This window comes from Klebsiella sp. 54 (assembly GCF_018223875.1).
GTDB lineage: Bacteria > Pseudomonadota > Gammaproteobacteria > Enterobacterales > Enterobacteriaceae > Klebsiella > Klebsiella quasipneumoniae.
Map to the genome: position 1 here is coordinate 1474611 of NZ_JAGRRA010000002.1, position 54177 is coordinate 1528787.

Sequence of the window (54177 nt, forward strand, 5' to 3'; positions counted from 1 at the left end):
AGGGCAAGCCGGCCGATCTGACGGTGGGCCTGCACGTCTGCCGGGGCAACTTCCGCTCAACCTGGATCTCGGAGGGCGGTTACGAGCCGGTGGCCGAGGTGCTGTTTGGCGGCGTCAATGTCGATGCCTTCTTCCTCGAGTATGACAACGACCGCTCCGGGGATTTCGCGCCGCTGCGCTTTATTCGTCCCGGCCATCAGCAGGTGGTCCTCGGGCTTATCACCACCAAAAACGGCGAGCTGGAGAACCCGCAGGGGGTAAAAGCGCGCCTCGCTGAGGCGGCGCAATATGTTCCGCTCGAGCAGATCTGCCTGAGTCCGCAGTGCGGTTTCGCCTCCACGGAAGAGGGTAACGCCCTCAGCGAAGACCAGCAGTGGCAAAAAGTCCGTCTGGTGACCGCCATCGCCGCCGACGTCTGGTAATTGCTTTCTTAGCGCAGCGTTGCACCGTGATGAGGCAACGCTGCCATCTCCTTCGCCTCCGCCCTCCGCCTGCGCCGCATCCCACTGTTCTCACAACCTGGCACCGTTTTTGCCTTATCACCTCTGGTTAGCTGTTAATTCTTTATTTTTGCGCTACTCAGGAGTGAATCATGCAACGTAGAACGTTATTAAAAGCTTTTGCACTCTCCGCCTCTGTTATGGCTATGGGTCTCTCATTCCAGGCCTATGCCGCCGACACTATTAAAGTCGGGATTATGCATTCGCTCTCCGGGACGATGGCGATTTCCGAAACGCCGCTGAAGGACGTCGCCCTGATGGCTATCGACGACATCAACGCCAAAGGCGGGGTGTTGGGCAAGAAGCTGGAGCCGGTGGTGGTCGACCCGGCCTCCAACTGGCCGCTGTTCGCCGAGAAGGCGCGCCAGTTGCTGGCCCAGGACAAGGTGGCGGTGGTGTTTGGCTGCTGGACCTCGGTCTCGCGTAAATCGGTCCTGCCGGTGTTTGAGGAGCTGAACGGCCTGCTGTTCTACCCGGTACAGTACGAAGGGGAAGAGATGTCCCCCAACGTCTTCTATACCGGCGCGGCGCCTAACCAGCAGGCCATCCCGGCGGTGGAATACCTGCTGAGCGAGGACGGCGGCGGCGCCAAACGCTTCTTCCTGCTGGGAACCGACTACGTTTATCCGCGCACCACCAACAAGATCCTTCGCGCCTTCCTGCATGCCAAAGGGATCCAGGACAAAGATATCGAAGAAGTGTACACCCCGTTCGGCTATAGCGATTACCAGACCATCGTCGCCAATATCAAAAAATTCTCCGCCGGCGGCAAAACGGCGGTGGTCTCTACCATCAACGGCGATTCCAACGTGCCGTTCTACAAAGAGCTGGCTAACCAGGGGCTGAAAGCGACCGATGTGCCGGTGGTGGCCTTCTCGGTGGGGGAAGAGGAGCTGCGCGGCATCGATACCAAACCGCTGGTCGGCAACCTCGCGGCATGGAACTACTTTGAGTCGGTCGATAACCCGACCAACAAAGCCTTTGTCGCCGATTATCGCGCTTACGCCAAAGCGCACAAGCTGCCGAATGCCGATACGGTGGTGACCAACGATCCGATGGAAGCGACCTGGGTGGGTCTGCATATGTGGGCGCAGGCGGTGACCAAAGCCGGCACCACCGACGTGGACAAAGTGCGCGACGCTATGGCCGGACAAACCTTCAAAGCGCCGTCCGGTTTCACCCTGACGATGGATGCCACCAACCACCATCTGCATAAGCCGGTGATGATCGGTGAAATTGAAGGCAACGGCCAGTTCAACGTGGTCTGGCAGACCGATGAGCCCGTCCGCGCGCAGCCGTGGAGCCCGTGGATCCCCGGTAATGATAAGAAACCTGACCATCCGGTGAAAACCGTCAGCCAGTAAGCGCCAGGGCCGACGGAGCGGGAACGTCGCGTCCGTCGGCCGCTGACCAGAGGAGAACGACATGAACGCATTGCGTCTCATGAGTGTGTTGACGCTACTGCTGATCCTGCTGCCATGGCGGGCACAGGCCGCGGAGGCGGACGACTTCGTTGCCGCCAGCCGCAGCCAGCAGGCGCAGCTGTTGACCCAGTGGGCGGCAGCGCCGCAGGCGGATCGTCTGCCGCTGCTGCGGGCGTTGACCACCGAGAGCCTGGTGATGGACGACGGAAAACATGCTTTCCGCACCCGACAGGGCGGATTACAGCCATTGGGTGCCGTCGCCGCGCCCCAGGGCGAAACCCGACCGGTGCGTCTGACCAACCGGCTGCGCAATCTGGCTGCCGGCGCGCTGGCCAGCCATCTTATTTTAAGTGACAACGTCACAGAGCGAGCGTCCGCCGCACGAACGCTACAGCGGGAAGCGACCCCGGCCATGGCTGCGCTGCTGCAGCAGCGGCTGAAGGCGGAAAGCGATGATAATGTGCGGGGCCTGCTGGAGGTGGCGCTGGCGCGGCTGCAGTTGACTCAGCCTGAGGCCAGCGCGCGGCTGGCCGCCGTGACGCTGCTCGGCCATTCTGTGGACCCGGAAACCCAGGCGCTCCTGATCCCCTTTACCGATGCCCAGCATGAGCCGGATGCGGCGGTGCGCGAGGCGGCCAGCGACAGCCTGCAAAAGATCAAACATCGTCTGCTGCTCGGCGATCTGCTGGGCCAGGCCTTTATGGGGCTGTCGTTGGGCTCGGTGCTGCTGCTGGCCGCGCTGGGGCTGGCGATCACCTACGGCCTGCTGGGGGTGATTAACATGGCCCACGGCGAGATGCTGATGATTGGCGCCTACAGCTGCTGGCTGGTTCAGCAGGCGCTGGCGCAGCTCGCGCCGCAGTGGCTGGCCTTTTATCCGCTGGTCGCGCTGCCGGTGGCGTTTCTGGTGACCGCCGGGATCGGCATGGCGCTGGAGCGCACCATTATTCGTCATCTGTATGGTCGGCCGCTGGAGACGCTGCTCGCCACCTGGGGGATCAGCCTGATGCTTATCCAGCTGGTGCGCATGCTGTTTGGCGCGCAGAACGTGGAGGTGGCGAACCCCGCCTGGCTCTCCGGCGGCGTGCAGGTCCTGCCGAACCTGATCCTGCCGTGGAACCGGCTGGCGGTGCTGGCGTTCGTCCTGCTGGTGCTGTGCTTTACCTGGCTCATCCTGAACCGCACCCGTCTCGGCATGAACGTCCGCGCCGTGACGCAGAACCGGGCGATGGCCGCCTGCTGCGGCGTACCTACCGGGCGGGTGGATATGCTGGCCTTTGGCCTCGGCTCCGGTATTGCCGGGCTGGGCGGCGTGGCGCTGTCGCAGCTCGGCAACGTCGGGCCCGAGCTGGGTCAGGGCTATATCATCGACTCATTCCTGGTGGTGGTCCTGGGCGGCGTCGGCCAGCTGGCCGGCAGCGTGGCGGCGGCCTTTGGGCTGGGCATTTTCAATAAAATTCTCGAACCGCAAATGGGCGCGGTGTTGGGCAAGATCCTGATTCTGGTGATGATTATTCTGTTTATTCAGAAACGCCCACAGGGTCTGTTCGCGCTGAAAGGGAGGGTGATTGACTGATGAGCCAACCTGTTACCTTAACGCTGGCGCAGCGCGCGCCGCGGCCTCTGCGCTGGCTGGGGATCCTGCTGGTGCTGGGGCTGCTGAGCATGCCATTTCTGGCACTGCTGCCGGCCTCCCATCCGCTGGCGGTGCCGAGCTGGCTGCTGACCCTGAGCGGTAAAATCCTCTGCTACGCCATTGTGGCGGTGGCGCTGGATCTGGTCTGGGGCTACGCGGGTATGCTGTCGCTGGGGCACGGGATTTTCTTTGCCCTCGGCGGGTACGCTATGGGCATGTACCTGATGCGCCAGGCGGCGGGCGACGGTCTGCCGGCGTTTATGTCTTTTCTCTCCTGGAGCGAACTGCCCTGGTTCTGGTGGGGCACGCAGCATTTCGCCTGGGCGATGGCGCTGGTGGTGCTGGTTCCCGGTCTGCTGGCCCTGGTTTTCGGCTGGTTTGCCTTTCGCTCGAAGATCAAAGGGGTCTATTTCTCGATCATGACCCAGGCCCTGACCTATGCCGGTATGCTGCTGTTCTTTCGCAACGAGACCGGGTTTGGCGGCAATAACGGTTTCACCGGTTTTACCACGTTGCTGGGTTTTCCGGTCACCGCCACCGGCACCCGCGCCACCCTGTTTATGGCCACGGTTTTGCTGCTGTTGCTGACCCTGTGGCTGGGCTCGGCGCTGGCGCAGAGTAAGTTTGGCCGGATCCTCACCGCGGTGCGGGATGCCGAGAACCGCCTGATGTTCTGCGGGTACGACCCGCGCGGCTTCAAGCTGCTGGTGTGGACGCTGTCGGCGGTGCTCTGCGGCCTGGCGGGGGCGTTATATGTCCCGCAGGTGGGGATCATCAACCCCAGCGAGATGTCGCCGACCAACTCCATCGAGGCCGCCATCTGGGTGGCGCTCGGCGGGCGCGGCACCCTGATCGGCCCGGTGCTTGGCGCCGGGCTGGTCAACGGCGCGAAGAGCATTTTCACCGTGGCGATGCCGGAGTACTGGCAGCTGTTTCTCGGCCTCATCTTTATCATCGTAACCCTGTTTTTACCCCGCGGGGTGATGGGCCTGCTGCGTCGAGGAGACCGCTAATGCAACCGGATGAAGGACTGTTTACCCGCCAGCTGCCCGGCGATCGCTTTCGTGCGCAAACCGACCCGGTACTGCAGCTGGAGAACATTAACGTTAGCTTTGACGGTTTCCGGGCGCTGACGGACCTGTCGCTGGCGATAGGCGTCGGCGAGCTGCGCTGTGTGATCGGCCCCAACGGCGCGGGCAAGACCACCCTGATGGACGTGATCACCGGCAAAACCCGGCCGCAGAGCGGCAAAGCGATCTATGACCAGTCGGTGGATCTGACCACCCTCGAACCGGTGGCCATCGCCCGCCAGGGCATCGGGCGCAAGTTTCAGAAGCCGACGGTCTTCGAAGCGCTGACGGTGGCGGAAAATCTCGCCCTGGCGATGAAGGGAGATAAATCGGTGTGGGCCAGCCTGCGCGCCCGGCTGAGCAGCGAACAGGACGATCGGCTGAATGAGGTGCTGCGCCTGCTGCGTCTTGACGGCGAACGCTACCGCCAGGCGGGGCTGCTTTCCCATGGCCAGAAACAGTTCCTTGAGATCGGCATGCTGCTGGTGCAGGAGCCGCATCTGCTGCTGCTTGATGAGCCAGCGGCCGGCATGACCGATGCGGAAACCGAATATACAGCGGAGCTGTTTCGCACGCTGGCCGGACAGCACTCCCTGATGGTGGTGGAGCACGACATGGGATTTGTCGAGACTATCGCCGACCGGGTGACGGTCCTGCATCAGGGCCAGGTGCTGGCGGAGGGATCGCTGCGGGAGGTGCAGGCCAATGAGCAGGTCATTGAAGTTTATCTGGGACGTTAAGGAGCGCCAATGTTACAGGTGAGTCAGCTACATCAATACTACGGCGGCAGCCATATTTTGCGTGGGGTGGATTTTTCCGCCCGCCAGGGCGAAGTCACCTGCCTGCTGGGGCGCAACGGCGTCGGCAAGACCACCCTGCTGAAATGTCTGATGGGGCTTATTCCGGCGCGCAGCGGTGAGGTACGCTGGCAGGATCAGAACATCACCCACCGTAAACCGCATCAGCGGGTGCAGGCCGGGGTGGCCTACGTCCCTCAGGGACGCGAGATTTTTCCGCGCCTGACGGTGGAGGAAAACCTGCTGATGGGGCTATCGCGCTTTCCCGCCCGCGAGGCGCAGCAGGTGCCGGAGGAAATTTACCAGCTTTTCCCGGTGCTCAAGACCATGAAGCAGCGGCGGGGCGGTGACTTATCCGGCGGCCAGCAGCAGCAGCTGGCGATCGGCCGGGCGCTGGCCAGCCGTCCGCAGCTGCTGATCCTCGATGAGCCCACCGAGGGGATCCAGCCCTCGGTCATCAAAGAGATTGGCGAGGTGATCCGTCAGCTGGCGAGCCGCGGGGATATGGCCATCCTGCTGGTGGAGCAGTTCTATGACTTTGCCGCCGGGCTGGCGGACCATTATCTGGTGATGTCGCGCGGCGCCATCGTCCAGCAGGGAAAGGGCGGAGATATGGAAACCGACGGCGTACGCGCCCTGGTGACTATCTGAACGGGCCGGCGGCGTTCGCGCCGCCGGTTTCCTTGCTATTTACGCAGCAGCCGCTGCAGGCGCGCCTGGCGCCAGTTTTTGATCCATTCGCCGAACACGAACAGGCGTAATCCTCTCACCGCCAGCAGAGCGCCCCAGATCAGGGCGACCCAGCCGGACCAGGTGTACTGCGGGTTAGTGTACCGGTTGAGCAGCGCCAGCAGCACGCAGACCACCAGCGCCACCGACAGCGAACGAAAAAAGCGGCTCTCCTGCTGCACCCGCGCTTTCGCTTCCTCGATACGCAGATCCAGCGAGGCTTCCGGGCCCGGCGCGCCCTCCCGCGAGGCTTCGCCGCCGATCTCGGCCACCGTCACCTCAAAGACCGCGGCGAGGGCGCTGAGGGTCTCCAGTCCCGGGCGTTCGCCATTCTCAATGCGCTGGATCGTGCGAACGCTGAGCCCCGCCATTTCGGCCAGCTGTTCCTGGGACCAGGCGCGCTGCAGCCGTAATTGTTTGACCTGATTGTTGCTGTTCATATTTGTATGCTCCATGACGTTCTTCGGATGTAAACCTGTGATGGAGTATGGAAAAGCGGGCCGCCAGCCACCACGACAGCGACCCGACAACGACCCGACAGCAACCTGACAGCCGCATTCCAGCTGGCGTCAGGCGTTGGCCAGCGGAGAATCCGGTTGCCAGGGGCGGGCATTGATCCCGCGGAAAATCATCAGCCAGGCGGCGACAATGGCCCCGATAAGAATGACAAAAAGCGACCAGTGCGGCAGATGGGTGAGGATCAACCCCGTCAGCATCGGGTTGAATGCCGCGCCCAGCCATCCCAGCGATTGAGCGGAGAAGTAGCTGGCCTTCATCCCCGGCGGGGCGATATGGTCAATCAGCATATACTCGCCGGGGGCATAAATCACCTCGCCAAGGGTGAAGACCGCCGCCGAGATCCCCCATGCCCACAGGCTGGCGCCGGAGAACATAAAGCCCACGAGGCCGATCACAAAGCAGACGGTGCCGAAGGTCATCAGCGGTCGGATATTTCTGGCGCTCAGTCGCCGGCCAACCGCATACTGCAGAGCGACGACCACCGCGGCGTTAACCGGCAGCACCACGGCCACCACTTTTTCGGCGAAGTCGCTGCTGGCGACCACCAGTACGTACTGCGAGATACAGGAGGCGAAAGCGCCGCCGACGAAGGAGGCCAGCAGCCCTGAACAGGTAAACCACAGCAGCGCGCGGTCGCGCAGCAGCACCGAAGGCGTCCAGACGGCAGCCCCTGGCTGGGCGGCGGCGGCGCCATCTCGCTGCAGAAACAGCTCAATAAACACTAACGGGAAGGCGGCGCAGGCTGCCGCCAGCCAGAATGGCAGATTAATGCTGTGCATCACCAGCAGCGTGCCGATGGGCGGTCCGACGGTCCAGCCGATGTTGAGGATGGTGTAGTTCAGCGAGAAGATGCGCGCTTTTTTCTCCGCCGTCAGCCGGTCGGCGAACCAGGCTTTCAGCACGGTGGAAAAGACCGAGTAGGCGCAGTTGATCAGCGCAAAGAAGATCACCACCAGGATAGCGTTATTGACCAGCGGTATCGCGCTGAAACCAAGGATAAACACCAGCACTGACCACACCATATAGCGCTTTTTGTCGAACTTGTCCGCGAGGATGCCAAAGCCCATGCTAAACAGCACGCCGACCACGAGGGCCAGCGACAGGGCGTAGCCAATCACATCCACCTCCAGCTGATAGCGTCGGGTGAGGTAGATGGTCATAAACGGCAGTGTGGCCCCGCGGCCGATAGTCAACAGTAGCGACGATGCCAGCAGCGCGATGGTGGAGCGCCGGAGTGTGGTGATCATGATTTCCTTGCCTGTCATGTTGTTATAATTTTATGTCTTCGATCACAAATAACACGGCCATCACGCCTTGTACAGGTCGCCCCGGTGGCGATAGGCACTTCCGAACCTGCCAAAAATAATGATCTATCCTGGCGACCGCTTTTTCGCTACTTTGATTTTGTTCACAAAAATTCTAATAACGACAGAGGCAGGGTATGACGAGGAAAGATGGACTGCTGGCGCTGCTGGTAGTGGTGGTGTGGGGGCTTAACTTCGTGGTGATTAAGCTGGGATTGCACAATATGCCGCCGCTGATGCTGGCGGGCCTGCGCTTTATGCTGGTCGCCTTCCCGGCGCTGCTGTTTGTCGCCCGGCCGGCCATTCCGCTGCGCCTGCTGCTGGGCTATGGCCTGACCATTAGCTTTGGCCAGTTTGCCTTTTTGTTCTGCGCTATCGGCCTGGGCATGCCGGCGGGGCTGGCGTCGCTGGTGCTGCAGGCGCAAGCCTTTTTTACCATCATTCTCGGCGCCTTCGTCTTTGGCGAACGCTTACAGGGCAAGCAGCTGGCGGGGATCGCGCTGGCGATCTTCGGCGTGCTGGTGCTGGTGGAGGGGAGCCTCGGCGGGGAGCATGTCCCGCTGGTGGGCTTTATGCTGACCCTGGCGGCGGCGTTCAGCTGGGCCTGCGGCAATATTTTCAACAAAAAAATCATGTCCCAGGCGACCCGCCCGCCGATCATGTCGCTGGTGGTGTGGAGCGCATTGATCCCGGTGCTGCCGTTTATGTTTGCCTCGTGGCTGATCGATGGCCCGCAGCTCATGCTGGCGAGTCTACGTCAGATCGATATGCTGACGGTTCTCTCGCTGCTTTACCTGGCGTTTATCGCCACCATCGTCGGCTATGGTATCTGGGGCTCGCTGCTGGGGCGCTATGAAACCTGGCGGGTGGCGCCGCTGTCGCTGCTGGTGCCGGTAGTGGGCATGGCCAGCGCCGCGCTGCTGCTGGGGGAGACGCTGAGCGGACTGCAGCTCGCCGGGGCGGCGCTGATCATGGCCGGGCTCTATATCAACGTTTTCGGTCTGCGTCTGGTGCGGCCGGGCATGGCGCGCGGGTAAAAAAAAGCCCCGGAGACGGGGCTATACACAAGTATGCGTGTAATGGCATCACAGGTCGTGCTGCTGGTAGTACGGCACGCCTAGTTCGTCAGATTTATCATTGCCGGCCGCCATATGATTGAAATCAAACGGCGAGTCATTATGGTCCGAAGGGAGAATCATTGTGTCACGCTGGTTTTGCCGCACCGGCGTGGTGGTTTGCTCCGCAAAGCTGAAGCTGGATGCCAGCGACAGAAGGACGATAGCTGCGGCAGCGAATAGTTTCATGATTTCCTCAATACGTCTTTGATATTACATGCGATTAACATCAGTTATTTAGCGGATGCAGATAGCGGGATTCGCCAGGTACATTCGTTATGCGATATTTGTGGGGCGGAACATCGAAATAGTTTTTAAACGTTCGCGTCAGGGTCTGCTGCGATTCGAAACCGTAGCGTTCCGCCAGGTACAGGATTGGCTCATTGCTCTGCTTGAGCTTTTGCGCAATCTCCGTCAGCTTACGGCTGCGGATGTACTGGCCGAGGGAATGGCCGGTCTCTTTCTTAAACATACGTTGCAGGTGCCACTTGGAGTAACCTGAGCGCTCAGACACTTTTTCCAGCGACAGGGGCGATTCCAGGTTATCCTCGATCCACGACAAAATACTATGGATAGTGATGGCGTCATTATTACGTCTGGACATCATCTTACCTCTTCTTATTGTTACGGCAGGACCTTCTTGAGGAGTTGCTCAAGCATGGCGACTTCGTCCGCCGACAGATTTTTTGTTAACTCCTGGTGTAACTTCTGACCCACAACCTGATGACACTGCTCGCAAAGGGCTGCGCCGTCTGGCGTCAACTGCACCAGCACACCGCGCTTGTCAGCGGGGTTGGGTAACCGTTCAATCCAGCCTTTACACGCCAGGCGGTCGAGCATACGCGTCATCGCGCCCGGGTCGACGGAAAGCACGGTTTTCAGCTCAACGGGGGTAATACATACCTCGCAACGAATGGAACAGAGCACCCGAAACTGGGTCGCGGTAATATCCATGGGTGAGAGGTAGTCGTTGAGCAGGCGATCTTTTTTCTGGTTAACCATCTGGATCAAGCGGCCCAGCGGAATCATCTCGTTGAACAGGTCGCTGGTATTTTTCATGATGGTTGCCCAGGCAATGATTTAGTTGCGAGTGATACTATTGCCCAGGCAATCATAAGTCAACATTATGAATTAGCCGATGCCACGATTTGCTAAAATAAAAAAATTCGACGCGTGTCACTGTTTGTGAATTTTCTAACGCTTGTTAATTTTTGGCGAAAGTGATTTATCAGCTGGCTGGCGTTGGAATTGTTGAAGCCGGTATACTCACGGACTGAAACCATCTTTAAAAAATGAATATTTACGGGACTTTATTTAACTATGTTCGATTTGTTTAAAGCGATAGGGCTCGGCCTGGCGGTGCTTTTACCGCTGGCGAATCCGCTGACTACCGTGGCGCTGTTCCTCGGCCTGGCGGGCAATATGAACAACGCCGAGCGTAACAAGCAGGCGTTGATGGCCTCGGTGTATGTCTTCGCCATCCTGATGGTGTCATGGTATGCCGGCCAGGTGGTGATGAATACATTCGGCATATCAATACCTGGGCTGCGAATCGCCGGGGGGTTGATTGTGGCCTTTATCGGTTTCCGTATGCTGTTCCCCCAGCAAAAAGCCCACGATTCGATGGAAGCGAAGATCAAATCGGAAGAACTACAGGATGAGCCGACCGCCAATATCGCCTTTGTGCCGCTGGCGATGCCAAGCACCGCCGGTCCGGGCACCATCGCGATGATCATTAGTTCCGCCTCGACCGTTAAACACGGGGTGGACTTCCCGGAGTGGGTGGTGCTGGCGGCGCCGCCGATTATCTTTGCCCTGTTGGCGATCATTCTCTGGGGTTGCCTGCGCAGTTCGGGGGCGATTATGCGTCTGGTAGGCAAAGGCGGCATTGAGGCCATCTCACGACTGATGGGCTTCCTGCTGGTCTGCATGGGCGTGCAATTTATTATTAATGGCGTGCTGGAGATCATTTCGACCTGGCATCCCTGACTGCGGTGATGCGCAGAGAGACAACAGCCCGCCGGAGCGATACCGGCGGGCTTTTTTTGCGGCTGAATTAAGAGTGGTGCGGCTGGTGTTCTTCCAGCGATACCGGCCAGCGGCGGAAGATCAGCAGGGCCCAGATCAGGCCTGCCAGCGCCGGGATAGCGCCGATATAGCCGATGGAGGCCATAGAGAGATGCAGACTCACCTGGCTGCCCACCAGCGCGCCGGCGCCAATGCCGATATTAAAGATGCCCGAGAACAGCGACATGGCGACGTCGGTGGCGTCCGGGGCGGAGGCCAGCACTTTCACCTGCATGCCGAGACCGATAATCATAATCGCCACCCCCCAGAAGATGCTGAGCAGCATCAGGTGGTGCGGGTTATGCGAGGCCGGCAGAAGCAGCAGCAGACAGGCCAGCAGCAGGCCGATGGCGAGGCTTATCAGCCCCGAAGCGTGCTGGTTACCGAGCTTGCCGAACAGAATGCTGCCGATAATCCCGGCCCCGCCGAGGATCAGCAGCAGCACGGTGGCAAAATTGCCGCTCAGACCCGCCACCGTCTGGACGAAGGGTTCGATATAGCTGTAGGCGGTATAATGTGCGGTCACCACCACCACGGTCAGAATGTATACGCTGACCAGCGCCGGGCGACGGAACAGCACCGGCAGGCTCTTCAGCGAGCCTGAGTGTTCGCTCGGCAGAGTCGGCAGCAGTTTCACCAGGCAGACCAGGGTGGCTAACGCGCCCAGGCCGATCGCCAGGAAGGTCATTCGCCAGCCAAAATACTGGCCGATGATGCGGCCGATCGGAATCCCAAACACCATCGCCAGCGCGGTACCGGTGGCGATCAGACTGAGCGCCTGCGCCCGTTTGCCCGGGGGCGCCATGCGGATGGCTAGCGCCGACGTTATCGACCAGAACACCGCATGGGCGAAGGCGATGCCGATGCGGCTGATGACCAGCACGTCAAAATTCCATGCAAAGAACGACAGCACGTGGCTGGCGATAAACAGAATAAACAGGCCGATGAGCAACCGCCGGCGCTCCACTTTGCTGGTCAGCAGCATAAACGGCAGCGACATTAACGCCACCACCCATGCGTAGATGGTCAGCATCATGCCCACCTGGGCAGTTTCCATGCCGAAGCTGTCGGCAATATCCGACAGCAGACCGACCGGGGCGAATTCTGTGGTGTTAAAAATAAACGCGGCGATGGCCAACGTCACGACACGTAGCCACGCTACCTTGCGTGAGACCGTATTCGTAGTCATAAGCTCTGGACTGGTGATTCAGGGGAAGATGTGACGCCGATCATAAAACGTTTGCTGGCGAAAAGACAATCATTATGTGATCTGCCTCTCGTTTCACTGCAAGCAGCCAGGCGCGGTTAAGCAATTAATTTTGCTATGGATAGTGTCAGAGGGGCGCTTTTATGTCATGTTGAAGGAAAGTAAAAAAAGTAAGGACAGTGTATGCAGGAAATTCAATTTTATCTGGTCGATGCTTTCAGCGATAAAAACTTCGGTGGCAATGCCGCGGCCGTCTGCCCCCTCAGCGAGTGGTTAGCCGACGATGTGCTGCTGAAAATGGCCCAACAGCATAATCAGTCCGAAACGGCGTTCTTCGTCCGCACCGACGAAGGCTATGAGCTGCGCTGGTTTACCACGCTGCACGAGATCAACCTCTGCGGTCATGCCACCCTGGCCGCGGCGCACGTTATTTTTGAGTATCTCGACCATCCCTCGGCGACCATCACCTTCAGCACCCGCTTCGTTGGCGACCTGCGAGTCACCCGCAGCGGAGACTGGCTGACGCTCGACTTCCCGGCGTGGACGACCAGCCCGGTGGCCAACCCGCCGGCGGACCTGCTGGCCGGACTAGGCCTCGAGGCGGCCGTCGAGGTACGTGAAGGGCGCGATTATCTGGTGCTGCTGGCGGATCGTCAGCAGGTTGAAGCGGTGCGGCCGGACATGGCGCGCCTGCAGACGCTTGGCAAAATGATCTGCGTCAGCGCGCCGGATGAGGAGTATGACTTTGTCAGCCGCTTCTTCTGCCCGGGTGAAGGGGTGCCGGAGGATCCGGTGACCGGCTCCGCCCATAGCATGCTGATCCCCTGGTGGGGCGAAAAACTGGGGAAAACCACCATGATGGCGCGCCAGGGCTCCGCCCGCGGCGGCGACCTGCGCTGCCAGTGGCAGGGCGACAGGGTGCTGATCGGCGGCCAGGCCACCACCTATCTGCGCGGGACTGTCTATTTGCGTTAATCATCACCGCCGCGTCGTTCCGCTGTCCGGGGACGGCGCGGCGTGCGTCATCAGGCGAGGGAGGCGCCACCGCACATCACCAGCTCCTGTCCGGTCATCGCCGATGCGCCCTCACTCAATAACCAGCTTATCAGCGAGACCACCTCTTGCGGGGTAATGAGCCGCCCCAGCGGCGGCAGCTGTGGCGGGGAGCTTTCCCTGCCGGGCTGACGGAGCATCGGCGTATCGGTTGCCCCGGGCGCCACCACGTTGACCGTCACCCCAGCGGGCGCCAGCTCTGCCGCCCAGCTTCTGGCAAGGGCGACCAGCGCGGCTTTGGTGGCCGTATACTGTGAACGACCCGCTGCGCCACGTGATGTACGGCTTCCCAGCAGAACAATCCGCCCACCCGGCCTCATGGCCGGGGCGAAGTGATTGACCAGCGTCTGGGCCGCGTCGACATGTAAACGCCACAGCGACTCGCCGTGCAGTGGATCCAGATTGCCCAGGGTTGCGGCGGTCATCGAGCCCGCGGCGTGGATGATGGCCTGAGGAGGCTCAATCTGCTCCAGCGCCGCCAGCAGCGCGCTGCGTTGGCTGACGTCGACCGTCAGATGGCGAAAGTTCGGCTGTGAGAAGGGCGGCAGCGAACGGCTCATGCCGACCACCTGCCAGCCGTCCTCCAGCAACTGCCTCACCACCGCGGCGCCGATCCCGGAACTGGCCCCGGTTACAATTGCCTGCTTCATCGCGCCTCCAGCATCGCCGCCGGGATCTTGAATACCGCCTTTCTGACCGGCGCTGGCGTCGAAACCGCACACAGCGCCTGGTGCGGTTCGCCGGGGTAAAAGACCGCGAAGTCGCCGGGACGCAGCAGAATAGAGACACTCTCCGGGGCCGGCTGACAGATATAGAGGTCGGGCTTAATCTCATTATCTTCCGGGCGCATCGCGGGAGCCATGCCCGCCTGGATCCGCTCCTCGCCGGCCAGGATGACCTGAATATCCGCCCACTGGCGATGATATTCCGTATGCCGCTCGGCCGCGGGCTGGGTTTGCACCACGCTGAGGGTGCAGAACCACGGCGCGCCGTCGGGCTGGAACCGGCCATCCTCTCTGGCGCTCAGGGCGGCCAGCGAGCAGACCTCGCTGCTCAAAAGCTGGTTTAACGCCGGCGGCAGGCCAGCCTGCTGCAGCGCCTGCAGATTACCGATAATCATGCGCTTTCTCCTTTCACCCACTGTGGCGAAACGCGAACATACTTGATCGCCTGGCGGTACCAGGTGTAGGCGATATGCAAATTACCGTCTGCTCCCTGTTTGATGCTGGGGTAGGAGAACTCCCGGTTCAGCTTCTGCTCCGAATTATTGGTCATGCAGTAGCCGTCACCCTCGTCAAGATTGCGCAACCACGGCCAGCTTTTGCCGCCATCGGGTGAAATCGCCACCGTCATCGGCGCGCGTGGCGCGCCCCAGAAGGCGCTTTTCCCGGTTGTTTCCGGCTCCTTACGGCCATCGTCATCCGCAATTTCATCGTACAGCGAGGCACGGCGTTCAGTGGCTCCGGCGGCGCTCATATTATTGAACACCAGCACCAGTTCGCCATTGTCGAGAGTTGTCGCCTGAATGGACGAGTTATTGTTCGGCAGCGTCGTGGGCGCCGGCGCAGACCAGCTTTCACCCTGGTCGCTGGAGTGGCTGAACCAGATATGATCCGCCCAGCGACTGCGAAAGAAGGCCGCCAGTCCGCCGTCGGGATGCGGGGTGATGCTCATATGGACGCAGCCAAGGCTCTCCGGGACTGCCACGTCACGCCAGCTTATGCCGCCGTCTGAGGAGATTTTCACCGCGCTGACGTCATTGTTACCCACCCATTTCTCGCCTGGTTCGGTGCGGCAGTAAAACACTGGCAACAGCCAGCTGCCGTCAGGCATGACGCTAATCGGCTGGCGAATAAAGGTACCGGGCTGATCCAACAGGGTGTCGATGGGACCCCAGCTTTGCCCGCCGTCATGTGACTGGCGGTAGCGGACAATGGCGGTATCCTGGTTGCCGGCGTATTGCGCCGTCCATAACAGCCACACTACCTGGTCAGGCGCCTGAAACAGCACCGGATTTTGTTCCGAGCGGTCAGGATCGTCAGAGAGCTTAACCGCTTCGCTCCAGCGATCGCTGTCGGTGGCTAACCGCGATCCCCAGATCGAAATGTCGGCTTTCCCTTCCTGCGAGCCGCCGAACCAGACGCACATCAGGCTGCCATCTTTCAGCTGAAGCAGGTTGGCGGCATGATTTTGCGGGCAGGCGCAGGGGAGCATCGCCCATGCGATATGTTCATCTTGTGGGTGCTGGCGAATGACGCCGTCGAAAGAAGGTATTGTGGTCATGTTTTAGACTCCACGTTGCTCAACAGGGGCAGGAGATGATTGTGATTTATTCGGGATCAAGCGATCGAGGACCATAATGATCGCCGGGGTCGCCAGGGCGACATACATGTTATTGATGCCGAACGGATCGCCAAGTAAATACCAAACGGAGGTCACCACGCAGGCGCCGATCAGACCGGCATTGGCGCCGCGGGTGCTCCGGAAAAACGGTGCGTAGAAGGCGATAACCGCCACCACGGTAATGGACAGGCGTATGGCGCGGGTGAAGAAGGAGAGTTTCAGCACTTCCGGCACCAGCAGCACAAAGACCAGCGGCAGGAAGCCGATAATTAACGATGCCCAGCGCGTGGCTCTGAACTCCTGGTCCGGGGTCGGGTTACGCCATGGCACGTAGAAATCTTTCACCACCAGCGAGGCAATGGCTAGGGCAACGGTACTAACGCTGACGAATATCGAGGCCACAAGTGACGTTGTCACGAGTCCCGCCAGCCAGGGATTCATGTCCTGCAGAAATACCGGCAGGGCGTACAGGCTGTTGATTTCCGGATGCAGATATTTCGCCGCCACGCCGATGATAGCGATGGCAAGGGCGATGGGCAGGCAGAAAAAGAAGGCGATCCAGGTGGAACGCTTTGCTGACCGGACATCTTTGGTGGAGCTGATCGCCTGGATAACAAACTGGGTGCAGAAGATGGAGCCGATGGTGCCGATAAGCCAGGCGAAGATGGTGCCAGCGCCAATGTTGCCATCCCACGTCCAGTAGTAATCCGGCATATTCTCAATCATCGGCGTGAAGCCGCCGGTTTTGGACAGAGCAAAACCCAGAATGATCAGCAGTCCGGCGTATTTTAACGCGCTGTGTAACATGGTGACCCAGGCGACGCCTTTCATGCCGCCGAAAGCGAAATAGAAGGTACTGACGATGGCGGTAATAAAGGCGGCCACGGGTAAGTTGACTTTTAAGACGGTGGAGATAGCCGCGGCGCCGCTGACGTAGTTGCCCACGTTAACCAGCAACAGCGCATAAATCATGATCAGGGAGATGATATTTTTGGTACTGGTGCCATATTTCTCAGCGATAGCGCCGGAGATGGTGATTTTCCCGGTGTTATAGATGCGTTTTACCAGAATCAAACCGAACAGCGGGAAACCGATGGCTGCCCCCAGCACGGACCATGAAGCGGCAATGCCGCTCTCAAAGGCGGCCTGAGCGGTACCGATGGTTGATTTGGCGCCAATATATTCCGACATCAGTAATATACCGACAATTAAGGCCGGCATGGCGCGCGAGCCTTCCATAAAATCCCCTGAATTTTTACTACGAATACGGAATGTCAGCCAGGTGGTAAACAGAATATAGGCAATGACAATGCCGACAATAATAAAGGTATCTTCAGCGGTAAAATGATTCATCTTAGCCTCTCTCTGGGCGTACGAATCCTGGGTACGACGGTACCCGGTCTGTTTTATTTACGAAACGCAGCGGGTATTACGCTAAATAACGGGCAATGATGCCGCGAATTTCCTGCAGCTGCTGGTCACTGAACTGCACCGCGTAGCGGCTGTCGCCCACCTCATGACCCATTAGCTGCAGAGCTTTCTTCACCGCCGCAGGCGAGAACGCCACTTTATACAGATCGGTGCGCAGGCCCGTTACCTGCTCCTGGGCCTGGCGCGATCCGACGATATCCCCGGCGTGAAAGCGCGACCAGATGGCGTTAATTTCCGCGGGCGCGACGTTGGCAAGCCCCGAGATGCATGCCGAACAGCCGTCGACAAATCCCTGATGGATAAGCGAGTCCGGTCCGTTCAGAACGTCGAAACCGTCGATATCGCGCACCGCGTCGAGAAAACCTTTCAGGCTGTCGTAGCTGCCGGCGCTATCCTTAATGCCGACAATATTCTTGTGCCTGGCCAGCTGACGCGCGGTCTCCGGGGCAATGGTGTTCCCGGTGCGGGCGGGAATGTTGTAAAGAAAAAGCGGGACGCTCAGCGCGTCGGCGATCGCCGTATAGTGGTTAATCAGTTCTTCCTGCTTCAAGGGCACGAACCACGGGGTAATGGCCGATACCGCATCAACCCCGAGGCGGGCGATCTGCTGGCCCAGCCGGAGAGTCTCTCGGGTGGAAACCTCCCCGATATGGGCCACCACCGGGACGCGACCGGCCGCTTCTTCCACGCAGGTTCTGGCGACGGCGATCTTCTCTTCCTCATTGAGGACAAAAAACTCGCCGTTGGTGCCGCCGCAGAAAATACCGTTGCCCGCGGCGATCTGGCGCTGCACCTGCTGGCGTAGCGCTGGCAGGTTAAGCGCGCCCTCGACGGTAAAGGGGGTGACGATGGCGGTCAGTACGCCGCTGATAGCTTTCCTCATTTTACTTTCTCCTGTTAGGCATGTTCTGGAAACAGCGTCTGGTAGATGGCCGCGATCTCTTCGCGGCTGACGCTGCAGGGGGCATTGTTCATCAGGCGTTTAACGTTTTGCGCCGCCGCGCTGAGGGCGGGAATGCTCTCCTGCGGCACGCCGAGAGCGGCCAGGTTGTCCGGCAGGGGCAGTCGTTTCACCAGCGCCGCCAGCCACGCCACCAGCGCATGGGATTTCTCTTCCTCGCTGAGCGTGCGATCCGCGTCGGGGATCAGATCCCAGACCTGAGCAAATTTCACCACCGCGTGGGGGCGGATCACCCGCATACAGGGCGCCAGAAGAATGGCGTTGGCCACTCCGTGGGGCAGATGCCAGGTGCCGCCGAGCGGATAGGAGAGCGCATGTACCAGGTGGGTGCCCGCATGGTTAATCGCCGCGCCGCCGTACCACGAGGCCCAGAGCATCTCCAGCTTCGCCGTCAGATCCTGCGGCTGATTCACCGAGCGTTCGATATGGCGCACCAGCTTGTGCAAACCGATTAACGCGGCGTTATCGCTTACCGGGTTGGCGACGGTGGAGGTAAAGCACTCCAGCAGATGGCACAGGGCATCAATGCCGGTCGACGCCGCGATGCTGGCCGGCATGCTGGTGGTCAGCTCCGGTAGCAGGGCGACATAGTCCGGCAGGAGCACCGGGGAGATGATCCCCACTTTGGTCTGCTGCTCGGGGATTGCCAGAATGGCGTTCGGCGTCGCTTCGGAGCCGGTCCCGGCGGTGGCCGGGATTAACAATGAGCCGATCCGTCGTTGCGGCTGCTCGCCTGCCAGCAGGGCCGTCAGAGCGGGCGCCTCAGGGTGCAGAAGTACGGACAGCAATTTTGCTACATCCAGCACGCTTCCCCCGCCGATGCCAACAACTAACTGTGGCTGGCTGGCGTCGAGCTGGCTGACGATCTGCGCCACATCGTGATGGCTGGGCTCGGCCGGTACCGTGTCAATGACCTCAACTACACGCCCCTTAGCCGCCAGCAGACGATGGATCGCCTGGGTTGCTTCCAGCGCCCCGACGTTCTTGTCGGTCACCAGCAGGATAGAGGTTTTACCGGCCAATAACGGGAGTAGAGCCGATGAGGCACCCGCCCCGCTGATAATCGTGCTGTGTATCGTCGCCACGCGTTTCTCCTTGGTAGCAATTGATTATTTTCAATCATTCGTGAGTTATGGAACTCGTCTGGTGGGGAAAAGTTATAATTTATACGGCGGATTAATAACTTGAGCTTGCTCACATTTAATCAATTATGATTGAATATAATCAATTCATAATTTCATCGACCACAAGGCAGGACAATGAACGACGGCAATAACAACGTGCTGGTGTTGGCGGATGACTTTACCGGGGCCAATGACGCCGGGGTCAGCCTCGCAGAGGCGGGAATGGCGGTGGAAGTGGCATTCACCGCCGGGCAGACGTCCTCCGTGCGGGCATTAATTCTCAACAGCGACAGCCGGGCGATGACCGCCGCCGAGGCGGCGGATAAGGTCACCGCTCTGCTGCGCGACGCAGCGACATTCGTCCCACACTGGCAGGTAAAGAAGATCGACTCCACGCTGCGCGGGAACCCCGGTGCCGAGCTGGAGGCCATGATGGCGGTGCAGAACTGCCGGGTGGCGGTGGTGGCGCCGGCGTATCCGGCGGCCGGGCGGCATACCCGTGACGGACGCTGCTATGTGTATGGGGTGGCCCTCGATCAGACCGAATTTGCCAGCGACCCGAAAACGCCGGTGAGCCGGGCGGAGATTAGCGAAATTATCGCCATGCAGAGCCGTCTTCCCTGTCTGACCTTGAACGCTACCCAGCTCCCGGCGGCATTAGCGATGGCGGGCGAGGAGAAGCGAGTATTGATTGTCGACGCCTGGGAAGACAGCCAACTGGATCAGGTGATCGACGCCGTCGCGCCCCATGCGCGAGAGACGCTGCTGGTCGGCTCGGCGGGACTTTGCGAGGCGCTGGCCCGCCGCCTTCGCCGCAGCGAGCAGGGGCCTCTGCTGGCGGTGGTTGGTTCGATGAGCGAGATGGCGCAGCGCCAGGTCGCTGCGCTGCAGGCTCATTCCCGAGTGAGGAAGATTGAAATTGATGTCGAACAGGCCTTTAGCGGATCGCCGAAGGAGGAAGCCTCGCGGATCGCCGAGGTGCTGCGTGAGGGGCAGCACTGCGTGGTGACCACCCGCCCGAATCACGCCGCCCGGCACGGGATTGAAGCCCTGTGTCGCGAACATGGCCTCAGCCGCGCGGCCTACGGGGAGCGCATCTGCGCCTGGCTTGCCGACGTCACGGCGCAGGCGGTGGCGCAGTGCCCTCCGGGCGCGCTGTATCTTTCCGGTGGTGATGTAGCCATCGCCGTCGCGCACGCGCTGGGTGCCAGCGGTTTCCAGATCCGTGGCCGGGTGGCGGCCTGCGTTCCTTACGGACATTTTCTCGGTGGCCGCTGGTCGCGGCCGGTGATGACCAAAGCCGGAGGATTCGGCACCGACACCACGCTGTTACATGTTGTGAATTTTATTGAGGAGAAACTGAGTGTCTAAAATGATTGCAGTCACAATGGGCGACCCGGCAGGTATTGGTCCGGAGATTATTATTAAATCCCTCGCCGAGGGGGCGCTGAGCGGCGCGCCGGTGGTGGTGGTAGGCTGCGCGCAGACGCTGCGGCGGATCCTGGCGCTGAATATCACGCCGCGGGTGGAGCTGCGCATCATCGACCATCCCTCCGAAGCAGTATTTACCCCGGCGACGATTAACGTTATCGATGAACCGCTCAGCGATCCGCAGGTGCTGCGTCCTGGTGAAGTCCAGGCTCAGGCGGGCGATCTGGCATTTCGTTGCATCAGACGGGCGACCGCCCTCGCACTGGAGGGCGCGGTCGCGGCCATCGCTACCGCACCGCTGAATAAAGAGGCGCTGCATCTCGCCGGGCACGCTTATCCCGGCCATACCGAACTGCTGGCCCACCTGACGCAGACTACCGATTACGCCATGGTGCTGTATACCGAGAAACTTAAAGTTATCCATATCACGACCCATATTTCCTTGCGCCAGTTCCTCGATACCCTCAACCAGCGGCGGATTGAGACGGTGATTGGCGTGGCGGATCGCTTTCTGCGCCGCGTCGGCTATCCGCGTCCGCGCATTGCGGTGGCCGGCGTGAATCCGCACGCCGGGGAGAACGGCCTGTTTGGCGATGAAGAGATCCGCATCGTCGCCCCCGCGGTGGCCGCCATGCGGGCGCAGGGCGTGGAGGTGACCGGCCCCTGTCCGCCGGATACGGTGTTTATGCAGTGTCATGAGGGGATGTACGACATGGTGGTGGCGATGTATCACGACCAGGGGCACATCCCGCTGAAGCTGCTGGGATTCTATGATGGGGTGAATATCACCGCCGGGCTGCCGTTTATCCGCACCTCTGCGGATCATGGCACCGCGTTTGATATTGCCTGGACAGGTAAAGCGAAGTCTGAGAGCATGGCAACCTCCATTGAGCTCGCCATGCACATCGCGCAGGAATAACATGAAGGGATATAACCGGTTAGAGCAGATTATGGACTTCCTGAAAAGCCATAATCTGGTGACAGTCGACCAGCTGGTGGCGGCGACCAACGCCTCGCCGGCCACCATTCGCCGTGACCTGATCAAACTCGATCAGGAAGGGGTGATCAGCCGCACGCATGGCGGGGTGACGTTAAACCGGTTTATTCCTGCCCAGCCGACGACGCTGGAGAAAGCCCAGCGCAGCCCGCTGGAAAAGCAGGCGATCGCCAGCGCGGCGGCAGCGCTGGTGAAAGCCGGCGACGCCATTGTGCTTGATGCCGGCACCACCATGATTGAACTGGCGCGGCAGATCACCCATCTGCCGCTGCGGGTGATCACCAGCGATTTACATATCGCCCTGTTTTTGTCGGAGTTTAAGCAGATTGAAGTGACGATTATCGGCGGCCGCATCGATGACAGCAGCCAGTCGTGCATTGGCGATCACGGCCGCCGCCTGCTGCAGGCCATCTGGCCCGATCTCGCCTTCGTCAGCTGCAACGGCTGGGACCTTGAGAAAGGGATCACCGCCCCGACGGAAGAGAAGGCCGCCCTGAAGCGCGATCTGATGGCCAATGCCCGCCGGCGCATCCTGCTGGCGGACAGCTCCAAATACGGTGCCTGGTCACTGTTCAACATTGCCCCGCTGGAGTCGTTGACCGATATCGTTACCGACAGCCACCTGCCGGAAGCGACCCGCGAGGCGCTGGTGACCCTTTCCCCACAGCTGATCATTGCCGACTGAACCAGACGTCGCCGTCTGCCATCAGGGCAGACGCGCGATATTGGCTTTGATTACCGCAATCGACTGGCTGAACTTCGCCTGCTCTTCGTCGGCGAGCCGCAGTTCGATAATCTGCTCCACGCCCCCCTGGGCCAGCACCGCCGGCACCCCAGCCGCCGCGCCGCAGACCCCGTACTCACCGTCAAGAATGCAGGAGACCGCCAGCGCGCGGTGGCTGCCGGTAAAAATATTACGGCAGATCTCGGCGATGGTGCCTGCCACACCATATTCCGTACAGCCTTTACCGGCGTAGATCTCAAACCCCAGCTTACGCACTTTGTCGGCCATCGCCTCGCGGTCGAGCGGCCGGCCGGTGCGCTGCTGGTAGAGGTCGGCTATCGGCGAGCCATATACCGAGGAGTGCGACCAAACCGGAAACTGAGTGTCGCCGTGCTCGCCGAGGATAAAAGCGTCGATGCTCTGGGCGCCAATGTTCAGCTCCTGCGCCAGCAGACGGCGCAGGCGGGTGGTATCCAGCCAGACGCCGGTGCCCAGCACCTGGCTGCGCGGCAGGCCGGAGAGCTGCCATACCTGCCAGGTGATGATGTCGCAGGGGTTCGTGGCCACCAGAAAGATGCCGTTAAACCCATTGGCCATCATCGTTGGCACGATGCGCTTCACTATCTTCGCGGTGGTGGTCAGTTCATCCAGTCGGCTCTGGCCTGGACGCAGCGCGCCGCCGGAGACGGTGATCACCGCGATGTCGACATCAGCGCAGTCGCTAGCCTCGCGGGTAGAGATGGTCATCATCCCTGGCAGATAGGCCGCGGCATCGCTGAGGTCCTGAGCGTGGGCCTCGGCGCGCTGTTGGTTAATGTCGACGAGGATCAGCTCCTCGCAGATGCTCTGATTGAGCAGCGCGTAGGCCGCCGACGCGCCGACGTTGCCGGCGCCAATAATCATCACTTTACGGGCTTTGGTGTGCATATTCAGCTCTCAAAAACGAACGGCAAGGGATAAAATTACTGTGTTTCAGTGAGTTAGCGCAAGTGGTTAGCGGCAATATAAGTTAATGCTATGGCGGAAACCGTCCTGAGGCGCGCTACAGTGGCGTAAAAAAAGGAGCTCACCTATGTATACCGTTACCGACATCGCCCCCACCGACGCCGAATTTACCGCCCTGATTGCCGCCCTCGACGCCTGGCAGGAGACACTCTACCCGGCAGAGAGCAACCATCTGCTGGACCTCGGCCAGCTGCCGCCAGAGACAGTGATCGCCCTGGCGATTCGCAGTCCGCAGGGCGAAGCCGTTGGCTGCGGGGCTATCGTCCTCAGCGCTGAAGGTTTTGGCGAGATGAAGCGGGTCTATATCGATCCTCAGCACCGCGGACAGCAGCTGGGAGAAAAGCTGCTGGCGGCCCTGGAGGAGAAAGCGCGGCAGCGCGACTGCCATACTCTGCGCCTGGAGACCGGCATCCATCAGCATGCGGCCATCACCCTCTATACGCGCAACGGCTATCAGACCCGCTGCGCGTTTGCCCCTTACCAGCCCGATCCGCTCAGCGTGTTTATGGAGAAACCGCTGTTCGCCGATCTTCGTTCAGCAGCGCTATAAACGCCTCCAGCTGGCGGGTTTTGGCGCCCCGGCGCCACACCAGCCAGGTGGTGAGCCAGCGCCACTCTTCCGCCAGCGGCCAGGCGGATACCTGCTGATGGCCGGGCATACTTTCCAGCATACTGCGCGGGATCAACGCCAGGCCCGCGCCGGCGATCACGCAGGCCAGCATCCCGTGGTAAGACTCCATCTCGTGGATCCTGCCCGGGGTCGCTCTGTCGGCATGAAACCAGCTCTCAAAATGGCGGCGGTAGGAACAGTTGGCGCGAAAAGCGTAGACATTTGCCCCGTTCACTTCGCTGGCGCGGGCGATGGGCGCGTGGCCGTAGGGGGCGACGATCATCATCTCTTCAGGGAACACCGGCAGCCCCTCCAGGCCCGGATGCACCAGCGGTCCATCAACGAACGCGGCGCTCAGGGCTCCCTCCAGCACGCCGTCGATCATCGTCCCGGAGGGGCCGGTGGAGAGGGCGAGATGAATTTTCGGGTAACGCTGATTAAAGTGGGCCAGGGTGGTGGGGATCCGCACCGCCGCGGTGCTCTCCAGCGAACCGAGAGAGAACAGCCCCTGGGGTTCGTCGCCCGCCACCACCATTCGCGCCTCGTCAACCAGGGCGAGGATCTGCTGGCTGTAGCGTAAAAAGCTGTGGCCCGCGGGCGAGAGGCGCAGCCGCTGGTTCTCGCGAATAAACAGCTCAACGCCAAGATCAGCCTCCAGCTGGCGGATGCGAGTGGTGAGGTTGGACGGCACACGATGCACTTTTTGCGCCGCCTGGGTGATGCTGCCGGTGCTGGCGACAGCGTTAAACATCTCAAGTTGAGTCAGGTCCATACCATTCTTCTTTTGTGAATGCGTTGCTTAATATTATTCATTTTCAATGAATGGAAAGGTAAGCCAGAATACGCTCACTTCGCAAGCAACGAGAGAGAGAATAACGATGAATTTATCTGCAACGCACGCCGTCTCCGTCAACCCGACTACCGGTGAGGTGGTCTCCTCGCTGCCGTGGGCCAGCGAAGGCGAGGTCGACGCGGCTATCGCTCTCGCCGCGGCGGGTTATCGCCAGTGGCGTCAGACGCCGCTCGCCGCACGCGCCGACGCGCTGCGCCGCATTGGGGCCGAGCTGCGCGCCCGCGGTGAAGAGGTGGCCCAGACGATCACGCTCGAGATGGGCAAACCGATTGCTCAGGCTCGCGGCGAGGTGGCGAAATCCGCCAACCTCTGCGACTGGTATGCCGAACATGGCCCGGCGATGCTGGCGACCGAAGCCACCCTGGTGGAAAATAACCAGGCGGTGATCGAATATCGTCCGCTGGGAGCCATTCTGGCGGTGATGCCGTGGAATTTCCCGGTCTGGCAGGTGCTGCGCGGCGCGGTGCCGATCCTGCTGGCCGGCAACAGCTACCTGCTGAAGCATGCCCCTAACGTAATGGGCAGCGCCCGTCTGCTGGGCGAAATTTTTGCCGCCGCCGGCCTGCCGGAGGGGGTTTTTGGCTGGGTCAATGCCACCAATGACGGCGTTTCGCAGATTATCAATGACGACCGCATCGCGGCGGTGACCGTCACCGGCAGCGTCCGCGCCGGAAAAGCGATTGGCGCTCAGGCGGGCGCAGCGCTGAAAAAATGCGTGCTCGAGCTGGGGGGATCCGATCCCTTTATCGTCCTGAACGACGCCGATCTGGATGAAGCGGTAAAGGCCGCCGTCACCGGCCGCTATCAGAACAGCGGCCAGGTGTGCGCCGCGTCGAAACGATTTATCCTCGAAGCCGGCATTGCCGAAGCCTTCACCCGCAAATTTGTCGATGCCGTCGCGGCGCTGAAGATGGGCGATCCGCGCGACGAGCAGAATTACGTCGGGCCGATGGCGCGATTCGATCTGCGCGATGAACTGCACCAGCAGGTCACGGCGACCCTCGATGAAGGCGCGACCCTGCTGCTGGGGGCGGAGAAAATCGAAGGGGCGGGCAATTACTACGCGCCCACGGTCCTGGGCAACGTCACCGCCGGAATGACCGGCTTCCGCCAGGAACTGTTTGGTCCGGTGGCGACCCTGACCACCGCCCGAGATGCGGACCACGCGCTGGCCCTCGCCAACGACAGCGAATTTGGCCTGTCGGCAACGGTCTACACCACCGACGAAGCGCAGGCTCAGCGCTTTGCCCGCGAGCTGGAGTGCGGCGGCGTCTTCCTTAACGGCTACTGCGCCAGCGACGCCCGGGTGGCTTTCGGCGGCGTGAAGAAGAGCGGTTTTGGTCGTGAACTGTCGCATTTTGGTCTGCACGAGTTCTGCAATGCGCAGACCGTCTGGAAAGACCGTCGCTAATCTGCGTTTGCCCCTGACGACCGTCGTTCTCGTCTGCTATACTCGCCCACCAAAATTCGACGGTGGGCAAGGAGCCGCGTGTGGCGACGGTGATCAATAACGCAATGCTGGAAGCCATTCTGGCAGAAATCAGGCCGCTGATTGGCCGCGGTAAAGTGGCGGATTATATTCCGGCGCTGGCCAGCGTCAGCGGCGACAAGCTTGGCATCGCTATCAGTACAGTGGACGGGCAACATTTTGCCGCCGGCGATGCGCATGAACGATTCTCCATCCAGTCGATCTCCAAAGTTTTGAGTCTGGTGGTGGCCATGAACCACTATCAGGAAGAAGAGATCTGGCAGCGGGTGGGGAAAGATCCCTCCGGACAGCCGTTTAACTCGCTGCTGCAGCTGGAGATCGAGCAGGGTAAACCGCGCAACCCATTTATCAACGCCGGGGCACTGGTGGTTTGCGACATGCTGCAGAGCCGGCTCAGCGCGCCGCGTCAGCGGATGCTGGAGATAGTCCGCCGCCTCAGCGGCGTGGCCGATATCGCCTACGATCCGCTGGTGGCCCGCTCTGAGTTTGAGCATTCGGCGCGCAACGCCGCCATCGCCTGGCTGATGAAATCCTTCGGCAACTTCCATAACGACGTCACCACCGTGCTGCAGAACTATTTTCATTACTGTTCGCTGGAGATGAGCTGCGTCGAGCTGGCGCGAACCTTTCTCTTCCTCGCCGATCGCGGCATCGCCCCGCACCTGGAAAAGCCGGTTATCGCGCCCATTCAGTCCCGTCAGGTGAATGCCCTGATGATGACCAGCGGCATGTACCAGAACGCCGGCGAGTTCGCCTGGCGCGTGGGGCTGCCGGCGAAATCAGGCGTCGGCGGCGGAATTGTGGCGATCGTGCCTCAGGAGATGGCGATCGCGGTGTGGAGCCCGGAGCTTGACGAGGCGGGTAACTCGCTGGCCGGGGTGGCGCTGCTGGAGAAACTGACTCAGCGGCTGGGGAGGTCGGTGTTCTGATGGTCGATCAGGATCGGTTGTTTGCTCGTCTGGCGCGCTCGACGTTTCGTTCGCGCTTCCGGCTGGGGATGAAAGAGCGGCAATATTGTCTCGATAAGGGACCGGAGGTCATCGACCAGCACGCCGCCGATTTCATTCGCCAGCGGCTGGCATCCGCCGCGCCGGCCAATGATGGCAAGCAGACGCCGATGCGCGGTCACCCGGTGTTTATCGCCCAGCACGCGACCGCCACCTGCTGTCGCGGCTGCCTGGAAAAATGGCACGCCATTCCCCACGGCCGCGCGCTGAGCGAGCAGGAACAGCGCTATATTGTGCAGGTGATCCACCGCTGGCTGGTGCTGCAGATGAACGCGCCGTCTGTGCGCTAATTTGCATTTGATCGGCGCCGGAGTATGCCTGATAAATATTCTCATGTTATGATAATCCGCTAACTAACTATTAACATAATAATTGCCTGAAACAATTAGACGGATAATTACTGAATGTCTTCACTGTCGATTCGGTCATTTACGCTGTTTCGTGAAGAACAACCCGTGCGCGATGCACTGGTCTTATTTACGTTAACGCTACTGCTGCATTTTCTGGGCGCCATGCTGCGTCTGGTGCAGGAGCTCTCTTTCTTCTGGCCGCTCAACGCCGTGATGGCCGGGATTTTTGCGCGCTACGTATGGCTTAATCGCAGCTATTTTTATGCCGTCTGCTTTGCGGCAATGCTGGTCTATGACGGATTAACCTCGCGCTGGGGAATGGGCTTTGCCTCATTGCTGATTAACTTCTCCAATATTGTCTTTATTGTGACCCTGGCGCAGCTGGTGCTGTGGGATAAACGACGCGCCGATTCCATGCCAGGCCCGATTAACGCGCTTAATTTATTCTGTTTCTGTCTGTTAGCCGCGTTGCTGTGCGCAGCGGTCGGCGCGCTGGGGTCGGTGGACGTCGAGCGCGCCACCTTTATTCCCCAGCTGGCGGACTGGTTTAGCGAGCAGTTCTCGACGGCGGTGCTTATCCTGCCGTTTATTCTGACCCTGACGCTGCCCTCGGCGTTAAGCGGTTTTCGCTTTCGCCAGCTGCTGCCGGCGCTGGCGCTGGTGCTGTCGATTGCCCTCGGCGTGGCGGTGGGCGGCGCCGGCAGCATTACCTTCCCATTACCGGCTCTGATCTGGTGCGCCGTGCGCTATCCGCTGCCGCTGACCTGCCTGTTGACCTTTCTTACCGGCATCGGCGAGATACTGCTGGTGGCCAACTCGTTAATTCACTTTTCGCCGGATACGCGAATGCAGCCGTGGCAGCTGTTCTCCACCCGCCTGGGGATCGCGGCGATGCTTATAAGCCCGGTGATCGTCGCCTCCAGCGTCGAGGCGATTAACATGCTGGTGAAGCAGCTGGCCCTGCGCGCTGATTTTGATTTCCAGACCCGCGTCTATTCCCGTTCCGGGCTGAGCGAGGCGCTGAAACGTCAGGCCTTGCCGGCGGATAAATTGCTGACGGTGATGGTGCTGGATATCGATGGCTTCAAGCGGGTGAACGATGCCCTGGGCCATGAAGGCGGCGATTGCGTGCTGACCCAGTTTGCCCAGCAGGTCAGGCAACTGGTGGGCGAGCAGGGGATGGTTGCCCGTATCGGCGGCGAGGAGTTTGCGGTAGCCGCCGTTGTCGACAGCACTCAGCAGGGCTATGTGCTGGCGGAGAAGATCCGCCACGGTGTGGAGTCGCAACCCTTCGGCCTCGGTCAGAACCCGATCCATCTGACCATCAGTATGGGACTGGAGACCCGCGAGGTGGGCCACGCCCGCATTACCGAACTGTTTAACCAGCTGCTGCTGGCGGCGGATGATGAAATGGTCAAAGCCAAACAGACCGGCCGTAACCGCATCTGTATGCCGGCGCTCACCGAAAGCGCGCCATAAGAAAATCCTATCAGGATCTCTCTTGTGTTAATTTTTGGTTAAAAACATAGTGATGTGGTCGATAACAGGGAGCTCTTATGACCACATCCTTTTCACTGCGCACGCTGTCGCGTGACGATATTCTTCATCATCTTCCGGCATTAAGCGATATCCTGGCCAGCTGCGTTAACGGCGGCGCCTCGGTGAGCTTTATGCTGCCTTTCAGTCTGCAAACCGCGACGACCTTCTGGCAACGCACCGCCGACAGCGTGGCGGCCGGGGAGCGCATCGTGCTGGCCGCCCTTGACGCTGATGGACGCCCCGTCGGCACCGTGCAGCTGATTATCAGCCAGCCGGAAAATCAGCCGCATCGTGCGGATGTCGCCAAACTTTTGGTTCACCAAAATGCCCGCCGCCAGGGTATTGCCAACGCGCTGATGGCGGAGCTGGAGCAGACCGCTCGCCGGGAAGGGAAGACAGTGCTGGTGCTGGACACGGCGACCGGCAGCGGGGCGGAGCAGTTCTATGTTCGCTGCGGTTGGGAAAAAGTGGGGGAAATTCCGCGCTATGCGCTGATGCCAGACGGCAAGATGACTGCCACCTCGCTGTTCTATAAGTTTCTGCCCTGACGGCCGCTATTGCAGAATGCTTTGATCAAAACAGGGTTTCAGTGGTCGTAAAACCTGATAACTTATTGGACCAATTACTCAGGTTGTATGACTACTATTTTAGAGGGAACCCATTGTGAAAACATTAAACCGTCGTGATTTCCCCGGCGCGCAGTACCCTGACCGTATCGTCCAGTTTGGTGAAGGCAACTTCCTGCGCGCATTCGTTGACTGGCAGATCGACCTGCTCAACGAGCATACCGACCTGAATGCGGGCATCGTGGTCGTTCGCCCCATTGACACGGATTTTCCACCGTCGCTGAACACCCAGGACGGCCTCTATACCACCATTATCCGTGGTCTCAACGAGCAGGGCGAAGCGGTTAGCGACGCGCGGTTGATCCGATCGGTTAACCGCGAAATCAGCGCTTACGCTGACTACGACGCTTTTTTACGTCTGGCGCATAACCCGGAGATACGGTTTGTCTTCTCCAATACCACCGAGGCAGGCATCAGCTACCATGCCGGGGATCGGTTTGACGACGCGCCGCCGGTCAGCTATCCGGCGAAACTAACCCGCTTGCTGTTTGAGCGTTACCAGCATTTCGCCGGCGCAGCCGATAAGGGATGGGTGATTATCCCCTGCGAACTGATCGATTATAACGGTGAGGCGCTGCAGGCCCTGGTCCTGCGCTATGCCGCCGAGTGGCAGCTGCCGCAGGACTTTATCAACTGGCTCACCTCGGCGAACACCTTCTGTTCCACCCTGGTGGATCGCATTGTGACCGGCTATCCGCGCGATGAAGTGGCGGCTCTGGAGGCGCAAACCGGCTATCAAGACGCTTTCCTCGATACCGCCGAGCACTTCTATCTGTTTGTTATCCAGGGGCCCGCTTCGCTGGCCAGCGAGCTGCGTCTCGATAAGCTGCCGCTGAATGTGCGTATCGTCGACGATATCAAGCCCTATAAAGAGCGCAAAGTGGCGATCCTTAACGGGGCGCACACCGCCCTGGTGCCGGTGGCCTTCCAGGCTGGAATCGACACCGTCGGCGAAGCGATGAACGACGCGGAGATTTGCGCGTTTGTCGAAAAAGCGATTTATGACGAGATTATTCCGGTGCTGGACCTGCCGCGCGATGAGCTGGTGTCATTCGCCAGCGCCGTGACCGGGCGCTTCCGCAATCCCTATATCAAACATCAGCTGCTCTCGATCGCCCTCAACGGCATGACCAAGTACCGCACCCGTATTCTGCCGCAGCTGCTGGCAGGGCAGAAGGCGCATGGCACGCTGCCGCCGCGCCTAACCTTCGCGCTGGCGGCGCTGATCGCCTTCTACCGAGGAGAGCGGGAGGGGACAAGCTATCCGGTACAGGATGATGCTGACTGGCTGACGCGCTACCAGACGCTCTGGGCCCGCCATCGCGACGGTCAGATAAGCACCCGCGAGCTGGTTTCCGCTGTGCTCAGCGTGGAGTCCCACTGGGAGCAGGATCTAAGCCAGATCCCCGGACTGGTGGATCAGGTCGCCGCTGACCTTGACGCTATTCTGACCCGCGGGATGCGCGACGCCGTCAGGCCGCTCTGCTGATAGCGAAGTCTCTTCTCTTCACCCGGCTGCGGCCGGGTTTATTGGCACTCAAATTAGTTACAACATACTTTTTTATTGTCCCGATAAAGCCGGTCAGCAGCCCCGCTGCAAAAGGCTTTTTAGTGCCAAATCGCCCTGCGCAGGCGGGAATTATGGTTAAGCCGCTTGAACAAATATCTGCGCAGGAAAATAATGGCCTTAATACCTGGTTCCTGCCAATGTTCGCAGGCTAATTCATTCATCTGTAAGGAAACTCGCATGGTCATCGATATCCGGGAAGTACGGCCGCATGACAAAGCCGAATGGCTTCAGCTCTGGGAAGGCTATACCCACTTCTACGGCAGTCCGCAGCCGGAAGAGGTGACCGAATGCACCTGGCAGCGGATGCTGGACGTGAACTCACCCGTGCTGGGCAGGGTCGCGGTGGTGGATGATACGGTGGTGGGATTCGCTATCTGCATTCTGCACGAAGGCACCTGGGTCACCACGCCAATCTGCTATCTGGAGGATCTGTTCGTCGATCCAGCCTTCCGCGGACAAGGCATTGCCAGAACGCTGATTAAGTCGCTGCAAACCGAAGGGGCTGATCAAGGCTGGTCACGTCTGTACTGGCATACTCGCCGTGATAATCCCGCCCGCCACCTGTATGATGAATTCACCCCAGCTGACGATTATGTACGCTACAGGATCACCCTTGACTCCTGAAGCGATAAGATGCTGTTAAGCTTTTCCCGCTATAACAGGGGAAACAGGCTCAGGAGAAGCAACGATGGAAAAACGTCTCGAAACAGTGGTCAATCTGATAATGTTTCTTTCGCTATTGGCGACGGCCTGGGATCTGTCACTGGTGCATCATCTCGCCTGGTAGCAACTAAATAGCCTGAATCGCGGCGCCCCTGCAGGCGCCGCCTGACTTATTCACCCGCCATTTTGCCGGCGCTAAAACTCCAGTCCTCCAGCTGGTTAAACTGGATCACCACCATCACGTCCTGCGGGCTGACCGCCATCTCATCGGCTAACCGCGCGCAGAGCCGACGATAGAGACCCTGTTTCTGCGCCCGGCGGCGCGGTTTTCCGGCGAAAATATGAAACAGCACGAAGCGATCGCTGCGACCGCCGCTAAGATAATGCGGGTCGTAAATGCGCTGCCCGTCGGCGGTCTGCTCGATAAACTGAAATTTGTCCGCCGGCGGCACGGCAAACTCCGCCACCAGGCACTCATGGAATAGCGCCGACAGCTGAGCAAACTCCGCGGGACGCCATGCCGTACCAAGCGAAATTCGGGTCAGAGGCATGGCGCCTCCTGCGCGTTCAGGCAGGTCAGGGCGCTGGCCGCCGCCGGCCAGCCGGCGTAGAACGCCAGGTGGGTAAATAATTCGACAATTTCCTCCTGGCTCAGGCCATTTTGATAGCCGTAGGCGATATGCCAGGGCAGTTGCTCGGTTTTGCCCAGCGCCGTCAGGGCGGAGAGGGTGATTAAGCTGCGTTCCCGGGGCGACAGCTCGCTGCGCGCCCAGATATCGCCAAACAGCACCGTTTCGGTCAGTTCTGCCAGTTTTGGCGCAATGGCAGCCAGCGTGTGGCGATCGACAGGGGTGGTATCCATGGTGACTCCCGTTACAGGTTGAAGTGGTCGTCACTGTCGCACGCTGAGGAATGTGTTGAATATCGCAATGTTCAGGATAATTGATCCTGAAAAACAGGAATGTTTGCTGGCTCGACTTGCTTATGTATTGGTTATGTTTTACGCCACGCTCAAGGCAACCGTCAGGCGGCTATTTTTCGCGCCACGATAAACAGACGTGGGAAGCGTAGAAGCACCATTCCGTTACACTGTAACGGATAGTGGTCGGCCAACGATGCCAAATAGCGGGTCAGAAAGGCGCTTTTGGCCTGCTCATCGAGGTCCGTCAGATAAGGTCCCAATCCGGTGCCCTGCAGCCAGTCGACTATCGCCTGATGAGAAGCGAGCGGATGAAGATAGGTGGTGCGCCAGATATCAACTTCACAGCCCTGACGGGTGAGCAGATCGTACCAGGCGTCCGGCGGAAGCAAGGGCTGGCGGCCGCGGTCCGGCAATCCCAGCTCGCCGGCGACCTGACGCATCAGAGTATGGGAGGGCTCCTGCCAGTTATCCGGCATCTGCACCGCCAGCGTACCGTTATCCGCCAGCTGATTCACCAGATGCGGAAACAGCGTCTCATGATCCGCCAGCCACTGCAGCGAGGCGTTGGCATAGATCACGTCTGGCGGTTGCGCAGGCCGCCAGCTGGCGATATCGGCCTCGATGAACTCACAGTCGGGTAAGGCCCGCACCGCCTGGTCCAGCATGGCCGGGGAGTTATCGATACCGACGATCGCCGCCAGCGGCCAGGCGGCACGCAGCAGGCGGGTACTGTTGCCCGGCCCACAGCCGAGGTCAACGACGCTCTCAACCTGCAGGTGAGCGATACGGGAAAGCAGGTCAGCCGCCGGGCGGGTGCGCTCAGCGTCAAACTGCAGATACAGCGAAGGATTCCAGTCAGCCATCGGGCGTTGTCCTGTGTGAGGGAGACAGGGCAAAGCCTAGAACGCCCAGGGCCGCCTGTCAGGGTAAATGATCCCCTGCAGCATCTGGCAGCGTGACACTGTCACAGATAAAATGGCATCAGCAGGCTATCGCGTGCGGTATGGGCACATTGTGAGGGGAAGCGGATTGGTCAGCATCTGCGCCCGCAGCGGGCGCAGTGGCTTATTCGGCGTTCTTCAGCGCTTCGGCGCGGCTGGCGGTGGCGTAAACAAAATCCAGCATCGGCTCGAGATCGGTATCGTAGCCGGCCTGAATAATCTTCCCGCGCAGCCATTCGATTTCACTGGTGATATCGGGATGGAAAATGTTGTTATCCTGCGCCCGGCGCAGCCATTTCAGCAGAAAGTTGTTCTTTCCTCGGATACCGCCCGACTTTTTCGACTTTCCGTGCATCTTCAGCGCGACCAGGACGCAGTAATAGAAATGAACGCGCTGATTAAAACTTTGGTGCATGTCTGTGTTTCCCGCCAGAATCAGGAATTCACCGTGTGGGTCAGTGATTCGGATTGGACTACGGCGGCGGGCTGGATCGTTGCGCGATCTCTGTTGTTTTCCGCCACCGTCCTTGCATCTGTCGCCAGACGCTGAGGGGGATGTTGGCACGGAAGCCGAATCGTCGTCAATTGCCGATTCGTTTTTTGCCGGTGTCGGCAGCCCGCGGCGATCCGCGATCCGGGCCTGGCTACGTCCTGACCGCTGCCCGCTGTTGCAGATGTACGCGTAAAATCAGAAGGAAAGCGAACACGACGACGATCGCCGCCAGCAGATACAGGGTGGAGAGATCGTAGTAGCCGGCGACCCAGCCGGCCAGCGGCCCGGTCAGCCCCAGCGCGAGGTCAAGGAACGCCGAGTAGGTGCCGAGGGCGGTCCCCTGGTTTTGCTCTTCCACCTGTTTTACCGCCTCAACCCCCAACGCCGGGAAGACCAGCGAAAAACCCGAGCCGGTAAGGAAGGCGCCGATGCCCGCCACCCAGGCTGATGGCGCCAGCCAGATAAGCAGCAGGCCGAGACATTCGATGACGAAGCAGGCCAGGGAGACCGGGACTCCGCCATAGCGGGTAATGGTATTCCCCAGCACCAGGCGAACACAGATAAAGCCGACGCTGAACAGCGAGAGGGTAAACGCGGCGCCCTGCCAGCTGTGCGCGGCAAAGTAGAGGGTGATAAAGGTGGCGATAACGCCGAAACCGACGGTGCCAAAGGCCAGCCCCAGGCCATAAGGCCAGATTTTGCGCACCACCGCGTGAAAGGGCGCTCTGACACCGGCGGTCACGCTGACGTCTTGCCGCGTGCGGGCGAACAGCAGGCCGATGGCGGCGACCAGCACCACCACCGTGGCAAAGCCGCTGATGCCGAAATAGTGGTTAAGGGTGACCCCCAGCGGCGCGCCCACCGCCATCGCCACATAGGTCGCCACGCCGTTCCACGAGATCACCCGTGACGTATGGATCGCGCCGACGGTTTTGATCCCCCAGAGGGTGGCTCCGGTGGCGGTAAAGCTCTCGCCGACGCCAAGAAATACCCGGCCCGCCAACAGCGCGGCAATCGCCAGCATGGGCATCGTCTGCAACATTACCGCCAGCAGCGTGAAGGCGCCGCTAAGCAGACAGCAGACGATCCCGAGGCTAACCACTCTTTTCGGCCCCCAGATATCGGTATAGCGCCCGGCGTGCGGCCGGCTTATTAGCGTGGAGATGTACTGCAGACTGATCACAATACCGGCGACAAAGGTGCTGTAGCCCAGCTGATAGTGAATATAACCCGGTAGAACGGCCAGTGGCAGACCAATCGAGAGATAGCAGATACAGGTAAAAACAACGATCGAAATGATGCGCAAATTAAGCTGCGTGGTGCTGACGGAAGTGCTCATAGGGATAAAGGGTTAATACATAGGGATGTTTAGCATAGCGCGCCGCGAGAAGGCTGGCGAGTCGGGAAGGCGTTTTATCGGTAACCGACGGGAACGTTGTCTGTCCGAAGGTAAATAATTGCTTTTGCAGCGGTTGACGCCAGCCCCGATCATCGTCAGCTCGCCGCCACATGCGACTCATCGCCCACCACGCCCCAGGCGCGGTTTTGCAGCACGGTGCGATAGCCGTCGCGGTCGACGAAAGTGACGCCGTTGACCTCCCAGTAGGGGTTGAACGCCGTGACGCGCAGAAACCCGGCGGCGTCCATGGCGCTGCATTGTGCCTCCCAGGCCTGACGCTGCGGATAGTACAGCACCAGCAGATCTTCATCTCCTGGCGAGGGGGTAACGGGATGGTGGCGGCAGTGGGTGAATTCCAGATGCCAGCTGGCATCCGCGGAGCCGATCATAATCCCGCTAAATCCTTCATGATCGGTAAAGCTGCCAAGTTCCTGCAGCCCCAGCCCGGCACAATACATGCTGGCGCTGGTCTCCAGTTCGCTGACCGGTCTGGCGATGCGCATGTGGCAGAACGACATATTGACTCCCATAAGGCGTAGGCCGGGTCAGGCGCAGCCGCCACCCGGCAAAAAAGCGGCGTCACAGCCGCGACCTGTGGCGAAAAGCGATTCTGTCGCTGTTGTCGCTCGGGTTGATACTGTAGCGGCAAAACGCCTCTGCGTTTGTCGGCAAGAGCTCTGGGTCGCCCCCTGCGCGTGTGTCACTGAATCCTCTTCTAGCTTAGCCGTTCGCAGCGCTTTGCAACAGGATGCGCCACTCGCTGAGGGCGGAGGTGCTGAACCCCTGACGCCAGATAAGCTGGGTGGTCGCCTCGCACAGCGGTTCGCTAAGGCAGTTTTCGGGAAGCGTCATCAGCGACAGCACGCTCTGCGGCAGCAGGCAGACGTAGCGCCCGGAGGCCACGCAGGCCAGCATGCTGTGATAGGAACTAACCTCATGCACCTCGACGGCCGCCTGTTGCTCCGCCAGCCAGCGCTCTCCTAACGCCCGATAGCTGCAGCCGCTGGTAAATGCCGCGAACCGCAGCGGGCCAGCGCCCTGCGGCCGGACCAGCATCAGGGTTTCCTGAAACACCGGGACAGATTCCAGCCCGGGCGGGCATGTCGGTTGGCCATCCGGCCCTGGCGGCAGGCAGACCAGCGCGGCATCGAGGGCGGCGGTAAATACCCCCTCGGTTAACTGGCGGGTCGGCCGGGTGCTGAGGGTGACATCCACCTGCGGGCATTGCTGTTGGAAGCGGGTAAGCAGCGGCGGCAGACGGCTGGCGGCGGTCGCCTCCATCGCGCCCAAACGCAGGCTGCCGCCGGGTGTGGTCGGATGCAGAGCCTGCTTTGCCTCCTCCGCCAGGCTCAGGATCCGCCGGGCATAGCTGAGGAACTGTACGCCTGCCGGCGACAGTACCATTTTTTTGTTGCCGCGGACGAAAAGTTCCACGGCAAGCTCCTCTTCCAGCTGCTGAATACGGGTGGTGATATTAGACTGGGCGCGGCCCAGCCGTTTTGCTGCCAGGGTGACGCTTTGCGTGTCGGCCACCTGGATAAAAATTTGCAGTGTGCTGTGGTTCATATTTTTATTCTCAATATGATAATGATGTTGATCTTATCATCTTTAAAAGAGATGGTAAGCCTCCGGCATCACTCATCTACGAGGAACTCATGCAAAATTCACTGCTTTCGCTTCTTGATATTGACTACCCCCTGATCCAGGCCCCGATGGCGGGCGTCTCCACCCCCGCGCTGGCTGCTGCGGTGAGTAATGCCGGGGCGCTGGGTTCGCTGGGGCTGGGCGCTTCAACCGTTGCCCAAGCGGAAGCGATGATCGTCGCCACCCGCCAGCTGACGGACCGGCCGTTCAATGTCAATTTATTTTGCCATGCGCCGCCGCGGCGCGACGCCCCACGTGAAGCGGACTGGGCAGAGACGCTGCGCCCCCATTTTACCCGCTTTGGCAGTACGCCTCCGGCATCGCTTAGGGAGATATACCAGACGTTTATCGGCCACACCGCCATGCTGGAGCTGCTTCTCGACCACTCGCCGGCGGTGGTGAGCTTTCATTTCGGCCTTCCTGAAAGTGAGACGATCCAGCGTCTGCGACAGCAGGGGATTGTCACCCTGGCGACGGCAACCTCGCTCCAGGAGGCGCTGCTGATTGAACAGCAGGGGATCGACGTGGTGGTCGCTCAGGGCTATGAGGCGGGCGGGCACCGGGGGATCTTTGCTCCGCAGGAGCCTGACGCGCAGCTGAGCACCTTCACCCTGGTGCAACTTCTGCGGCGTCGACTAACCATCCCGGTAGTGGCCGCCGGGGGCATCATGGACGGAGCGGGGATCGCTAGCGTGATGCAGTTGGGGGCGCAGGGTGTACAGCTCGGTACGGCGTTTTTACTGTGTCCGGAATCGGCCGCCGACGCCGGCTATCGCGCGGCGATCCACAACAGCCTTGACGGGCGTACGGTGCTGACCTCCGCGATATCCGGGCGTCCGGCACGCTGTCTGGCTAATGCCTTCTGCGCGCTAGGGGAAGCCTGTCCGACGAGCGCCGTGCCGGATTATCCGCTGGCGTATGATATCGGCAAAGCGCTGGCCGCCGCCGCGAAAGCCCAGGGCGTCCATGAGTATGGCGCCCACTGGGCCGGGCAGGGGGTGGGGTTGATCCGCGAGTGTGACGCTGCCAGTCTGGTGCGCCAGCTGGCGGCAGAGAGCGGCTGGAACTAATGACTGACGGCTAACGGCGGTGGGCCAGGCTGCGCACCAGCCAATCGCCGGCCATCTGCACGCCCTGAACCATCGCCACCAGGATCAGCACCGTGCCAAACATCACCTCATTATTAAACCGCTGATAGCCGTAGCGGATGGCGAGGTCGCCGAGTCCGCCGCCGCCGATCACCCCGGCCATCGACGAAAAGCCAATCAGCATCACGATGGTCAGGGTGATCCCGGCCAGCAGCGTTGGCAGGGCTTCCGGCAGCAGGGATTTAAAAATCACGTGCCAGACGTTGCCGCCCATCGACAGAATGGCTTCGATTCTCCCGTAATCCACCTCGTCGAGCGCGTTTTCCGTCAGGCGGGCAAAGAACGGAAAGGCGCCGATGGTCACCGGCACGATGGCGGCGGTGCTGCCCAGCGTGGTGCCGACGATCAGCCGGGTAAAAGGGATCAGGGCGATCAGCAGCACGATAAAGGGTAACGACCTGCCGATGTTGATCACCGCCCCCAGCAGCGCGTTCAGTTTCGGCATCGGCGCCAGCCCGTTGGCGCGGGAAATAAATAACAGCACGCCGGTGGGCAGCCCGATCAGCACGGTAAACAGGGCCGCCAGGCCCACCATATAAAGCGTATCCAGCGTGCCGTCGAGTAATAACGGCCACAAATCTTCCCAGCTCATGCTACTCCGCATAATGGCCTCCCCTGAACGCCGTGACGGGTAAGAAAATCCTGTTCAGCCTGCGGGTCGTGCAGCAGCGACTGGCGCAGCCGCGACCACGGGGTCACCAGCAGGTCGGCGAGTTTGCCGCTTTCGACAATCTCACCCTGTTCCAGCAGCGCCGCGTGGTCACAAATGGTTTTCACCACCTCCAGCTGGTGCGTTATCAGCACAATGGTCAGATTGAGCCGCTGGTTAATATCCGCCAGCAGAGCCAGCACCGAGGCGGTGGTCTCGGGATCCAGCGCGCTGGTCGCCTCGTCGCACAGCAGCACCTCCGGTCGGGCGGCCAGCGCCCGGGCGATGCCGACGCGCTGTTTTTGCCCGCCGGAAAGCTGCGACGGGAAGGCGGCGGCCTTTTCGCTGAGATCCACCAGCTCCAGCAGTTCGCGCACCCGTGCTTCGCGAGCGGCCCGCGGCACCCCGGCAATCTCCAGCGGCACCGCGATGTTGTCGGCGACGGTGCGGGCATGCAGCAGATTAAAGTGCTGGAAAATCATCCCGGTGCGCAGGCGATAATCGCGCAGCGCCGCCTTGTTCAGCTGAGTAATATCCTGTCCGTTCACCAGAATGCGGCCCGAGGTGGGCCGCTCCAGCAAATTGAGACAGCGGATGAGCGTACTTTTGCCGGCGCCGCTGCGCCCGAGAATGCCGTATATCGCCCCCTTCGGGATCTGCAACGCGATATCGTTCAGCGCCGGTCGGCCGGTTCCGGCGTAGGTTTTGCTCAGCCCTTCGATGGTGATCATGACTGAGGGGCCACCGGGATCACCGAGCCGTTGTAGGTTTTACGGATAAACTCCGCCACCTGCGGCGACGTCAGGTCTTTCGCCAGCGCCTTAATGCGCGGGTCATTGGCCAGGGCCGGGGTGGTCACCAGGATATTGGCGTAGGGGTTATGCTCGGCGCTCTCCAGCCCCAGGGCATCTTTCGCCGGCACCAGACCGGCTTCCAGCGCGTAGTTACCGTTAATCACCGCCAGGTCGACATCGTCGAGGGAGCGCGGGATCTGCGGCGATTCAATCTCCAGGATCTTCAGGTGTTTCGGGTTCTCGACAATATCCTTCGGCGTCGCCAGGGTGGTGGCCGGATCGGTAAATTTGGGGTCCAGCTTAATAAGCTTCTGCGCCTGCAGCAGGAACAGCGCCCGGCTCAGGTTAGTGGTGTTATTCGGTACCGCCACCGTGGCGTTTTCCGGCAGCGACGAGAAATCTTTATGCTTATGCGAGTAGATCCCCAGCGGCTCAATATGAACCGTGGCCGCGACGGCAAAGGTTTTACCCAGCGCTTTCTCCTGATCCTTCAGGTAGGGGACATGCTGGAAGTAGTTGGCATCCACATCGCCACTGGCCAGCAGTTCATTGGCGTTGACCCCGCTGGTCAGCTCCACCACCTTGAGATCGAGACTGGGATCGATTTTTTTGATGTAGTTGAGGATCTCCGCGTGGGGAACCGGGTCCGCGGCGACGCGCAGCGCGGCGGCCTGGGCAGACGTCCATGCCAGAGAAAGAGACAGTGCTACCCCTGCCAGTTTAAAAGCAGCATATTTCATGGTGTGTTCCTTTTTAGTTATGGTTAAACGATCAATTGCTCGGCGCGTTCGCGAAAAACGTCCTGATAGTAGCGTTCCGCCACGTCCGGATGGGAACGCAGACGGCCCTTGAGATAATTCCAGCCGACATCGCGCAGCAGCGGATTGTGCGGGTCGCTGTCCGGACCGCGCGCTTCACGCGCCAGCTCGGGCGGCAGGGTGTAAACCGGCACCACCGCGTCAAGCTGGGCGCCAAGGAAGAAAGCGATGGAGAGGCGCTGCTGCTGCGCCGGCGGCGACACCACCCGGTGAACGGTGGCGCGCAAATACCCGTTGGTCGCCAGCTCCAGCAGTTCGCCAATATTGACCACAAAGCTGCCGGCCAGCGGCACGGCGTCGATCCACTGCCCGGGCGCCACCTCAACCTGCAGTCCTTTCTGCTCGTCCTGCAGCAGGAAGCTGAGAAAACCGGAATCTTTATGGGCGCCGACGCCCTGGCTGCTCTGGGTCTCCTGCTGGCCGGGATAACGGATCAGCTTGATATGCTCGTTGGGTTGGTCGCCATAGAGCCGGTCAAAGGCATTCTCCGGGAGCTGCAGCGCTTCGGCAAAGGCGCGCAGCAGGCGGATCCCCACCTGGGTCATCTGCTGTTGCCAGTGAAGTAATACCGGTTTAAGCGACGGCAGCGCGGCAGGCCACAGATTCGGACCCTGCAGGCGCTGCCAGCGCGGCGCGTCTTCGCTGAGGGTCAGCGCCGGACGTTCGGCGCCGATATCAAACTGCTCTCGCCAGTCAGGCTGGCCGCGCGTCAGCTCAGAAGCCGCGCGGTTATAGCCGCGAAAATGCGGGGAGTGGATCATCGCCACCTGCTGTTTTTGCGCCTCATCGAGGGCAAAAAAGCGTTGGGACTGGCGCTGAACTTCATATTGAAGCGCGTCGTCGACACCGTGGTTGATGAGATAAAAGAAGCCGATGTCACGGGCGGCGTGGCGCAGGTCGGCCAGGAAGGCCGCTTTATCCGCGGGGTCCGCGTAGCGGGCCAGATCGAGAATCGGCAGGGTGGTCGCGTTCATTGTGTTCTCCGAAAACGGGATAATAAGTTATGGGTCGATTCAGGTTCAGGGTTCTGGCACAACAGCAGCGCATGGTGATTTCCTCTGTCCGGGGCTGAGCACAGCTTGCCTCAGGGCCAGATAAGCAACCAATAACGTTATTTTCTAATTTATGCCCGCACGGGGTTCTGTGCTTTTGCGTTAAATAGATAAAGGCGTAAGGGCGAACTGAAGCCGGTTGCGCCCGTCGGTCAGAGCCAGTAAGGTGGGCGCACTTTTTTAATGCGGAACGGATGTATCCTCATGCACAGCTCAAAAGATCCCCTGCACGGCGTGACGCTGGAAGCGCTGCTCAATGCCCTGGTGGCGCGCTACGGCTGGGCGGAAATGGCCCGCCAGGTCAACATTAACTGCTTTAAAAGCGATCCCAGCATTAAGTCCAGCCTGAAATTTCTCCGCCGGACGCCGTGGGCGCGCAAAGAGGTGGAGGCGATGTATCTGGCTTCGCTCGACGACGATGCGCCGGCGGAGAAAGCGGATCCCTGGGCAAACTGGCAGAAAAAATAACCCTTACCACAGGACAACATCATGCAGAGCTGGAGCAGTAAAGATTTCACCGCCGACCGCGCGTGGGGCGCGCTGGACATTGCCAATTTTTCCGGCACCACCGTGCGCCTGCACTGGACCGACCAACCCTATATCTGGCACATCAACGACGGTCAGGAGGTGTTTGCCGTGATGGATGGTCAGGTGGCGATGCATGTGAAGGTCGACGGCGAGGAACAGGTGATCATGCTGAACGCCGGAGATATCTTTTACGCCGAAGTGGGATGCGAGCATGTCGCCCATCCCCAGGGGGCGGCGCGTATTCTGGTGATTGAGAAAGAAGGGTCGGTCTGATCCCGCCGGCGGGCAATTCGTTAGCCCGCCGTTTCATCGCCTGTCAGACTCAACATACCGCGTTGATATAAATCACTTATCCAGCTTTCAATATACATAATTCTTGTTTGCCATTGCCTTCACCCCAGCACTATCTTTTGCCGCAGACGTCTTAACAGGCACAACCCCGGGAGAGATCATGGCCACCTTGCAGTGGGATCACGCAGTACAGTTTGTGAATCAGCCGGAAGCGGCGATTGAAGTCTTTGCCGGGCAGCAGCTGCTGGCGGCGGTCGGCGGGCGCCATCCGGGGTGGGGAACCCGCAATGCGCTGAGCTATTTTGGTCTGACCTATATCGAATTCCTCGCCATTTCCGACCCGGACGAACTGCGCGCCGCGACGGACAGATTTCTGCTCTCGCGGGATGCCGCGCGGTTGCTGCCGGAGAACGAAGCGCTGTTTCGCGTCGCGCTGCGCAGCGACGACATCGACGCCACCCATGACCACTTGCGTCGCAAGGGGCTGGCGGTGTCACCGATTGTCGATGGCCAGCGCCACGATCCGCAGGGCAATGTCATCCGCTGGCGGATCTTCACCATCGATGGCGACACCGACGGGCTGGTCTTTCCTTTTGTGCTGCAGTGGGGAGAAGACGACGAGACCCGGCTGGCGCGGCTGCGCGCTCAGGGGCTGGACGTGCCTCATCCGCTGGGCGACATTGTGCTCGAGCAGGCGGTGTTCGAGGTGGACAATCCGCAGGCGGTGCGCGACCGCTGGCAGGCACTGCTGGGCTTCCCGTCACAGGGAGAGCAGGGGCTGGACGCGGGCGGCCAGTGGTTTACTTTCCGCCAGGGACCCGCCAACCAGCTGGCCGAGCTGGTGTTTCGCGTCGCCAACCCGGCGCTTAAGGGGCAACGCTTTCGCGTCGGCAACGGCGTGTATCGCTTTATATAAAGGCTGACGCTAGCGTACCGTCGCGCGCAGTGCCCCCGGCGGCTGGCCGGTGATGCGTTTGAAAGCCCGGCTAAAGGCCGCCAGCGACTGATACCCGAGGCTGAAGGCGACTTTTTCCAGCGCCTGGCCTTCGTGGGTGATGTACTGCACCGCCAGCCGCATACGCAGCTCGGTGAGATAGCGGGCGGGGGTGGTGCCGGTGGCGGCAAGAAAACGCTCGGCGAAGAGAGAGCGCGACAGCCCCGCCTCCCGCGCCAGATCTTCCACTTTCCAGTTAACGCCCGGACGCTGATGCATGGCGTAGATCGCTTTCGCCAGCCGGGGATCGCGCAGGACCTGCACCCAGCCGGTGGCGTTACCGCACCCGCAGGCCACCCAGCCGCGGACTATCAGCGCGGCCACTACGTCCGCCAGTCGGGCGAGGATCCCGGCATAGCCCGCCTGGCGGGTGAGCGATTCCCGCTCCATCGCCGCCAGCAGCGGCTGGATCTCCGGCCAGGTGTTGAGCAGGCAGCTCACCCGCATCACTTCGGGCATGGCCTTCACCAGCGGCTGCATGCCGCCGAGTTCAAAGTCCATACAACCGCTGAAAATCACGGCGCGCTCCGGGCAGTCAGGCTGGCCACCAGCGTTGATACAACTGACCGTGCTGCACACCGTTTCGCTGTTCAGCTGCGCCACATTCACCACCGCGGCCTGCGGATCGGAGAGCAGGGCGTGCCCGTCGCCGTTGGGAATAAACAACGCGTCGCCGCTCTCCAGGGTGAACTGTTCCCCGCTGGCCATGCGCAGCAGCACCGGCCCGCGGCTGATGAAATGGAACTGGGCTTTGCCCGCCACGGCGCTAAAACCGACGCCAAACGGGCGGGAGGTCTCGATGCGCCGGTAATTCACGCCGGAGAGGCGCATACCGCGCAGCAGTTCGCTGGTTAGATCGATAGTGGGCTGGCTCATGGTAATTCCGGACGAATAATCAATAACTGAAGAGTATGCATCATATATCGTCCAGGGGTAAGCCCCTAAGATGTCCAGGATGTTAATAAACCTGGAGAGATGTATATGACTTCCTGCATAGCTGCTGACGCGAGCCTGTCACCCGTCAGGCCTGCCTGGCGCGCCGTCTATGCCCTGGCCCTCGGGGTGTTCGGCCTGATCGTGGCTGAATTTCTGCCCGCCAGCCTGTTAACGCCGATGGCCAGTAGCCTCGGCGTCAGCGAAGGGATGGCCGGGCAGGCGGTGACCGCCACGGCGTTAGTGGCGTTAGTCACCGGCCTGCTGATCGCCACCGCCACCCGCAATATCGACCGCCGCTGGGTGCTGATGTTCTTTTCCGTGCTGCAGATTGTCTCCAGCCTGATGGTCGCTTTTGCCGGTTCGCTGGCGTTTCTCCTGCTTGGTCGTCTGCTGTTGGGGATCGCCATCGGCGGTTTCTGGGCGATGTCCACCGCCACGGCGATGCGTCTGGTGCCGGCGGCCCATGTGCCGAAAGCGCTGGCGATCATCTTTTCCGCGGTGTCTGTCGCCACGGTGGTGGCCGCGCCGCTCGGCAGCTACCTCGGAGAGCTGATCGGCTGGCGCAACGTGTTTATTCTCTGCGCGATACCCAGCCTGCTGGCGCTGCTCTGGCAGCTGTGGGTGCTGCCCTCCATGCGGCCGGAAAGCGTTGGCACCTTCTCGACGCTGTTCAGGGTGCTGCGCCGTCCCGGTATGCTGGGGGGCATGCTGGCGTCGATCCTCATTTTCAGCGGCCATTTTGCCTTCTTCACCTACCTGCGACCGTTCCTTGAGACCGTCGCGCAGGCCAGCGTTGAAGGCGTTTCGCTGATTTTGCTCGGCTTCGGTGTCGCTAACTTTATCGGCACCTCGGTGGCGAGCTATCTGCTGAGCCGCAGCCTGCGTCTGACCCTGGCGCTGGTGCCGCTGATGATGAGCGTCCTGGCGCTGCTGATGGTGACGTTTGGCCATCTGTCCGTGCTCGACGGGTTGCTGGTCGCCCTGTGGGGATTTGCCTTCGGTCTGGTGCCGGTGGCCTGGTCCACCTGGCTGGCCACCACCGTGCCGGATGAGGCGGAAAGCGCAGGCGGTCTGCTGGTGGCCTCTATTCAGCTGGCCATCAGCGCCGGCGCCGCCGGCGGCGGGGCGGTGTTCGATCTGCATGGCGCCAGCGGCGTCTTCACCGGCAGCGGTTTGCTGCTGTTGATCGCGATGGTCGTGGTCTTCACCGCCGTGCGGGTGAAACCGGTCGCCAGCGCCGAGCAGCCGGAGACCGGCCGCTTATCCCGCGAGATCGATAACTAAATTGGCCGACAGGCTGCGGGAGCAGCACAGCGCGATATGCTGCTCCGCGGCCTGTTTTTCCGCCTCCGACTGCACGGTATCCCGGTGGTCGACCGTTCCCTCCCGCACCGGCGTCAGGCAGGCGCCGCAGATCCCCATCTCGCAGGAGAGCGGCACCTCAACGCCATGCTCCTGCAGCACCCGGGCGATGGTTTTGTCCCCCGGGACCGGCCAGCGCTCCCCGGTGGAGGCGAGGGTGATGGTGAAGGTGCCGTCCTCCGCCGACGCCGCCGTCGGGACGGTCGGCTGGAACGCTTCGCTGTGCAGTTGCGTTTCCGCCCAGCCGGCCGCCAGCGCGGTGTCGCGCACCTGGGCCATAAACCCCGGCGGTCCGCAGAAATAGACTCGGGTGTCGGCGTCCGGCGCGCCCAGATCCTGCGCCAGCCGCAGGCGCGGACTCTGCCCGTCGGCAGAGCTGTGGATCAGGCAGGTTCCGCCGGTGAGCTGGCTGGCGATCTCGGTGGCGAAGGCGGCCTCCTGCGCGCGGCTGACGTAATAGTGCAGCGTAAAGCTGGCGCCGGACGCCGCCCGCGCATGGGCCATCGCCAGCAGCGGCGTAATGCCGATCCCGGCGGCGAGGAGCACCACGTGGCCGCCCCCGTGCAGGGGAAAGTGGTTGCGCGGAGCAGAGATCAGCAAGGGCTGCCCCGGACGCAGGGTGTCATGAATATAACGGGAGCCGCCTCGCGACTGCGCCTCGCGGGCGACGCAGAGCAGATAGTGATCCCGTCTGGCCGGGCTGCCGGTCAGCGAATACTGACGGATCAGCCCGCAGGGGAGATGGAGGTCGATATGGGCGCCGGGCGCCCACGCCGGCAGCGGTTGCCCATCGGCGCTCACCAGACGAACGGCCAGATTTTTCGCGCCCTGGCGCCACAGGCCATCGACCACCACCGGGAGTATGTCGCGCATAAGACCTCCACTCATACCAGAAAGAAATCGCCAAAGCCCATCTTCTTCAGCCCGCGCCGGTAGGCGATAGAGCTGCGGTCTGCCGGAATATGCGCCTCCAGGGTCAGATCCAGCGGCAGCCGCTCCGGGCGCTGGGTCTCAACCATCAGGCGGTCCTCCTCAAACACCCGCAGGTTGAACGCATGAACGTCTTCCACCGGCACATGCAGGTCAAAATTGCGGGCGATAGGGGCAAACATTCGCGTCACGCGCGACGACACCGGCGAGGCGGCGTTCATGATCACCAGCTTCGCATCGGCAGGGAAATGGATGGTCAGCGTGGCGGTGAACGGCAGATGCATTTCAAAGTGACGCAGCCACTGGAACCCTTCCGGCGCGCGGAAATCGGAGCTGGCCGGGTAATTGCCTACCGAGCTCCAGTAGTCGGCAACAAAGCCGAACGGCGTCTCCTGCGGGGTGTAGTCCGGCACCTGTTGGTTGTCCGGATCGGCGAAGGTCTCGGTGTGGATCCACGCGAAGTGGGCGACATCGAGAAAGCCTTCGACCTGGCGGCCGGCAAAGCCCTTCACTTCAAAGGCCGGACAGTTGATTTGCTGAAAGCCGGCGTCGTCCCAGTGCGGCATGGTCGGTAACGGCGGCGGATTGTCCGGATCGCAGTCCAGGCAGGTCCAGATCAGCCCGTAACGCTCCTCCACGGCGAAGCTGGTGAGATGCAGTTTGGCCGGAATGGGTTGCCCCGGACTGGAGGGGATGCGGTTGCAGCGGCCATCCTCGCCAAAGCGCAGGCCATGATAGGGGCAGACGATGCCTTCTTCTTCATGAAACCCCAGGGTCAGCGGGACGCCGCGGTGCGGGCAGACGTCGCGGGCGACAACCACCTGGCCTTTTATACGATAGATAACCAGCTGTTCGTCCAGTAGGGTGGCTTTCACCGGAGCGCCGTCAATATCGCAGGCGCGGGCCACCGGGTGCCAGCAGCGGGCCAGCCGCAGCCAGTCTTCCGGATCGAAGGTGCAATGTGCGGGGGGCGTGGGGGTGGTTGTCTTCATGATTTCTCTTCCTGCTCACATCGGTGATTGTTTTATTGTTGTGAGATTATTGTTGTCATATTAGGGTGTTCACATCCATCACCATTAATTCACTCTGCTGTTGCATAAAAGAGTACAGGGGCACCATGAGTCCATTTTCCCGTTTCGCCCACTATTTCATCGCCGTGGCTCGCTGCGGCAGCCTGCGCCGGGCCGCCGAGCAGCTGCATATCTCGGCCTCGGCGATTAACCGCCAGATCCTGCAGGCCGAGGAGGCCTTCGGGACGCCGCTGTTCGAGCGGCTGCCGGAGGGACTGCGGATGACCACTGCGGGTGAACTGCTGTATGACAATCTGTTGCGCTGGCAGAAGGAGTTTCGTCAGACCCGGCAAAAATTTGATGAGCTGCAGGGGATGAAGCGCGGGAGCGTCAGCGTCGGCATGGTGCAGGCGCTGGCGGAAGGCGGCTTCGCCGCCGCGCTGGCGGAAATCATCGCCCGCTGGCCGTGGCTGGAGCTGGATCTGCAGGTGGCCGACAGCCACACCGTCAGCCAGAAAGTGCGTCAGGCGGATCTGGACGTCGGTCTGATCCTCGATCCGCAGGGGCAGGCCGGACTCAGCGTGCTGGCCTTTGCCGAACTGGAGGTGGGGATTGTGATGCGCCCGGACCATCCTCTGGCGGGGGCGAAGGCCCTGTCTCTGGGCGAGCTCAGCCTGGAGCGGCACATCGTGCCCGGCGCGCCGCTGATCGTGCATGAGCGGGTGACGCTCCTCTATCGCCACCATGACTTTGCGCCGGAGAATACCATCAGCTGCAATGATATTCGACTCATTAAGTCGCTGGTGCTGCGCGGCAGCGGCGTGACGCTCCTCAGCCTGCTCGACGTGCTGGACGAGGTTCAGCGCGGACAGCTGGCCTTTATCCCGCTGCGCAGTACGCTGCTGCGGCCGCTGACCCTGGCGCTGTGCACCGCGCCCTCGCGTCAGCTATCGCGTCCCGCGCAGATGGCCATTCAGACGCTGAGCGCGGTGATTGAGTCCATGGCGACCGTCAGCCCAGCGGCCCGCTGAGGATGGTGTCGCACATGCCGTTAATAATCCGCTCGCCGGTCTCCTCCCGCAGCTCCTGGTACCAGGCTTCGGTGAGCTGCATATCCTTACCGTGGGTGATATCGCAGCGCTTGCGCGCCTTCAACACCAGATCGCGAACCCGATCGCAGCGCTGGGCTTCATATTCGCGCAGGGCGGCGTCAATATCGCGGGTCTGGCGGAAAACGGCGCCCAGCACCACTGCATCTTCCATCGCCGCACATCCCCCCTGGCCAATATCCGGGGTGGTGCTGTGTCCGGCGTCGCCCAGCAGCGCGACGCGACCGCGCACCAGGCGGCTGAACGGTTCGATATCGTGGATTTCAATACGGTTGGTGGTCTGCGGGTCAAGGGCGGCGATCAGCTTCTGCACCGGCGGCGCCCAGCCGGCAAAGTAGCGGCTGAGGTCAGCGCGCAGGGTGTCACGATCCTCGGCCAGACCCGCCGGCAGCGGCACATCAAAGAAAAAGTAGAACCGGCCAGCGGAGACCGGCATCAGCGAGACGCGCTTGCCTTCGCCGACAAAGGTGGTCCACTGATCGCCGGGTGCCAGCGCTTCATCTATTTCCACCAGACCGTTCCAGTTGACGTAGCCGGCGTAACGGCGCTGCGGGGTAAAGCCGAGCACCCACGGACGCAGCGCGGAATGGCTGCCGTCGGCGGCAATCAGCAGATCGCCGCTGGCGCTGCTGCCGTCGGTAAACCACACCGTCACGCCGTCGGCGTTTTCTTCACAGCGGGTGACGCGTTTGCCGAACTGCACGCGCTCCCGTCCCCAGAAATCCAGCATTTCCCGCTGCAGCTCTGCGCGGGATACCGGGCAGGGGCGGCTGCCGGTGCGTTCGATCAGCGGCGCGAGGCTGAACTGGGTCATGTTCTCGCCGCTGCGGAAATCGCGATACGCCATGCGGCGCAGCGGTCCGCCGAAGGTTTCCATGATATCGCCCATGCCGAGGTGGGCCATGCATTTCACGCCGTTGGGCCATACGGAAATCGCCGCGCCGACCGGTTTGATCTCTTTCACCGCCTCATAGACGTCGCAGTCGATCCCCGACTGTTTGAGCGCCACTGCCGCACTTAAGCCGCCGATGCCCGCGCCAATCACGATTGCTTTCATTTTTTTCTCCTTCTCCAGATGTAGGCACTGACTACAGCAATTTGCGTACCAGTTCGCCGGAGGGAGGAAAACCGCCCGCCAGAGGCACAGCGGCAGGTCATGGCGCACCACCTCGGTGCAATGTGATGCATTGGTTGCCTTTTTATGAATCAAAAGTTTCTGTATGTTGCATTAAGAATCTATCGTTTCATAAGCCTGGTTCAGCAGCGGAGGGAAATGATGCATCATTCGAATAATTTAAGTTGATGATTTTGAAGTGTTAATAAATTTATTCGTGCGCTTTTGTCGTCTCTGGCCTGCTTTGTGCAGTAGCCCATGCACTTCTCTTTGCTACGGGATAACACCATGTCTGACGAACATCACAGCGGCCTGCTTTACGGCCTTGAACAGCGGATCCCACCGCTTCCGGCCTTTTTTAGCGCCCTCCAGCATGTGCTGGCGGGTCTGGTGGGGATCATCACGCCGCCGCTGATCATCGGCGCCACCCTCGGACTTGGCGACTGGCTGCCGTATCTCATCAGTATGTCGCTGCTGGCTTCGGGTATCGGTACCTTTCTGCAGTCCAACCGGGTCTGGGGCATTGGCGCCGGGATGATCTGCATGCAGGGCACCAGCTTCGCCTTTCTGGGCGTGGCGGTAGCCGGAGGGATGTGGGTGAAAGCGCAGGGCGGCGGGCCACAGGATATTATGGCGATGCTGTTTGGCGTTAACTTTGTCGCCGCCCTGGTGCCGGTGATTGTCAGCCGCTTTATCGAACCGCTGAAGAAAATCTTTACCCCTATCATTACCGGCAGCGTGATTGCGCTGATCGGCATCAGCCTGATCAAGGTCAGCGTCATTAACTGGTGCGGTGGGGAAAAGGCGCAGGATTTTGCCAGCATGAGCAATATCGCGCTCGGGGCGGGTACCCTTGGCGTTATCGTCCTGCTGAGCTGCGCCAAAAACCGCTGGCTGCGGCTCTCCTCGGTGGTGGTGGGCATTGCCGTGGGCTGTGTGGCGGCAGGGCTGAGCGGTCAGTTCCATCTTCACAGCCTGGGCGATACCCTGTTTCGCCTGCCAACGCTGTTCCCGTTTGGCTTTCAGTTTAACAGCGCGATATTTCTGCCGGTGGCGCTGGTGTCGCTGGTGTGTATTCTGGAGGCGGTGGGCGATCTGACGGCCAACTCGCTGATTTCACAACAGTCTGTTGACGATCGCGCTTTCCGCAACCGGCTGAAGGGCGGTATCCTGGCGGATGGCGTCAGCTGCATGGTGGCCGCAATGCTCAGCGCCTTTCCAAACACGACTTTCGCGCAGAACAACGGCGTGATCCAGATGACCGGGGTGGCCAGCCGCTATGTCGGACGCTACATTGGCGTAATTCTGATCCTGCTCGGGCTGTTCCCGCCGGTGGGCGAACTGTTGCGGCAGATCCCGGCGCCGGTGCTGGGGGGCGCTACGATGGTGATGTTTGGCTGCGTGGTGGCGGCCGGGATCCGGATCATTACCCAGAACCCGCTCACCCGACGCGATGTGCTGATCGTGGGTCTGGCGTTTGGTGCGGGTCTTGGCGTGGAGTCGGTGCCGGCGTTTCTCAGCCATTTTCCGCCGATGGTCGGCGATCTGTTCGGTTCCGCGGCCACCAGCGGTGGGCTGGTGGCGATAGCGCTTAACCTTGTTCTGCCGCAGGAGCAGGCGGCGACGAAAACGATAAGGAGTCAGGATGATCGCGCTGAGTCAGTTTAACAGCCTGAGTGGCGATGAGGCAGGGGAGCTGCTGGCTCCCTGTGTGGCGATCCCGGCCTGGAGCGATAAGCTGGTGAACTTGCGCCCCTTCGCCAACCGTGAAGCGCTGCTGCAGGTCGCCCGGGAAGCGATGGGCGACTGGGGAGAGAACGATCTGAACGCGGCGCTCAGCGCCCATCCGCGGATCGGCGAAAAACCGAGCGGCAGCCAGGCGCACGCGACGATGTCGCGCCAGGAGCAGTCGGCGGTGGACAGCGATAATGAAAGACTGGCGCAGGCCCTGCGGGAGGGGAATGCCCGCTACGAAGCCCGCTTTGGCCGGGTGTTTTTAATCCGCGCCAAAGGGCGCAGCGGCGAAGAGATTCTGCAGGCGCTGACGCGCCGGCTGCAGCATACCGCTGACGAAGAAGTGGCTGAGGCGCTTGCCCAGCTGCGGGAAATTACGATGTTAAGACTGGAAGGAGCGATTGGCGAATGAGCACCCTGAGCACCCATATTCTGGATATTTCCACCGGCACGCCGGCTGAAGGCGTCGCGGTCAGCCTGAGCCGGGAGGGCGAGACCCTGGCGAACCTGGTGACCAACGCCCAGGGGCGTATCGCCAGCTTCAGCTCCGCGCCGCTGCCGGCGGGGCGCTACCGTTTAACCGCGGAAACCGGGGCGTGGTTTGCCCGTGCCGGGCGCGATAGCGTTTTTACCCGGGCGCAGATTGATTTTGTCATTGGCGAGGCGGCAGAGGACCATTTCCATCTGCCGTTTCTGATCGCCCCGGGCGGGTGGTCGACCTACCGCGGCAGCTAAGCCCGGCTGCGCGTTGCCCGAGTGACAGCCATTGCCGAGCGGTGCTGCGCTTGCCCGGCCTGGATGATGATGAAACTGGTAGCGACAGCCCGTAGGCCCGGTAAGGCGCAGCCGCCACCGGGCAGACCACGTTGCTCCGGCTGCCATCCCTTCTGCTTTATCCCTACGTAAGGATAATCATTGACCTATCCCCACCAGGGGATAAACTTGACATTATCCCTTGCAGGGTATAAAACCAGTTTTATCCCGATAGGGGGATAAATGATGGTGAGGAACAAGGCGATGAATTCCCCGCAGATATACAGTCCGGTTCAGCTGGCCAATTACCTGAAACTGCTGCGCCAGCAAAATCACTGGACTCAGGAGGCGCTGGCCAGCCGGATCGGCATTAAACAGGCGACGCTGTCCAATTTTGAAAATCACCCCGACAAAACCACCTTAACCACCCTGTTTAAGATCCTCCAGTCGCTGGGGGTGGTGATGACCCTGAACGCCAAACCGGCAGAGACGGCGATGATTCCCGATAACACCACGGATCTTGACTGGTAATGGCGACGCTCACCACCTGGATGAACAATGCGCGCGTGGGAACCTTAACCCGCCAGGCCAACGGGGCGCACAGTTTCCGCTATGATGAGGAGTGGCTGCGCAGCCCGCGCGCCAGACCGCTCTCCCTCTCGCTGCCGCTGCAGTATGGCAATATTACCGCCGACGCGGTGTATCACTATTTTGATAACCTGCTGCCCGACAGCCCGCAGGTCCGCGAGCGGATCGTCAGGCGCTATCAGGCGCGTTCGAAACAGCCGTTCGATCTGCTGGCCGAGGTCGGGCGGGACAGCGTAGGGGCGGTGACTCTGCTGCCGCCGGGGGAAGAGGCGCATCTTGCCGCGTTGCGCTGGCAGACGCTGGATGAGGCGCAGCTGACCGCTTTGCTGACCGCCTACCAGTCGGATATTCCTCTCGGGATGGTGACCGGCCAGGACGATTTTCGGATCTCGGTGGCCGGCGCTCAGGAGAAAACCGCGCTGCTGCGAATGGGCGAGCACTGGTGTATTCCGCAGGGCACCACCCCGACCACCCATATCATTAAACTGCCCATCGGCGAGATAAAGCAGCCCAATGCGACGCTGGATCTGCGTGAAAGCGTGGATAACGAATATCTGTGCCTGGCGCTGGCCAGGGCGTTGGGCCTGGCGGTGCCGGAGGCGGAGATTATCAACACGCCGCGGATCCGTGCGCTGGCGGTGACCCGCTTCGACCGGCGCTGGGCGCAGGAGGGGCGCGTGCTGCTGCGTCTGCCGCAGGAGGATCTGTGTCAGGCATTCGGCATACCGTCGTCGATGAAATATGAGTCTGACGGCGGGCCGGGTATCGCCGCGATCATGACCTTTCTGCTGGGCTCCAGTGAGGCCCTGAAAGATCGCTATGAC

60 protein-coding genes (2 of these 60 running past the window's edge) are annotated in these 54177 nt (G+C 60.9%); 31 read left to right on the plus strand and 29 right to left on the minus strand.

Annotated features, from left to right (window positions below; translation table 11 throughout):
• From KHQ24_RS08750 to urtE, 6 genes are all read left to right on the plus strand, one after another.
• Nucleotides 1-422 carry the 3' portion of a cobalamin-independent methionine synthase II family protein gene (locus KHQ24_RS08750; RefSeq protein ID WP_053810405.1) on the plus strand. The gene continues 682 nt to the left of window position 1, outside the view, so the window shows 422 of its 1104 coding nt (coding positions 683-1104); its start codon lies beyond the left edge, outside the window; it ends in the stop codon at nt 420-422.
• A 170-nt stretch (nt 423-592) separates the two neighbouring features.
• Nucleotides 593-1864 (plus strand): urea ABC transporter substrate-binding protein, encoded by a 1272-nt coding sequence (gene urtA, locus KHQ24_RS08755; protein WP_004205981.1) that lies wholly within the window; start codon nt 593-595, stop codon nt 1862-1864.
• Nucleotides 1865-1925: 61 nt separating this feature from the next.
• On the plus strand, nt 1926-3500 hold the full coding sequence (gene urtB, locus KHQ24_RS08760; protein WP_130943782.1) for an urea ABC transporter permease subunit UrtB: 1575 nt from the start codon (nt 1926-1928) through the stop codon (nt 3498-3500).
• On the plus strand, nt 3500-4573 hold the full coding sequence (gene urtC, locus KHQ24_RS08765; RefSeq protein ID WP_017900354.1) for an urea ABC transporter permease subunit UrtC: 1074 nt from the start codon (nt 3500-3502) through the stop codon (nt 4571-4573). The genes urtB and urtC overlap by 1 nt, the downstream gene beginning before the upstream one ends.
• Nucleotides 4573-5370 (plus strand): urea ABC transporter ATP-binding protein UrtD, encoded by a 798-nt coding sequence (gene urtD / locus KHQ24_RS08770; RefSeq protein ID WP_004205978.1) that lies wholly within the window; start codon nt 4573-4575, stop codon nt 5368-5370. The genes urtC and urtD overlap by 1 nt, the downstream gene beginning before the upstream one ends.
• 9 nt (nt 5371-5379) lie before the next feature.
• On the plus strand, nt 5380-6078 hold the full coding sequence (urtE, locus tag KHQ24_RS08775) for an urea ABC transporter ATP-binding subunit UrtE (protein ID WP_004205977.1): 699 nt from the start codon (nt 5380-5382) through the stop codon (nt 6076-6078).
• A gap of 35 nt (nt 6079-6113) precedes the next feature.
• Here the strand turns inward: urtE and KHQ24_RS08780 are convergent, their stop codons facing one another.
• Both KHQ24_RS08780 and ydeE read right to left on the minus strand, forming a co-directional pair.
• Nucleotides 6114-6596, minus strand: a complete 483-nt coding sequence (locus KHQ24_RS08780; protein ID WP_004205976.1) for a helix-turn-helix domain-containing protein — start codon at nt 6594-6596, stop codon at nt 6114-6116.
• Between the two features lie 129 nt (nt 6597-6725).
• The gene (ydeE, locus tag KHQ24_RS08785; RefSeq protein ID WP_122927473.1) at nt 6726-7922 is read right to left on the minus strand and encodes an efflux MFS transporter YdeE; all 1197 of its coding nucleotides are present in this window, start codon (nt 7920-7922) and stop codon (nt 6726-6728) included.
• Nucleotides 7923-8116: 194 nt separating this feature from the next.
• Here ydeE and eamA point away from each other — a divergent pair, with 194 nt between their 5' ends.
• Nucleotides 8117-9016, plus strand: a complete 900-nt coding sequence (eamA, locus tag KHQ24_RS08790; protein WP_064183699.1) for an O-acetylserine/cysteine exporter — start codon at nt 8117-8119, stop codon at nt 9014-9016.
• A gap of 48 nt (nt 9017-9064) precedes the next feature.
• Here eamA and marB read toward each other — a convergent pair whose 3' ends face one another.
• Genes marB through marR form a run of 3 tightly spaced genes read right to left on the minus strand, consistent with a single transcriptional unit; the run spans nt 9065 to nt 10153 of the window.
• Entirely contained in the window at nt 9065-9283 is a 219-nt protein-coding gene (marB, locus tag KHQ24_RS08795) for a multiple antibiotic resistance protein MarB (protein WP_043519537.1), read from the minus strand.
• Between the two features lie 40 nt (nt 9284-9323).
• Nucleotides 9324-9698, minus strand: a complete 375-nt coding sequence (gene marA, locus KHQ24_RS08800; RefSeq protein ID WP_002904397.1) for an MDR efflux pump AcrAB transcriptional activator MarA — start codon at nt 9696-9698, stop codon at nt 9324-9326.
• A 20-nt stretch (nt 9699-9718) separates the two neighbouring features.
• On the minus strand, nt 9719-10153 hold the full coding sequence (gene marR / locus KHQ24_RS08805; protein ID WP_017900358.1) for a multiple antibiotic resistance transcriptional regulator MarR: 435 nt from the start codon (nt 10151-10153) through the stop codon (nt 9719-9721).
• Nucleotides 10154-10414: 261 nt separating this feature from the next.
• Between marR and KHQ24_RS08810 the strand changes: the two genes are divergently transcribed.
• Entirely contained in the window at nt 10415-11083 is a 669-nt protein-coding gene (locus tag KHQ24_RS08810; protein WP_004205969.1) for a MarC family NAAT transporter, read from the plus strand.
• A 67-nt stretch (nt 11084-11150) separates the two neighbouring features.
• On the opposite strand, the gene KHQ24_RS08815 is transcribed toward KHQ24_RS08810, so the two are convergent.
• Nucleotides 11151-12350, minus strand: a complete 1200-nt coding sequence (locus tag KHQ24_RS08815; RefSeq protein ID WP_004205967.1) for a sugar transporter — start codon at nt 12348-12350, stop codon at nt 11151-11153.
• A gap of 201 nt (nt 12351-12551) precedes the next feature.
• Between KHQ24_RS08815 and KHQ24_RS08820 the strand changes: the two genes are divergently transcribed.
• Nucleotides 12552-13343 (plus strand): PhzF family phenazine biosynthesis protein, encoded by a 792-nt coding sequence (locus KHQ24_RS08820; RefSeq protein ID WP_048324138.1) that lies wholly within the window; start codon nt 12552-12554, stop codon nt 13341-13343.
• Between the two features lie 50 nt (nt 13344-13393).
• Here the strand turns inward: KHQ24_RS08820 and KHQ24_RS08825 are convergent, their stop codons facing one another.
• From KHQ24_RS08825 to KHQ24_RS08850, 6 genes are all read right to left on the minus strand, one after another.
• Complete coding sequence (locus tag KHQ24_RS08825) at nt 13394-14071, minus strand: SDR family NAD(P)-dependent oxidoreductase (RefSeq protein ID WP_057215131.1); 678 nt, start codon at nt 14069-14071, stop codon at nt 13394-13396.
• Entirely contained in the window at nt 14068-14541 is a 474-nt protein-coding gene (locus tag KHQ24_RS08830; protein ID WP_048324142.1) for a YhcH/YjgK/YiaL family protein, read from the minus strand. Before KHQ24_RS08830 ends, KHQ24_RS08825 begins: the two co-directional genes overlap by 4 nt.
• Entirely contained in the window at nt 14538-15704 is a 1167-nt protein-coding gene (locus KHQ24_RS08835; RefSeq protein ID WP_057215137.1) for a sialidase family protein, read from the minus strand. The genes KHQ24_RS08830 and KHQ24_RS08835 overlap by 4 nt, the downstream gene beginning before the upstream one ends.
• Nucleotides 15705-15707: 3 nt before the next feature.
• Nucleotides 15708-17117 carry a sodium:solute symporter family protein gene (locus KHQ24_RS08840; protein ID WP_048324146.1) on the minus strand — a complete coding sequence of 470 codons (1410 nt, stop codon included), beginning with the start codon at nt 17115-17117 and terminating at the stop codon, nt 15708-15710.
• Between the two features lie 76 nt (nt 17118-17193).
• Nucleotides 17194-18078, minus strand: a complete 885-nt coding sequence (locus tag KHQ24_RS08845; RefSeq protein WP_065904759.1) for a dihydrodipicolinate synthase family protein — start codon at nt 18076-18078, stop codon at nt 17194-17196.
• 14 nt (nt 18079-18092) lie between these two features.
• Nucleotides 18093-19241, minus strand: a complete 1149-nt coding sequence (locus tag KHQ24_RS08850; protein WP_108432950.1) for an iron-containing alcohol dehydrogenase — start codon at nt 19239-19241, stop codon at nt 18093-18095.
• Between the two features lie 174 nt (nt 19242-19415).
• On the opposite strand from KHQ24_RS08850, the gene dtnK reads away from it, so the two are divergent.
• From dtnK to KHQ24_RS08865, 3 genes are read left to right on the plus strand one after another with little or no spacing between them, the layout of a single operon-like run.
• Nucleotides 19416-20651: a D-threonate kinase gene (gene dtnK / locus KHQ24_RS08855; protein ID WP_064150075.1), complete on the plus strand. Its 1236-nt coding sequence runs from the start codon at nt 19416-19418 to the stop codon at nt 20649-20651.
• The gene (locus KHQ24_RS08860) at nt 20644-21630 is read left to right on the plus strand and encodes a D-threonate 4-phosphate dehydrogenase (protein WP_211777228.1); all 987 of its coding nucleotides are present in this window, start codon (nt 20644-20646) and stop codon (nt 21628-21630) included. Before dtnK ends, KHQ24_RS08860 begins: the two co-directional genes overlap by 8 nt.
• A 1-nt stretch (nt 21631) precedes the next feature.
• Nucleotides 21632-22393 carry a DeoR/GlpR family DNA-binding transcription regulator gene (locus KHQ24_RS08865; protein WP_048324158.1) on the plus strand — a complete coding sequence of 254 codons (762 nt, stop codon included), beginning with the start codon at nt 21632-21634 and terminating at the stop codon, nt 22391-22393.
• Between the two features lie 21 nt (nt 22394-22414).
• Here KHQ24_RS08865 and KHQ24_RS08870 read toward each other — a convergent pair whose 3' ends face one another.
• Nucleotides 22415-23359, minus strand: coding sequence for an L-lactate dehydrogenase (locus tag KHQ24_RS08870; protein ID WP_032456013.1), 945 nt, complete (start codon nt 23357-23359; stop codon nt 22415-22417).
• A 145-nt stretch (nt 23360-23504) separates the two neighbouring features.
• Between KHQ24_RS08870 and KHQ24_RS08875 the strand changes: the two genes are divergently transcribed.
• Nucleotides 23505-23987 carry a GNAT family N-acetyltransferase gene (locus KHQ24_RS08875; RefSeq protein ID WP_017900361.1) on the plus strand — a complete coding sequence of 161 codons (483 nt, stop codon included), beginning with the start codon at nt 23505-23507 and terminating at the stop codon, nt 23985-23987.
• Here the strand turns inward: KHQ24_RS08875 and ptrR are convergent.
• Complete coding sequence (ptrR, locus tag KHQ24_RS08880) at nt 23941-24819, minus strand: putrescine utilization regulator PtrR (RefSeq protein ID WP_032456014.1); 879 nt, start codon at nt 24817-24819, stop codon at nt 23941-23943. The genes KHQ24_RS08875 and ptrR overlap by 47 nt on opposite strands.
• Nucleotides 24820-24925: 106 nt before the next feature.
• On the opposite strand from ptrR, the gene sad reads away from it, so the two are divergent.
• From sad to KHQ24_RS08915, 7 genes are all read left to right on the plus strand, one after another.
• Entirely contained in the window at nt 24926-26311 is a 1386-nt protein-coding gene (sad, locus tag KHQ24_RS08885; protein WP_064150070.1) for a succinate-semialdehyde dehydrogenase, read from the plus strand.
• An 80-nt stretch (nt 26312-26391) separates the two neighbouring features.
• Nucleotides 26392-27318 carry a glutaminase B gene (glsB, locus tag KHQ24_RS08890; RefSeq protein WP_004205960.1) on the plus strand — a complete coding sequence of 309 codons (927 nt, stop codon included), beginning with the start codon at nt 26392-26394 and terminating at the stop codon, nt 27316-27318.
• Nucleotides 27318-27686, plus strand: a complete 369-nt coding sequence (locus KHQ24_RS08895; RefSeq protein ID WP_004205959.1) for a DUF4186 domain-containing protein — start codon at nt 27318-27320, stop codon at nt 27684-27686. The genes glsB and KHQ24_RS08895 overlap by 1 nt, the downstream gene beginning before the upstream one ends.
• Nucleotides 27687-27800: 114 nt before the next feature.
• Nucleotides 27801-29225 (plus strand): GGDEF domain-containing protein, encoded by a 1425-nt coding sequence (locus KHQ24_RS08900; protein WP_080840959.1) that lies wholly within the window; start codon nt 27801-27803, stop codon nt 29223-29225.
• A 77-nt stretch (nt 29226-29302) separates the two neighbouring features.
• Nucleotides 29303-29833 carry a GNAT family N-acetyltransferase gene (locus tag KHQ24_RS08905; protein ID WP_049092133.1) on the plus strand — a complete coding sequence of 177 codons (531 nt, stop codon included), beginning with the start codon at nt 29303-29305 and terminating at the stop codon, nt 29831-29833.
• A 115-nt stretch (nt 29834-29948) separates the two neighbouring features.
• Entirely contained in the window at nt 29949-31400 is a 1452-nt protein-coding gene (locus KHQ24_RS08910; protein ID WP_049003684.1) for a tagaturonate reductase, read from the plus strand.
• Nucleotides 31401-31658: 258 nt separating this feature from the next.
• The gene (locus tag KHQ24_RS08915) at nt 31659-32105 is read left to right on the plus strand and encodes a GNAT family N-acetyltransferase (RefSeq protein ID WP_049115609.1); all 447 of its coding nucleotides are present in this window, start codon (nt 31659-31661) and stop codon (nt 32103-32105) included.
• Between the two features lie 209 nt (nt 32106-32314).
• Here KHQ24_RS08915 and KHQ24_RS08920 read toward each other — a convergent pair whose 3' ends face one another.
• From KHQ24_RS08920 to KHQ24_RS08950, 7 genes are all read right to left on the minus strand, one after another.
• A complete protein-coding gene (locus tag KHQ24_RS08920; RefSeq protein ID WP_004205951.1) occupies nt 32315-32695 on the minus strand; it encodes a tautomerase family protein in 381 nt (126 codons plus the stop codon).
• The gene (locus KHQ24_RS08925; protein WP_049115607.1) at nt 32686-33006 is read right to left on the minus strand and encodes a carboxymuconolactone decarboxylase family protein; all 321 of its coding nucleotides are present in this window, start codon (nt 33004-33006) and stop codon (nt 32686-32688) included. Before KHQ24_RS08925 ends, KHQ24_RS08920 begins: the two co-directional genes overlap by 10 nt.
• A gap of 161 nt (nt 33007-33167) precedes the next feature.
• Nucleotides 33168-33929 (minus strand): trans-aconitate 2-methyltransferase, encoded by a 762-nt coding sequence (tam, locus tag KHQ24_RS08930; RefSeq protein ID WP_065697134.1) that lies wholly within the window; start codon nt 33927-33929, stop codon nt 33168-33170.
• 202 nt (nt 33930-34131) lie between these two features.
• Entirely contained in the window at nt 34132-34422 is a 291-nt protein-coding gene (locus KHQ24_RS08935; RefSeq protein WP_004205945.1) for a hypothetical protein, read from the minus strand.
• Nucleotides 34423-34651: 229 nt separating this feature from the next.
• A complete protein-coding gene (locus tag KHQ24_RS08940) occupies nt 34652-35839 on the minus strand; it encodes an MFS transporter (protein ID WP_049115604.1) in 1188 nt (395 codons plus the stop codon).
• Between the two features lie 155 nt (nt 35840-35994).
• Complete coding sequence (locus KHQ24_RS08945) at nt 35995-36417, minus strand: VOC family protein (protein WP_004205943.1); 423 nt, start codon at nt 36415-36417, stop codon at nt 35995-35997.
• A gap of 202 nt (nt 36418-36619) precedes the next feature.
• On the minus strand, nt 36620-37465 hold the full coding sequence (locus KHQ24_RS08950) for a LysR substrate-binding domain-containing protein (RefSeq protein ID WP_064187244.1): 846 nt from the start codon (nt 37463-37465) through the stop codon (nt 36620-36622).
• A gap of 89 nt (nt 37466-37554) precedes the next feature.
• Here KHQ24_RS08950 and KHQ24_RS08955 point away from each other — a divergent pair, with 89 nt between their 5' ends.
• Nucleotides 37555-38613, plus strand: a complete 1059-nt coding sequence (locus tag KHQ24_RS08955; RefSeq protein WP_004205941.1) for an NAD(P)H-dependent flavin oxidoreductase — start codon at nt 37555-37557, stop codon at nt 38611-38613.
• Nucleotides 38614-38623: 10 nt separating this feature from the next.
• Here KHQ24_RS08955 and KHQ24_RS08960 read toward each other — a convergent pair whose 3' ends face one another.
• Genes KHQ24_RS08960 through KHQ24_RS08975 form a run of 4 tightly spaced genes read right to left on the minus strand, consistent with a single transcriptional unit; the run spans nt 38624 to nt 41926 of the window.
• A complete protein-coding gene (locus KHQ24_RS08960) occupies nt 38624-39283 on the minus strand; it encodes a methionine ABC transporter permease (RefSeq protein ID WP_211777229.1) in 660 nt (219 codons plus the stop codon).
• Nucleotides 39280-40071 carry a methionine ABC transporter ATP-binding protein gene (locus KHQ24_RS08965; RefSeq protein ID WP_008804932.1) on the minus strand — a complete coding sequence of 264 codons (792 nt, stop codon included), beginning with the start codon at nt 40069-40071 and terminating at the stop codon, nt 39280-39282. Before KHQ24_RS08965 ends, KHQ24_RS08960 begins: the two co-directional genes overlap by 4 nt.
• Nucleotides 40068-40874 (minus strand): MetQ/NlpA family ABC transporter substrate-binding protein, encoded by an 807-nt coding sequence (locus KHQ24_RS08970; RefSeq protein WP_002904638.1) that lies wholly within the window; start codon nt 40872-40874, stop codon nt 40068-40070. The genes KHQ24_RS08965 and KHQ24_RS08970 overlap by 4 nt, the downstream gene beginning before the upstream one ends.
• A 23-nt stretch (nt 40875-40897) precedes the next feature.
• Nucleotides 40898-41926 carry an isopenicillin N synthase family dioxygenase gene (locus KHQ24_RS08975; RefSeq protein ID WP_211777230.1) on the minus strand — a complete coding sequence of 343 codons (1029 nt, stop codon included), beginning with the start codon at nt 41924-41926 and terminating at the stop codon, nt 40898-40900.
• Between the two features lie 282 nt (nt 41927-42208).
• Between KHQ24_RS08975 and KHQ24_RS08980 the strand changes: the two genes are divergently transcribed.
• From KHQ24_RS08980 to KHQ24_RS08990, 3 genes are all read left to right on the plus strand, one after another.
• Nucleotides 42209-42472 (plus strand): VF530 family DNA-binding protein, encoded by a 264-nt coding sequence (locus tag KHQ24_RS08980; RefSeq protein WP_004205937.1) that lies wholly within the window; start codon nt 42209-42211, stop codon nt 42470-42472.
• 21 nt (nt 42473-42493) lie between these two features.
• Entirely contained in the window at nt 42494-42805 is a 312-nt protein-coding gene (locus tag KHQ24_RS08985) for a cupin domain-containing protein (RefSeq protein WP_004205936.1), read from the plus strand.
• Nucleotides 42806-42983: 178 nt separating this feature from the next.
• Nucleotides 42984-43739 (plus strand): VOC family protein, encoded by a 756-nt coding sequence (locus KHQ24_RS08990; protein WP_186384624.1) that lies wholly within the window; start codon nt 42984-42986, stop codon nt 43737-43739.
• 9 nt (nt 43740-43748) lie between these two features.
• Here KHQ24_RS08990 and KHQ24_RS08995 read toward each other — a convergent pair whose 3' ends face one another.
• Nucleotides 43749-44693 carry an AraC family transcriptional regulator gene (locus KHQ24_RS08995; protein WP_004205934.1) on the minus strand — a complete coding sequence of 315 codons (945 nt, stop codon included), beginning with the start codon at nt 44691-44693 and terminating at the stop codon, nt 43749-43751.
• Between the two features lie 105 nt (nt 44694-44798).
• On the opposite strand from KHQ24_RS08995, the gene KHQ24_RS09000 reads away from it, so the two are divergent.
• Nucleotides 44799-46037 carry an MFS transporter gene (locus tag KHQ24_RS09000; RefSeq protein ID WP_114508371.1) on the plus strand — a complete coding sequence of 413 codons (1239 nt, stop codon included), beginning with the start codon at nt 44799-44801 and terminating at the stop codon, nt 46035-46037.
• Here the strand turns inward: KHQ24_RS09000 and hpxE are convergent.
• Both hpxE and hpxD read right to left on the minus strand, forming a co-directional pair.
• Nucleotides 46014-46988 (minus strand): molybdenum cofactor-independent xanthine hydroxylase subunit HpxE, encoded by a 975-nt coding sequence (hpxE, locus tag KHQ24_RS09005; RefSeq protein ID WP_004205932.1) that lies wholly within the window; start codon nt 46986-46988, stop codon nt 46014-46016. The genes KHQ24_RS09000 and hpxE overlap by 24 nt on opposite strands.
• A gap of 11 nt (nt 46989-46999) precedes the next feature.
• Nucleotides 47000-48037 (minus strand): molybdenum cofactor-independent xanthine hydroxylase subunit HpxD, encoded by a 1038-nt coding sequence (gene hpxD / locus KHQ24_RS09010; RefSeq protein ID WP_021314344.1) that lies wholly within the window; start codon nt 48035-48037, stop codon nt 47000-47002.
• A gap of 125 nt (nt 48038-48162) precedes the next feature.
• Here hpxD and hpxR point away from each other — a divergent pair, with 125 nt between their 5' ends.
• On the plus strand, nt 48163-49086 hold the full coding sequence (gene hpxR, locus KHQ24_RS09015; RefSeq protein ID WP_208692798.1) for a LysR family transcriptional regulator: 924 nt from the start codon (nt 48163-48165) through the stop codon (nt 49084-49086).
• Here the strand turns inward: hpxR and hpxO are convergent.
• Nucleotides 49067-50221 carry an FAD-dependent urate hydroxylase HpxO gene (gene hpxO, locus KHQ24_RS09020; protein ID WP_004205928.1) on the minus strand — a complete coding sequence of 385 codons (1155 nt, stop codon included), beginning with the start codon at nt 50219-50221 and terminating at the stop codon, nt 49067-49069. The two genes, hpxR and hpxO, sit on opposite strands and share 20 nt — an antisense overlap.
• Before the next feature lie 345 nt (nt 50222-50566).
• Between hpxO and KHQ24_RS09025 the strand changes: the two genes are divergently transcribed.
• The 5 genes from KHQ24_RS09025 to KHQ24_RS09045 form a co-directional block, all read left to right on the plus strand.
• Nucleotides 50567-51946 (plus strand): nucleobase:cation symporter-2 family protein, encoded by a 1380-nt coding sequence (locus KHQ24_RS09025; protein WP_017900377.1) that lies wholly within the window; start codon nt 50567-50569, stop codon nt 51944-51946.
• Nucleotides 51924-52424, plus strand: a complete 501-nt coding sequence (gene uraD / locus KHQ24_RS09030; RefSeq protein WP_017900378.1) for a 2-oxo-4-hydroxy-4-carboxy-5-ureidoimidazoline decarboxylase — start codon at nt 51924-51926, stop codon at nt 52422-52424. Before KHQ24_RS09025 ends, uraD begins: the two co-directional genes overlap by 23 nt.
• The gene (gene uraH, locus KHQ24_RS09035) at nt 52421-52747 is read left to right on the plus strand and encodes a hydroxyisourate hydrolase (RefSeq protein ID WP_053810395.1); all 327 of its coding nucleotides are present in this window, start codon (nt 52421-52423) and stop codon (nt 52745-52747) included. Before uraD ends, uraH begins: the two co-directional genes overlap by 4 nt.
• 282 nt (nt 52748-53029) lie before the next feature.
• Nucleotides 53030-53296, plus strand: coding sequence for a type II toxin-antitoxin system antitoxin HipB (hipB, locus tag KHQ24_RS09040; protein WP_004205921.1), 267 nt, complete (start codon nt 53030-53032; stop codon nt 53294-53296).
• Nucleotides 53296-54177, plus strand: partial view of a type II toxin-antitoxin system HipA family toxin gene (locus tag KHQ24_RS09045; protein ID WP_064187239.1) — the 5' portion only. 441 nt of this gene lie beyond the right edge of the window; only the first 882 of its 1323 coding nucleotides appear in the window; its start codon is at nt 53296-53298; its stop codon lies off the right edge, out of view. Before hipB ends, KHQ24_RS09045 begins: the two co-directional genes overlap by 1 nt.

Excerpts from the sequence above, each read along its gene's own strand:
- urtA (WP_004205981.1), top strand. The coding sequence starts at position 593 with ATGCAACGTAGAACGTTATTAAAAGCTTTTGCACTCTCCGCCTCTGTT.
- urtB (WP_130943782.1), top strand. The coding sequence starts at position 1,926 with ATGAACGCATTGCGTCTCATGAGTGTGTTGACGCTACTGCTGATCCTG.
- urtC (WP_017900354.1), top strand. The coding sequence starts at position 3,500 with ATGAGCCAACCTGTTACCTTAACGCTGGCGCAGCGCGCGCCGCGGCCT.
- urtD (WP_004205978.1), top strand. The coding sequence starts at position 4,573 with ATGCAACCGGATGAAGGACTGTTTACCCGCCAGCTGCCCGGCGATCGC.
- urtE (WP_004205977.1), top strand. The coding sequence starts at position 5,380 with ATGTTACAGGTGAGTCAGCTACATCAATACTACGGCGGCAGCCATATT.
- KHQ24_RS08780 (WP_004205976.1), bottom strand. The coding sequence starts at position 6,596 with ATGAACAGCAACAATCAGGTCAAACAATTACGGCTGCAGCGCGCCTGG.
- ydeE (WP_122927473.1), bottom strand. The coding sequence starts at position 7,922 with ATGATCACCACACTCCGGCGCTCCACCATCGCGCTGCTGGCATCGTCG.
- eamA (WP_064183699.1), top strand. The coding sequence starts at position 8,117 with ATGACGAGGAAAGATGGACTGCTGGCGCTGCTGGTAGTGGTGGTGTGG.
- marB (WP_043519537.1), bottom strand. The coding sequence starts at position 9,283 with ATGAAACTATTCGCTGCCGCAGCTATCGTCCTTCTGTCGCTGGCATCC.
- marA (WP_002904397.1), bottom strand. The coding sequence starts at position 9,698 with ATGTCCAGACGTAATAATGACGCCATCACTATCCATAGTATTTTGTCG.
- marR (WP_017900358.1), bottom strand. The coding sequence starts at position 10,153 with ATGAAAAATACCAGCGACCTGTTCAACGAGATGATTCCGCTGGGCCGC.
- KHQ24_RS08810 (WP_004205969.1), top strand. The coding sequence starts at position 10,415 with ATGTTCGATTTGTTTAAAGCGATAGGGCTCGGCCTGGCGGTGCTTTTA.
- KHQ24_RS08815 (WP_004205967.1), bottom strand. The coding sequence starts at position 12,350 with ATGACTACGAATACGGTCTCACGCAAGGTAGCGTGGCTACGTGTCGTG.
- KHQ24_RS08820 (WP_048324138.1), top strand. The coding sequence starts at position 12,552 with ATGCAGGAAATTCAATTTTATCTGGTCGATGCTTTCAGCGATAAAAAC.
- KHQ24_RS08825 (WP_057215131.1), bottom strand. The coding sequence starts at position 14,071 with ATGAAGCAGGCAATTGTAACCGGGGCCAGTTCCGGGATCGGCGCCGCG.
- KHQ24_RS08830 (WP_048324142.1), bottom strand. The coding sequence starts at position 14,541 with ATGATTATCGGTAATCTGCAGGCGCTGCAGCAGGCTGGCCTGCCGCCG.
- KHQ24_RS08835 (WP_057215137.1), bottom strand. The coding sequence starts at position 15,704 with ATGACCACAATACCTTCTTTCGACGGCGTCATTCGCCAGCACCCACAA.
- KHQ24_RS08840 (WP_048324146.1), bottom strand. The coding sequence starts at position 17,117 with ATGAATCATTTTACCGCTGAAGATACCTTTATTATTGTCGGCATTGTC.
- KHQ24_RS08845 (WP_065904759.1), bottom strand. The coding sequence starts at position 18,078 with ATGAGGAAAGCTATCAGCGGCGTACTGACCGCCATCGTCACCCCCTTT.
- dtnK (WP_064150075.1), top strand. The coding sequence starts at position 19,416 with ATGAACGACGGCAATAACAACGTGCTGGTGTTGGCGGATGACTTTACC.
- KHQ24_RS08865 (WP_048324158.1), top strand. The coding sequence starts at position 21,632 with ATGAAGGGATATAACCGGTTAGAGCAGATTATGGACTTCCTGAAAAGC.
- KHQ24_RS08870 (WP_032456013.1), bottom strand. The coding sequence starts at position 23,359 with ATGCACACCAAAGCCCGTAAAGTGATGATTATTGGCGCCGGCAACGTC.
- KHQ24_RS08875 (WP_017900361.1), top strand. The coding sequence starts at position 23,505 with ATGTATACCGTTACCGACATCGCCCCCACCGACGCCGAATTTACCGCC.
- ptrR (WP_032456014.1), bottom strand. The coding sequence starts at position 24,819 with ATGGACCTGACTCAACTTGAGATGTTTAACGCTGTCGCCAGCACCGGC.
- sad (WP_064150070.1), top strand. The coding sequence starts at position 24,926 with ATGAATTTATCTGCAACGCACGCCGTCTCCGTCAACCCGACTACCGGT.
- KHQ24_RS08895 (WP_004205959.1), top strand. The coding sequence starts at position 27,318 with ATGGTCGATCAGGATCGGTTGTTTGCTCGTCTGGCGCGCTCGACGTTT.
- KHQ24_RS08900 (WP_080840959.1), top strand. The coding sequence starts at position 27,801 with ATGTCTTCACTGTCGATTCGGTCATTTACGCTGTTTCGTGAAGAACAA.
- KHQ24_RS08905 (WP_049092133.1), top strand. The coding sequence starts at position 29,303 with ATGACCACATCCTTTTCACTGCGCACGCTGTCGCGTGACGATATTCTT.
- KHQ24_RS08915 (WP_049115609.1), top strand. The coding sequence starts at position 31,659 with ATGGTCATCGATATCCGGGAAGTACGGCCGCATGACAAAGCCGAATGG.
- KHQ24_RS08920 (WP_004205951.1), bottom strand. The coding sequence starts at position 32,695 with ATGCCTCTGACCCGAATTTCGCTTGGTACGGCATGGCGTCCCGCGGAG.
- KHQ24_RS08925 (WP_049115607.1), bottom strand. The coding sequence starts at position 33,006 with ATGGATACCACCCCTGTCGATCGCCACACGCTGGCTGCCATTGCGCCA.
- tam (WP_065697134.1), bottom strand. The coding sequence starts at position 33,929 with ATGGCTGACTGGAATCCTTCGCTGTATCTGCAGTTTGACGCTGAGCGC.
- KHQ24_RS08935 (WP_004205945.1), bottom strand. The coding sequence starts at position 34,422 with ATGCACCAAAGTTTTAATCAGCGCGTTCATTTCTATTACTGCGTCCTG.
- KHQ24_RS08940 (WP_049115604.1), bottom strand. The coding sequence starts at position 35,839 with ATGAGCACTTCCGTCAGCACCACGCAGCTTAATTTGCGCATCATTTCG.
- KHQ24_RS08945 (WP_004205943.1), bottom strand. The coding sequence starts at position 36,417 with ATGTCGTTCTGCCACATGCGCATCGCCAGACCGGTCAGCGAACTGGAG.
- KHQ24_RS08950 (WP_064187244.1), bottom strand. The coding sequence starts at position 37,465 with ATGAACCACAGCACACTGCAAATTTTTATCCAGGTGGCCGACACGCAA.
- KHQ24_RS08955 (WP_004205941.1), top strand. The coding sequence starts at position 37,555 with ATGCAAAATTCACTGCTTTCGCTTCTTGATATTGACTACCCCCTGATC.
- KHQ24_RS08960 (WP_211777229.1), bottom strand. The coding sequence starts at position 39,283 with ATGAGCTGGGAAGATTTGTGGCCGTTATTACTCGACGGCACGCTGGAT.
- KHQ24_RS08965 (WP_008804932.1), bottom strand. The coding sequence starts at position 40,071 with ATGATCACCATCGAAGGGCTGAGCAAAACCTACGCCGGAACCGGCCGA.
- KHQ24_RS08970 (WP_002904638.1), bottom strand. The coding sequence starts at position 40,874 with ATGAAATATGCTGCTTTTAAACTGGCAGGGGTAGCACTGTCTCTTTCT.
- KHQ24_RS08975 (WP_211777230.1), bottom strand. The coding sequence starts at position 41,926 with ATGAACGCGACCACCCTGCCGATTCTCGATCTGGCCCGCTACGCGGAC.
- KHQ24_RS08980 (WP_004205937.1), top strand. The coding sequence starts at position 42,209 with ATGCACAGCTCAAAAGATCCCCTGCACGGCGTGACGCTGGAAGCGCTG.
- KHQ24_RS08985 (WP_004205936.1), top strand. The coding sequence starts at position 42,494 with ATGCAGAGCTGGAGCAGTAAAGATTTCACCGCCGACCGCGCGTGGGGC.
- KHQ24_RS08990 (WP_186384624.1), top strand. The coding sequence starts at position 42,984 with ATGGCCACCTTGCAGTGGGATCACGCAGTACAGTTTGTGAATCAGCCG.
- KHQ24_RS08995 (WP_004205934.1), bottom strand. The coding sequence starts at position 44,693 with ATGAGCCAGCCCACTATCGATCTAACCAGCGAACTGCTGCGCGGTATG.
- KHQ24_RS09000 (WP_114508371.1), top strand. The coding sequence starts at position 44,799 with ATGACTTCCTGCATAGCTGCTGACGCGAGCCTGTCACCCGTCAGGCCT.
- hpxE (WP_004205932.1), bottom strand. The coding sequence starts at position 46,988 with ATGCGCGACATACTCCCGGTGGTGGTCGATGGCCTGTGGCGCCAGGGC.
- hpxD (WP_021314344.1), bottom strand. The coding sequence starts at position 48,037 with ATGAAGACAACCACCCCCACGCCCCCCGCACATTGCACCTTCGATCCG.
- hpxR (WP_208692798.1), top strand. The coding sequence starts at position 48,163 with ATGAGTCCATTTTCCCGTTTCGCCCACTATTTCATCGCCGTGGCTCGC.
- hpxO (WP_004205928.1), bottom strand. The coding sequence starts at position 50,221 with ATGAAAGCAATCGTGATTGGCGCGGGCATCGGCGGCTTAAGTGCGGCA.
- KHQ24_RS09025 (WP_017900377.1), top strand. The coding sequence starts at position 50,567 with ATGTCTGACGAACATCACAGCGGCCTGCTTTACGGCCTTGAACAGCGG.
- uraD (WP_017900378.1), top strand. The coding sequence starts at position 51,924 with ATGATCGCGCTGAGTCAGTTTAACAGCCTGAGTGGCGATGAGGCAGGG.
- uraH (WP_053810395.1), top strand. The coding sequence starts at position 52,421 with ATGAGCACCCTGAGCACCCATATTCTGGATATTTCCACCGGCACGCCG.
- hipB (WP_004205921.1), top strand. The coding sequence starts at position 53,030 with ATGAATTCCCCGCAGATATACAGTCCGGTTCAGCTGGCCAATTACCTG.